We start from the raw sequence: 56,510 nt of genomic DNA, 5'->3' as shown, positions 1-56,510 counted from the left end.
GCGCCAGGCCGGTGCAATCATCCTCGGCAAGACCAACATGACCGAGTTCGCCTTTACTGCGATCGGCGTCAATCCACATTATGGCACGCCCGGCAATGCTAGCGATGCCAGCCGTATTCCGGGCGGCTCCTCCTCAGGCGCCGGCGTTTCGGTGGGCGAAGGCACCAGCGAAATCTCCATCGGTTCCGATACCGGTGGTTCGGTGCGCATTCCGGCATCGCTGAATGGCGTCGTCGGTTTCAAGCCGACTGCGCGGCGCGTGCCGCTTGCGGGTGCGTTTCCGCTATCAGCCACGCTGGACTCGATCGGTCCGCTGGCCCGCACCGTCGCCGAATGTGCGGCGGCCGATGCAGTGATGTCGGGCGAAAACCTGGCGGCACTGTTGCCGCTGCCGCTGGACGGCCTGCGCATCGGTATTGCGCGCGGCGTGCTGTTCGATGATACGCAGGAAGAGGTCGCGACGACGTTCGACCGGTGTCTGCGCAAGATAGAGCTTAGCGGCGCACGGCTTGTGGAGCTGTCGATCGACGACCTGCTTGCCGATCTGCGCGTGGCAACCCAACGCGCGTCGATCGCGGCGATGGAAGGGGCGGAGATCCATGCCGACTGGCTGGCGACGGGAGCGACGCGGCCGGTCGACCCGCGGGTAAGCGGGCCATTGTCGCGCGCCGCCGCCATTCCGGCCACGGTCTATATCAGGGCAATGCGCCGCCGCACGGCGCTGGCCGCCGCGATGGATGACCGGCTGGCGTCGGTCGACGTGCTGGCCCTGCCGACCACACCGGTGACGGCGCCGACGATCGTGTCGATGACCAGCGACGAGGCTCTGTGCAACAGGACGGAAGGCCTTCTGCTGCGCAACACGCAGGTCGCCAACCAGTTCGATCTATCAGCCATCTCGCTGCCGATGCCGGCAATGACGCGTCCGGCCGGGCTGATGCTGGTGGCGCGCAATGGCCATGACCACCACCTGCTGCGCATCGCAACTGGCGTGGAGGGGCTGCTTGCAAATTGATCGGATAGCGCGTGTCAGCGCGACGAGCAGTGGCCGCGTTCGCTGTCCTTGGCGGCGCGTTCGATGCTGGTGGCGACCAGCCAAGGCAGGGTGTACCGCTTGCCGTTGAAGGTCCGGGTGCGGTTCTCGATCGAGCCGACAACAACGACCTTGCCGGCATAGAGCTTGTCTGAAAGATCGAGCGCCTTGTCTTGCTGCGGCAGGCGATCGATGTCGATTGAAACGCCTTTGATGAGCTTCCCAGCAGCGAGGTCGAGTGCGCTGTTCGATGGACAGGGTGCCGCCACGCAGCGTATGCCGTTGTCGCAGAACACGTAGCTACCCTGTCCGTTGGCGAAGGCTTGCGCCGTCGCCACGCAGAAGCCGGCGGTCAGTAGGAACTTTGTGACGCTTGCCATGCCGGCACCATCGCCGGCGAATTCGGGAAAATTGGGGCGCTTTCAGAAATCGGCAAGGAACCGCCGCCGGTAGTGCTCGACCACTTCGGGGTTGCGCAGATTGACCGGCAATCTGTTGGCCAGCACCAGCAAGGCTTCGCCAGCCGCGCCGACGCCCATGCGCATCATCGACTGCTCGGTAATCCCAGCCATGTGCGGGGTGACGATGACGTTGTCGAAGCCGAAATAAGGATGGTTGGGCGGTAGCGGTTGTGTAGCAAAAACATCGAGCGCAGCGCCGCCGATGCGGCCCTTCTGCAAGGCCTCGATCAGCGCGTTGTCATCGATCACCGGCCCGCGCGAAACATTGATCAGCAGCGCATCCGGCTTCATCCGCTCAATGCGCTCGCGGCTGATCAGCCCCCGTGTTTCGGGCGTCAGCGGGCAGCACAGAACGATGATGTCGCTCTGCTCGATGAGTGCATCGATCGACAGGAAGCCGACCCTGTCCGGCGCCGGCCGCATGCTGCGCGTCGTCGCCACCACATTCAGATCGAACCCATGGGCGGCGATGTGGCCAACCGCCTGACCGATCGCGCCGAGGCCGACAATGCCGATCGTCTTGCCCGCTAGCTCGCTGGCCACCACCGTGTGTTCGCGGCCCGCCAGCCAGCCCTTCGCACGCAAGTCGCGGTCCAACACACGGAAGCGCCTAAGCAGCGCCAGCGCCGCGAACATCACATATTCGGCGACAGATCGCGCGTTCACCCCCGGCACGTTCGCCACCAGCACGCCGGCCGCATTGGCCGCTTCCATCGGTACCATGTCCAGCCCGGCGCCGTGGCGGATCGCGGCCCTGAGCTTCTTCGCGCCTTCGAAAAGCGCCGCAGGCAAGGGAGCGCGAACGATGATGACATCGGCGTTCCTCGCCTCGGCGGCCAGCGTGGCCGCATCGAGGGCGGAAGCAACGACGAGTTCGCCGGCCCCGGTCAGCATGGAAGCGGCACGAGGGTGCAGTCTGTGTGTTGACAGGATCTTGGGCATTTCAGGCCTTTTCGAGCGCAGGGCTTTCCGGTTCCGTCCCACGCCCCTCGATCAGCCCCTTCCAGTAGCTTTCCGCGCCTTGCAGGTGGGCGCTCATCAGCGCCTGGGCGAGATTGCCATCGCGGCGCAGCAGCGCCTCGTAGATCTGGATATGCTCGGCATGGGAGCGCACGCTGCGTTCGGGATCGTTGAAATAGATCGGCAGGCGCAGTTCACCCATCATGTAGTAGACGCTGCAGATATTGTGGAAGACGCTGTTCTTGGTCGCCCGCACGATCTCGAGGTGGAACTCGCGGTCTTCCCGGGCAAGCCCTTCACCGGCGGCGATGCGATCCTCGGAGGCCTTCAGGATCTCGCGCAGCCGCTCGAAATTCTCCTCGGTGGCGCGTGAACAGGCAAGTTCGGCGGCCTTGATCTCGTGGATCTTGCGCAACTCGACCGTCTCGTAGATCTGGACGGGATCGAGCGGCAGGCCGGCGCGGGCGAACAGCGCCATCGCCTCGACGCTCGCCTGCTTCGTATCGATGTAGATGCCGGATTTCGCCCGTCGCTCGACGATGCGCATGGCCTCGAGAATGGCCAGCGCCTCGCGGATCTGGCCGCGGCTGACGCTGAAATGCTCTGCCAGTTCGCGCTCCGACGGCGTGCGGCCCGTCTCCTTGTCCGAATGGGAGAACAGATAGGCGGCGAGTTCCGCGAGAAGGTTCTTTTCTTTCATGTCAGCCGTGTTGCGCGTGCGCCTCCAGGAACCGCTCCGAAATGGTGAATCCCAGCCCGGGTCTATCAGGGATCGCTACCATACCGTCCTTTGCTTCGACAGTCTCTTCGATCAGATCGTGGATCATCGGGTTGGCGCCGAGCGAATATTCGACGGTGAAGCTCGCCGGCGACGCAGCGCAGACATGCAGCCCGGCAAAGAAGCAGGGCGCGCCGGCCCAAAGATGCGGCGCAAAGCGCAGATTGAAGGCGCTGGCGATGGTGCCGATCTTCATCGCCTCGCTGATGCCACCGCAAAAGGCCGGATCCGGCTGGAATATATCGGCGGATTTGAGCACGGCGAGGTCGCGGAAGGCATAGCGCGTCGCCTCGCTTTCGCCGGTGGCGATCGGGATCGAACCGCAGGCGCGCACCTCGGCCATGCCGGGCTTGTCGTCGGCGATCACCGGCTCCTCGAACCAGGCGAGATCGAGGTCGCCGGCGAGATGGATAAAGCGCTTGGCTTCGGCCACCGTGTAGGTGCCGTGCGCGTCGACCATCAGGTCGATATCGGGACCGAGCGCCTGTCTGGCGGCACGGACGCGAGCGGCCGAGATATGTGGGGCGCCGTCCATGGCGCCGACGCGCATCTTCAGCGCCTTGAAACCGCCCTTGGTGATGTAGGACTGCAGCTGGTCGCCGATGGCTTCCGCAGTAGCCCAGCCGCCGGAAGCATAGGCCGGCATGCGGTCCAGCTTGCGGCCGCCGAGCAGCCGCCAGACCGGAACGCCGAGCGATTTGCCAAGAATGTCCCACAATGCGATGTCGACGGCGCTGATAGCGGCGATGCTCATGCCGCGTCGCGCCAATTGCGGCATGGCGTGGCCGGCGCGAGCGGCGCTGTCGTGGCGCGTGCCATTATAGAGCATCTCCCATATGACGCCGATGTCAGCCGGGTCGCGGCCGACCAGCTGCGGGCCGACCTCGTAGTTCAGCAAATGGACAAGGGCGCCGTAGCTGCCGGCGCTGCCGGCGGCATTCTTGCCCTCGCCCCAGCCGACCAGCCCGTCGTCCGTCTCGATGCGCAGGATGGCGGCGTCGAACGTCGCCACCTGACCGAAGTCGCTGCGGTGCTGCTTCGCGGCTTCGATTGGTATGCGGACCCACCAGGCTTGGACCGTCTTGATGCGCATGTTAATCCTCGGCCCGGCCGCGGTGAGGCGGAAGGGCTTTTCCAAACGGCTCGGCTACTTGATCAGCGGCAGCAGCGTTTCCGCGTTGATGCGCATCTGGTCGGTGTAGAATTTCTCCGTGAGCACGCTGGAGCCGTGGTCCTGAATGAATTTCAGCTGCTCCGGCGAGATGTCGACGGGGTTGCGTTCGACCATGTCGGGATAGGGGGCAGCCGGCGTGCGGTCGACGGGGGCGACGAATTCATTGGTCAGCGCGCCGTCATAGCCGATCTCCTTCAGCGTGCCGACGATCTTCAGCCAGTCGATCTGCCCGAGGCCGGCGGCGAAGCGGTTGTTGTCGGCGACATGGAAGTCGTACAGGCGCTTGCCGACCTGCCGGATGGCGTCGTAGACGTTAAATTCTTCCATGTGGATGTGGTAGGCGTCGAGGCAGACGCCGCATTCGGGACTGACCGCATCGGCCAGCGCCAGTGCCTGGGCGCCGCGGTTGAACAGATAGGTCTCGAAGCGGTTGAGCGGCTCGACCGCGATCTTGACGCCGACCTTCTTGGCGTGGGTGAAGCATTCCCGGGTGGCGTCGACCACCCATTTCCACTCCTCTTCCTCGGTGCCGTCCGGCACCACCTTGCCGACGGTGGCCGGAACCAGCGTGATGATCTCGCCATCAAGTTCGCTGACCATGGTCAGCACATCCTTGACATACTGCACCGAGCGCTCGCGCTGGCCCTGGTCCTTGGCGGCGAGATTGCGCTCGCCCAGCATCAGCGTCACCGCTCCCCAGCAGCGAATGCCGTACTCGTTCAACAGTGCGCGCGTCTCCTTGGGCTTGTACTGTTCGGGTTCGCCGGAGATCTCGATCGACTCGTAGCCGAATTTCTTGATGCGCTTGAGCGTCGTTTCCAGCGGCTCCGCCCGCATCCAATTGTGCGTCGAAAGATGCATGGTCTATCCTTCCCAGAATCGCCTGTACCAGTTCGCCTGCGGCGCACTCTGCCGAAGCGTGCCGCATGATTCCTCCCCAAGGCGTCCCAGCATTTTTTGCAAACTGGTTCGACCAATTGGGCTTGAAGGGAGGTCTACAGTAATTTCATCTGGACGGCAAGAACTGCTGCCATCAAGCGTTGGCTCCTGTCTATGCTATTGATTATACTTAAACATGTGGCTTAACTCGGCATGGTTGCAGGACCGTCGCAGCGCGTCAAATGGCTTGACCAGATTTCGGCATTTGGTAATACCAGAATAGCAGCGCTGAGTGCGCTGTGCAAAGAGACCAAAGACGCTGGCCCTGTTTTCAATCGGCGCTATGCTTGGTCGTGAAACATAGGGAGATGCCGATGCCGACGACGATGAAGGGGCCTGGTCTGTTCTTGGCGCAGTTTGCGGGCGACGCCGCGCCGTTCAATTCGCTGGCCTCGATCACCAAATGGGCGGCTGGTCTGGGCTACAAGGGCGTGCAGATCCCGACATGGGACGCTCGACTGTTCGATCTCGAGAAGGCAGCCTCCTCCAAGGCCTATTGCGACGAGGTGAAGGGCATCTGCGCCGATGCCGGCGTCGAAATCACCGAACTGTCGACGCATCTGCAGGGGCAACTGGTGGCGGTGCATCCCGCCTATGACGCGCAGTTCGACGGCTTTGCGCCGGCTGCGGTGCACAACAATCCAAAAGCCAGGCAGCAATGGGCGGTCGAACAGATGAAGTTCGCCGCCAAGGCGTCGAAGAATCTCGGGCTCAAGGCGTCGGTGTCGTTTTGCGGCGCGTTGGCCTTCCCATACCTCTACCCATGGCCGCAGCGGCCGGCGGGACTGATCGAGGAAGCATTTGCCGAGCTGGGCAAGCGCTGGAAGCCAATCCTCGACGTCTATGACGAGAACGGCGTCGATATCGGCTACGAAATCCATCCGGGCGAGGACGTGTTCGACGGCGCGACATTCGAGATGTTCCTCGATGCGGTCGGCGGCCACAAGCGCTGCAACATCAACTACGACCCGTCGCACTTCCTGCTGCAGCAGCTCGATTATCTCGAATTCATCGACATCTATCACGAGCGGATCAAGGCGTTCCACGTCAAGGACGCTGAATTCAATCCGACCGGGCGGCAAGGCGTCTATTCCGGCTACCAGAGCTGGACCAACCGCGCCGGGCGTTTCCGCTCGCTCGGCGACGGGCAGGTGGATTTCGGCGGCATCTTCTCCAAGCTCACCCAATACAATTACGATTCATGGGCGGTGCTGGAATGGGAATGCTGCCTCAAGCACCCGGAGGATGGTGCTGCCGAAGGCGCCCCCTTCATCCAGCACCACATCATCAGGGTGACGGAAAAAGCATTCGACGATTTCGCCGGCGGCACGACCGATAAAAAGGTGCTGCGCGGCATGATGGGGATCTAGCACAGATATCCCTCCCGAGGGGAGGGTGGCCCGGAGGGCCGGGTGGGGTCGGTCCATGCCGAGCTTCATGCCCGGCGACCCCACCCGCGCTACGCGTCGACCCTCCCCCTCAAGGGGGGAGGGGTATCTCAGATAACGAGGGAGAAAATCATGGTTGGCGCATCGAAGACGGAAACGGGAGGCGGTCCGATCCGCTACGGCATGGTTGGCGGCGGACAAGGCGCCTTTATCGGCGCGGTGCACCGCATCGCGGCGCGCATTGATAACGAGTTCGTGCTGGTTGCCGGCGCCTTGTCGTCGAATCCGGAGCGCGCCAAGGCCTCGGCGGCCGAGCTTGGGCTCGATCCGGCACGCAGCTACGGCTCCTATGCCGAGATGGCCCAGGCCGAGGCCAAGCGGCCGGACGGCATCGAGGTGGTGGCCATCGTCACGCCGAACAATGTGCACGTGCCGGCCGCCAAGGCTTTTCTAGAGGCCGGCATCCACGTCATCTGCGACAAGCCGCTGGCGACGACGCTGGCCGAGGCAAAGAAGCTGGCCGCGCTGGTCGAAAAGACCGGCAAGGTGTTTGTGCTGACGCATAACTACACCGCCTATCCGATGGTGCGGCAGGCACGCGAGATGGTGGCCAAAGGACAGCTCGGCGATATCCGCATCGTGCAGTCGGAATATCCGCAGGACTGGCTGACCGAAGATCTGGCCGCCACCGGCCAGAAGCAGGCTGCGTGGCGCTCAGACCCCAAGCAGGCCGGTGCCGGCGGTGCGCTGGGCGATATCGGCACGCACGCCTACAACCTCGCCCGTTTCGTCTCCGGGCTGGAGCTCGATTCGTTGTCGGCCGATCTCGATGCCTTCGTACCGGGGCGGCTGCTCGACGACAACATCAATGTGCTGCTGCGCTTCAAGCCGGTCGGCGGGTCGCACTCCGCCAAGGGCATGATCTGGGCAAGCCAGGTGGCGCCCGGCCACGAGAACGGCCTGAAATTGCGCATCTACGGCTCGAAGGGCGGGCTCGAATGGGTGCAGGCCGATCCGAACTATCTCTGGTACACGCCGTTCGGCCAGCCGAAGCAGTTGATCACCCGAAACGGCGCGGGAGCGTTGCCCGTCGCCGGGCGCGTCAGCCGCGTTCCGCCAGGCCATCCGGAAGGCTATCTCGAAGGTTTCGCCAACATCTACCAGGAAGCCGCGCGGGCCATTCGTGCGGCGCGCCGGAAGGGCGGCAAGCCGGCTAAGGATGTCGTTTTCCCAACTGTGCAAGACGGCGTCGAAGGCATGGCCTTCATCGAGGCCTGCGTGAAATCGGCGAAGAAGAATGGAGCGTGGACGAAGCTCTGAAGGGGTGGTGATATTCAGGTGAGACCGGCCTGCAAATGGCAGTTTCCTGCGCTTCCGGTGCTCATGTACCAAAAGTACGCTCCGCTCCGGTTCTCGGAACCCACCATTTTCGGCTCGGCCTGACCTGAATCTCACCACCCCTCCGGCGATCGAGCGAATGAAGGGGAGGGGCGTCGATGAAAATCGGCATGTGCATGTTGTTGTGGACGACCAGTGTCACGAAAAAACACGAGCCGTTGTTGAGGGATATCAAGGCGACCGGCTTCGACGGCGTCGAGATACCGATCTTCTCCGGCACGCCGGACGACTACAAGAAGCTCGGCGAGCTGCTCGATCGTATCGGGCTGGAACGCACCGCCGTCTCGGCGATGGGCGATCCGGCGATGAATTTGATCTCGCCGGATGGCTCGACGCGCAAGGCCGGTATCGACTACATGAAATCGACGATTGATTGCGCTCAAGCGCTGGGCGCGAACACTTTGAGCGGTCCGCTGCATTCGACGCTTGGCGCCTTTTCCGGCAGCGGGCCGACGGCGGCCGAGAAAAAGCGCTCGGTCGCCTCGCAACGCGCCATCGGCGATCATGCCGGCAACAGAAACGTCACTATCGGGCTGGAGGCGCTCAATCGCTTCGAATGTTATCTGCTCAACACGATGGACGATCTGTCGGAGCATATCGACGCGATCGACCGGCCGCACGTCAAGGCGATGTACGATACCTTCCATGCCAATATCGAAGAAGCTGACCCGATCGGGGCCTATACGCGCAACCGCAAGAACATCGTCCATATCCATATTTCGGAGAACGATCGCGGCGTGCCGGGCCGCGGCCACGTCCCCTGGAAGGAGACTTTCTCCGCCATTCGCAAGAGCGGCTACGACGATTGGCTGACGATCGAGGCGTTCGGGCGTTCGCTGAAGGATTTGGCCGCGGCCACCAAGGTGTGGCGCGACTTTTCCGAAGGCCCGGAAGCTGTTTACCGCGACGGCTACAGGCATATCAGGAATGGATGGAGGAAGGCGCCCTAACCGCACGTCTGCGTAACGCCCCCGTCAGCCCTGGCCGGCCTGGATCCGGTTGTAGTCGTGGATCGTCCTGCTCAAGCGGCGGCGCAGGAAAATTGGAAATGCTGTCGAAGATGAAAACGACGAGCAGGACCAAGAGCACCATGTAGAAGACATTGGCCCAGTTGGAATTGGTGCGCATCGCCTCCCAGAGCTTCAGGCCGATGCCACCGGCACCGACGGCGCCGATGATCGTCGCGCCCCTGGTGTTGGATTCCCACTGATAGAGTGTCTGGCTGATGAAGACCGGGATCACTTCCGGCAGCACGCCATAGCGCTGCACCAGCAAGCCATTGGCGCCGGTCGACTGGATGCCCTCGCGTGGCTTGTCGTCGATGTTCTCGAGGCCTTCCGAATAGACTTTGCCGAGCGTGCCGATCTCGGTGAAGAAAATCGCGGCGCTGCCGGCAAGCGGGCCCGGGCCGAAGGCGCGGGTGAAGAACAGCGCCCAGATCAGCATGTCGACCGAACGCATGAAATCGAAGAACCGCTTTAGCACCTGGCTAAGCAGGCCGCTCGGGGTGATGTTGCGGGCGGCGAAGAAGGCGAGCGGGAAGGCAACGATGCCGCCGAGCAAGGTGCCGAGAAACGCCATGACGATGGTCTGGAACAGCTTCGTCCAGACGTCGCCATGCTGCCATTGGGCGTTGTTCCAGATATTGTCGGCGGCCAGCGCAATGTTTGATGTGCCCGGCTTGAGCTGGGGTCCGGACATCAGCAACGAGACCACCTCGCCGGGCGACTTGCCGAAGAAGGGCGAGCGTGTGTCGAAGACGAAATTCGCCCAGCCGAGGAAGCGTTTGCGGACCTTGACGCGATCGACGGTTATACGGACCTCGCCGGCAAAGCCCATCCTGGCGACGATCTCATCGTCATGCGCGGTGATCCACTCCGGCACCGGGCCGGATATTACCGGTTTGCCGCTGGCCAAGGACACCGGCACCGTCTGGCCATTGGCGACCAGCGTCGCCTCGGTCTTGTCGAAGGTGACCGATTTGGCCCGGCCGTCGATCAGGATGGTGTAGGAGCCGTTGGCGTTGGTGATGACCCAATCGGGATGCGGGTCTTCGCCGAGCGCCGAAAAACGCGGATATCTGGGTGTGATCTGAGGCTGGTCGAGACGGAATTCCGGCTGCAGATCGTAGCTGATCCATTGCGTCAGGAAGAGCGGCAGGCGCTCCCAGTGCGATTCCCTCAGCACTTGCGGCAGGCTGAAGAACCACAAGGCGTAGAGGAGATAGAGCAGGATGCCGGTGAACAGGACCAGCGGGCCGAAGCGTTTGTACAAGGGCCGCCGGAACACTTGGGGAAAGCGCTCCTCGATCGACCGCATCTGATCGGCGGTCATTGCGGCCATGGGCAGTCTTCTTGTTGATTTGCCATGATCTTTTCCAAAAACCGGAATCCACTTTTTGGGATCATGGTCAGGCACCCATCATGAATGCCTGCTCGCCGACGAGCTTGCGGCGTAGCCAGGCGGAAAACTGGTCGACGAGGAAGATCGTCGTGAACAGCAGCAGCACCAATGCCAGTGTCTTGGCGCCGAAGCCGCGCGAGATGGAGAGCTTCAGTTCCTCGCCGATGCCGCCACCGCCGACCGCACCGATAATGGTCGAGATACGCACATTGATCTCGATCCTGAGCAGCGTGTAGGACATGAAATTGGGCAGCACTTGCGGCAGGCCGGCAAAGCGCACGCGCTCGAACCAGTTGGCGCCGACCGCGCGCAGGCCTTCTTCGGCGCGCATGTCGATGTTTTCGTTGATCTCGTAGAAGAGCTTGCCGAGAGCGCCGATGGAATGCAGGCCGATGGCGATGATGGCTGCGACCGGGCCGGTCGAGAGGATGGCTGCGAACAGGCCGGCAATGACGATCTCGGGGAAGGCGCGAAGCAGTTCCATGAAGCGCTTGACGACGAGCCTGAGCACCGGACTGGGCGTCAAGTTGCGCGCGGCGATGAAGGAAAAGGGCACCGCAAAGACAAAGCCGATGAAAGTGGAAACCAGCGCCACGTTAAGCGTGGTGAGCATCAGCTCGAAATATTCGGGTAGATAAAAGCCGCCCCAGAGATAGACGCGGCCAAGCGGGAAGTTGAACTCTTGGCTGCCCTTGTCGTGCGGCGATGCGATGTCGAAAAGCGCCCGCCAGACGTCGTTCCAGTCCTTGGGAACAAGCCAACTAAGGAAATCCAGTATGTGCGGCAGCCGATCGAAGAAATGTCCGGCATTGGCCTCGTCGGCGAACCACATGGCTGTGCACATGGCGACAAGCAGTGAGCCGATGCCGAGCGCCGTGTAGAACCGGCGCAAGGACGTCTGGCGTCGCCAGGCGTCTGCTGCCTGCCGGACCGCGTCTGAACGAATTGTAGCGGCGAAGGTCATACGGGGTCACGAGCGGACACGCAAAAAGGGCGGCGACCGCATCGGCCCGAAAGTTGACTTTCGGAAAGCACGATGCGGCATCTAAGTGTTAGAGCGTACTTTGTGCGTCCAAGTGGACGCACGTCGCTCTAATGGACGCCGCCCTTTCCGCAATTGTCGTCAGCCGCCGATCGCGGCTTTGCGGGCTTCGACGATGACGCTGTAGAAGTCCGGCTTCACCGGAACGTAGCCGGTGAAATCGCCGCCTTCGATGGCCTCGAAGCAAGGCTTGTCCTTGGCCGGCAGGCTGGTGAAGAAGTTGGCGAGCTTGGCGCTCATATCGCCGCCGAGTGCGGTGCGCACGACCAGCGGGCCGTTCGGGATCGAGCCGGAGCGCCAGACTTCGACGAAATCGTTGGGGTCCACGGCGCCCTTGGCGACTTCCTTGTGGAAGGTGCCGGAGGTGTAGCCGTTCTTGAAGTCGCCGATGCCCGAGGAATCGTCAACCGCAACATCGACCTTGCCGTCGCGAACCGCGAGAAGGTTGTTCTCGTGGCCGCCATTGAACTGGGTCGAGGCGAAGAAGGTTTCGTTCGAAGCGCCAGTGTCCTTCGGGATCTGGGTCAGCGGGATCAGGTAGCCGGAGGTCGAATCCGGGTCGGCATAGCCGAGTTTCTTGCCCTTGGCCGACTTGATGTCGGTGATGCCGGACGACTTCAGCGCAAGGCCGATCGAATAATAGCCGGTCGCGCCGTCGGTCTGCTGGGTGGTGAGGATCGGGGTCACGGCGTTCGGATCCTTGAGGTAGACGCTGGCATAGCCCGACGCGCCAAGCTCTGCGAAATCGAGCGTGCCGCCGAGCAGGCCCTGGATAACGCCGTCATAGTCGGCGGCCGGGAACAGCGAGACCTTCTCGAAGCCGAATTCGGACTTCATGTGATCGGCGAGGCACTGAAAGTTGCGCAGCCGGTCCGCTTCGTTTTCACCGCCAAGGATGCCGATGCGGAATTCCTTGATATCCTGGGCGTGAGCGGCGCTTGCCGCGATAGCGAGCAATGAAACGGCGCCAAAAACCATCTTCCTGAACATTATCTCTCTCCTGTTGGTCCCGGCCTCGCGCCGGTAGCGTTCGAATTTTTTGACAGGTGCCTTTGACGCGGGCGGGCGATCAGGCCGTTCTCAATATCCCGGGAATGCGGGCTCGAGCGGTCCGGCGGATGCAGCGATTTTCTGTTTGATGGTGACACTGGTGGAGGTGATGGCCTCGGAGATTTCGCCGCCATTGCTGTCGGCGCCGTAGACCATGCGCACGGCCTCGCGGTTGAGGGCTTCGGGCGGGCCGTCAAAGACGACCTTGCCGGCGGCCATGCCGATGATGCGGTTGCAGTAGGTGCGGGCCGTATCCAGCGTGTGCAGATTTGTGATGACGGTGATGCCCTCGCGCAAATTGATGTCCTGCAGCGAATCCATCACCACCTTGGCGTTGAGCGGATCGAGCGAGGCAATCGGCTCATCCGCCAGCAACACCTTCGGCTGCTGCATCATGGCGCGCGCAATCGCAACGCGCTGCTGCTGGCCGCCGGAAAGCGTGCCGGCCGGCTGCAGGGCGGTGCGGGCGATGTCGAGGCGCTCGAGGGCTGCAACCGCCTCGGCGCATTCACCGCGGGAGAACATGCCAAATAGGTTGGACACGGTCGAACGGTGATTGAGCCGGCCGAGCAGCACATTGGTCAGCACATCGAGGCGCGGCACCAGGTTGAACTGCTGGAAGATCATGGCGCAGTCGCGCTGCCAGCGTCGGAGCGGCGAGCCGCGCAGCCGGGAGACCTCGACGCCGTTGAACAGGATGGATCCCTGGCTGGGATCGATGAGGCGGTTAATCATGCGCAGCAGCGTCGATTTGCCGGCGCCGGAGCGGCCAATGATGCCGACCATCTGGCCTTGCGGAATCGCGATGTGAACATTGCTGACGGCGGTGTTCTTGCCGAACCGGCGGGTGACGCCGCGGATTTCGAGCGTAGCTGACATTTCTGGCGTTGCTGACATGGGGTAAGTTCCAGTCCAGTCGCGGTTGAAGGTCTGTTAACCCTCGCTAGCGCAACGGCATGAACCTGCGGTGTCGGATTGATGTCAGTTTTGTTACTGCCCGCAGGCGCGTTTGGCGCGAAGGCGAGTTGACCCAAACCGCTGCCGTCCGGGCGGCTTGGATGGGATCAGCCGAGGATCAGCAACTCCTCGAAATGCTCCATGTCCCTGAAGCGGCAAAAGGCAGGTGGCCGCAGCTCGATCACCGGAGCCTGGCGGGCAAACAGCGAGAGGCAATCGTCGAACAGATCTTGCCACTCGGACGCCCTTTCGTCCGCCAGACGCCGGATCTGGTAGGCGAACGTGATGTGGAAGACGTAAGTGTCGTGGTCGGGATGCCGGTATCCGAAAGGCGCCGACAAGGCATCGCGCCATGCGCGCAGGATATGCACGTCCTCATCGGTTGCGCCGGCAACGGTCAAGCCGTCGGCACGACATCGACGACCTTGATCTTGAAGGCGCCGTAGCCTTCGAAGCCGTTCAGGCGTTCCTGATAGAGGCGGGTCATGTCGTCGATGCTGGTGTCGAGCGGCACATCCTCCGGCCAATAGGGAAGCCGGCGGCGGTATTCGATGATGCCCTGGAACAGCGTCATGTGCAGGCTGGAGACGGGCGTGAAGGCCAGCCCGTCGGCATCAGGCATGGCGCGCATGCGCTCGCGCACGTCGATGATCACCGCTTCCGAAGCCGAGCCGTTGACGAGATGGCAGACGACCGTGTTGCCGGGCTCGTTGAGAAAATTACCAGAGGTGTCGTAGCGCCTGCCGAGATGCACCGGAGGGGTCGGGTTCGAGCCGGCAAAGAATCCGGCGAGCGAAGGTCTGACTGAAACAGGCATTGCGATCTCCAAACGAAGGCCGCGTCCTGCCCCGACGATGTGTCAGGGACATGAAAACCGTGCCAAGAAGTAGAATATCAAAGGCATGATTCGCCAAGTGATGCTGCCGGGGTTTCCACATCATCAAGATTGAAATGAAGATTCAAACTCGTATCAAAGAGAGGCTTCCTAATTGCTACGTTGGCGCCAGTGGTTGCGACTGTATGCTGCAGGGGTAGTCGCTGCGATGAGTTTCACAGTGGCCCTGGTTTTGACGTCCATATATCGGGTTGGTAGCTTGAACCATCCAATATCTGGATACTTGTACAATTATGGAAATGGGCGTGACGCGGCCATTATTCTAATGATTGTCATTTTTTTAATCGTGCTAGTTACGATAAATTTTGCAAATAAAGTTGAGGAAAAAACCCAATCGCTTATAGATATTGGTTATGACAAAAAATTTATAGAACTTATCAGGTTAAATCAGACTGGTGTTGCTATTCTTATTACGTTAGGATTTCTTTCTATTATTTTGGACATTTGCCTGAGCGGCTGACTTATTCAGGGCGTCAACCCCCATGCTTCTCCAAAAACTGATTGGCCTCCAGCTCGCGGAAATCGTCGAGCGCGGCGCGTAGCCGGGCGTGATCCCAATCCCACCAGGCCAGCGCTTGATAGCGCTCAGCCGTGCGGCGGTCGAAGCGTTCGCGGATTGGTTTTGCCGGCACGCCACCGACGATGGTGTATGGGGCGACATCCCTGGACACGACGGCGCCGGCGCCGACTGCTGCACCATCGCCGACGGTGACGCCGGGCAGGATGGTCGAGCCGTGGCCAAGCCAGGTGTCGTGGCCGATAGAGACGCGTTTGGCGCGGCGCTGGGCAAAGAATTCGCTCTCGTGCTCGGCGTCGTCCCAATAATCCGAGGCGCGATAGGTGAAATGGTGCAGCGTCGGCCGCCAGGTCGGATGGTTGGTAGCGTTGATGCGCACGCTTGCGGCGATGTTGGCGAATTTGCCGATCGTTGCGCACCAGACGCCGCAGTCCTGCATCATATAGGAATAGTCGCCGAGCGTGCTTTCGGAAACCCGGCAGCGCTCGGCGATCTCGGTCCAGCGGCCAAGCGTCGAGTTCTCGACTTCCGCCGTCTCGTGGATCAGCGGCGCCTCCAACAGTTTCCTGGTCATGCGGCGATTTTCCCGGCGGCGAAGGCGGTCACGTCGATGACGCGGTCGGCGACCGCCTCACTCACGTCGTGATCGTGGAAGATGCCGAGCAAAGCGACGCCCGCTGCCTTCTTGGCGGCGATCAGGGAAATCACCACATCGCGGTTCCTGGCATCGAGCGAAGCGGTCGGCTCGTCGAGCAGCAGGATCGGGTGCTCGGTGATGAAGCCGCGCGCGATGTTGACGCGCTGCTGTTCACCGCCGGAGAACGTCGCCGGCGGCAGCGCCCAGAGCTTCTCCGGCAGGTTGAGCTGCGCCAGCAAGGCGCGTGCCTTGCCGTGCGCGACCTCGCGCTCCTCGCCGCGCTCGACCAGCGGTTCGGCCACGACGTCGAGCGCAGAGACACGCGGCACGGTGCGCAGGAACTGGCTGACATAGCCGATGGTAAGCCGGCGCACGGCAAGCACGGTGCGCGGGCTGGCCGAGGCGAGATCGATGAGCCCGCCCTCGTGCTGGACGATGATCTGGCCTTCATCGGCGGCATAATTTCCGTAGAGCATTTTCAGGATCGAGCTCTTGCCGGCGCCGGACGGGCCGCCGAGCACGGCGCATTCGCCGGCCCTGATCGCGAACGAGACACCGGCGACCACCGGCAGTTTGATGCCGTCGCGCAGATGCATGGTGAAGCTCTTCGCGACATCGGAGACAACGAGCGGGGTTGCCATCAGAGGGTTCTCCCGTTCGGCGCTTCGCCGGCCCGCAATGTCTTCGCCTGAGCACCCCCCTCTGGCCTGCCGGCCATCTCCCCCTCAAGGGGGGAGATCGGCAACTTCGATGTCCCATCCGCTTTGCAGCGTCGATGATTGGCGTAGGCGGTGACGACATCCAATCTCCCCCCTTGAGGGGGAGATGGCCGGCAGGCCAGAGGGGGGTACGCCGGAGAAATCATCTTCAAACCTGCAGGATGGAAGAAACAAGCAATTGCGTGTAAGGCGCGCGGGGATCGTCGAGCACTCGGTCGGTGAGGCCGCTTTCGACGACGCGCCCGTCCTTCATCACCATCATGCGTTGCGACAAAAGCCGTGCCACCGCAAGGTCGTGGGTGACGACGATCGCCGCCAGGCCGAGGTCGGTGACCAGGCCACGCAAAAGATCGAGCAGGCGCGCCTGCACCGAGACGTCGAGGCCGCCGGTCGGCTCGTCCATGAACACCAGTCGCGGCCCGGTGACGAGATTGCGGGCGATCTGCAGGCGCTGGCGCATACCGCCGGAAAAGGCGCGCGGCTCGTCGTCGATGCGGTCTTCGTCGATCTCGACACGAGACAACCAGTCGACCGCCGTTGCGCGGATCCTGCCATAGTGACGGTCGCCGACCGCCATCAGCCGCTCGCCGACATTGGCGCCGGCCGACACCGTCATGCGCAGCCCGTCGGCCGGGTTCTGATGGACAAAACCCCAATCGGTGCGCATCAGGAAGCGGCGCTCGGCCTCGCTCATGCGGTAGAGTTCGCGAAACTGGCCGTCGCGCATCCGGTAGCTGGCGGTGCCGGAGCTGGGCAGCAGTCGAGTTGACAGGCAGTTGAGCAAAGTCGTCTTGCCGGAACCGGATTCGCCGACCACCGCCAGCACTTCGCCCGGCCAGAGGTCAAAAGTGACGTTCTCGCAGCCGACGCGCGAGCCGTAGAATTTGGACAGCGCCGAAACGCGCAGCAGCGGTTCGTTTGTCATTGCGCCGGCTCCGTTTTTCCTGGGGCAAGATGGGTCTCGGGCGCGAGATGGCCGCGGTGGCCTTCCGCGCGCCGCTTCTCGCAATGATCGGTGTCGGAGCAGACGAACATGTGGCCGCCATGGTCGTCGAGGATGACCTCGTCGAGATAGACGTTCTCGGCCGCGCACAGCGCGCAGGGCTGGTCGAAGGTCTGCACCTCGAACGGATGGTCCTCGAAATCGAGGCTGACCACATCGGTGAAGGGCGGCAGCGCGTAGATGCGCTTTTCGCGGCCGGCGCCGAACAATTGCAAAGCCGGCGAACGGTGCATCTTGGGATTGTCGAATTTCGGCGTCGGCGAGGGATCCATCACATAGCGGCCCTCAACCTTGACCGGGTAGGCGTAGGTGGTGGCGATGCGGCCGTGCCTGGCGATGTCCTCGTAGAGCTTCACATGCATAAGGCCGTATTCCTCCAGCGCATGCATTTTGCGCGTCTCCGTTTCCCGCGGCTCGAGGAAGCGCAGCGGCTCGGGGATCGGCACCTGGTAGACCAGCACCTGACCGGCACTCAGCGGATATTCAGGGATGCGGTGGCGGGTCTGGATGATGGTCGCCTTGGCCGTTTCGGTGGTGACCGCGACATTGGCGACCTTCTTGAAGAAGGCGCGGATCGAGACGGCATTGGTGGTGTCGTCGGCGCCCTGGTCAATGACCTTGAGCACATCGTCCGGGCCAATGATCGAAGCGGTAACCTGGACGCCGCCGGTGCCCCAACCATAGGGCATCGGCATTTCGCGCGAGGCGAACGGCACCTGATAGCCAGGAATGGCGATGCCCTTGAGGATGGCGCGGCGGATCATCCGCTTGGTCTGTTCGTCAAGATAGGCGAAGTTGTAGGTGGCGATGTCGGTCATGGCGATCGCTTCCGCTCTGTGCTACCGAATTGAGTTCCAAGACACGGAAAAGGGGCTGGGCTCCGATGACCCCGACCGGATGGATGCGCCTCGGGATCCTGTTGCTGGTGTTCGTCGGGGTGGTTGCCTTTGTGCTTCGAAGAATAGTTCTTCCTGAGCCGAGGGAAGGCGCGCAAGGCGAGACCATTGGCGGCAGTAGCGGTTACGGCGGATCCGGAGGCCATTCCCCAGACGGGGGAGGTCACGGTGGTGGAGCTAACTGAAGTCATTCCGCTGCCTGCCTCTTCTCTTCGTCCTTGCCGGCATTTTCGCGGGCGTCGTGCTCGGTGCGTATGCGGCGCACGAGGTCGAGCTCGGCCTGGAAGTCGACATAATGCGGCAGCTTCAGATGCTCGACGAAGCCGGTCGCCTGGACATTGTCGGAATGCGAGATGACGAACTCCTCGTCCTGGGCGGCGGCGATGACATCCTCACCCAACTCCGGGGCGCGCAGCGCGCGGTCGCATAGTGCCATGGCCATCGCCTTGCGCTCGCTCTGGCCGAAGACGAGGCCGTAGCCGCGGGTGAATTGCGGCGGCGCCTTGGCCGAGCCCTTGAACTGGTTGACCATCTGGCATTCGGTGACGCGGATGCTGCCGAGCGGCACGGCAAAGGGCAGTTCCGGCACGTCCAGTTCCAGTTCGACCTCGCCGATGCGAACCTCGCCGACGAAGGGATGGTTGCGCGCGTAGCCGCGCTGGGTGGAATAGCCGAGCGCCAGCAGAAACCCCTCGTCGCCGCGCGACAGCGCCTGCAGGCGGATGTCACGCGCCATCGGGAATTCGAGCGGCTCACGGGTGATGTCGCCGGGGACATGATCGCCGGGCATGTCGCCGTCGGGCTCGATCAGGCCTTCGCGGGCGAGGATGGCCGAGACGCGCGGCATCGCCTCCGCTTCGCCTGCACGCTGTTCCGGCTCGGCGACATCGCCGCCGGCAGCAAGTTCGGGATCGAGCAGCCGGTGGGTGTAGTCGAAAGTCGGGCCGAGCAACTGGCCGCCGGGCAGATCCTTGTAGGTCGCCGACACCCGCCGCTCGACCAGCATCGTGCCGGTGTCGATCGCCCTGGTGTAGCCGAAACGCGGCAGCGTGGTGCGATAGGCGCGAACCAGGAAGATCGCCTCGATCATGTCGCCGCGCGCCTGGACGATCGCCAATGCCGCCAGTTCCCTGTCGTAGAGCGAACCTTCGCTCATCACCCGGTCGACGCCGAGCGCCAGCTGCTCGACGATCTGGTCTAGACGAAGTGCGGGCACCGAACGGTCGCCGCGCCGGCGGTCGGCGAGCAGTTTGTGAGCATTGCGAATGGCCGTCTCGCCACCCTTTACCGCAACATACATGCTACGCCTCCATCATCTTGATGCGCGTCGTGCGCGGCAGGCAGGCAATTGCGTCGAACGTGGCGAGGATGATATCGACGCCACGCGGAAAACGCTGGTTGTTCTGCTTCCATTGCTCGACGAAATGGCGCGGCATTTGCGCCGGCGCGATCGTCGCCGTCTTCTCGATGCCCGGGCCTTCGAGCAGCAGCGCAGCGCCGGAGACGAGATCGCCGACCTCGAGGATCAGCGTCGTGGAGCGATCGGGATAATCCTGGGTGCCTTGCGAAAACCCGTCGAACGCCATCATCTCGGCCGGCGTGGCGATCAGCGCGAAATGCGCGTCGGCCGGGGTGTTGGCCAGCGGCGCGCCGGTATGGAAGCCAAGCCAGGATTTCACCGCCGCCGACCCCTGCAAAGCCGGGTCGAGCCAGAGCGGCGTGTCGTTGTCGCACAGCGTCAGCGCAACGGCGCCGGCGGTGGCCGATAGCGGCACCGGGGGATGGGCGAGGGCCGGCAGCGGCTGCACGCTGCCTGGCCGCGCCATCGCGTCCATCACGGCACGGAATACGGTCTGGGCATTGAATACCGGATCGGCGAAGCCGCCTTCAATGGATTGAGTGGCGATATCCATCAGTCTTCTCCGCCCATGGTGAAGAAATCGACCTTGGTCGCCGCCGTCTCGGCGCGGCGCTGTTCACGCGCCTTGGCCAGTGCCGCCTGCAATGGCGCAACGATCCTGATCTCGACCTCATTGCGGTGGGCCGGGTCCTGCCACAGCGCATCGGCGATTGCCGCCAGCCTTGCCTTCTGCTTGTCGCGGCCGAGCGCGTAGCAGTGGCCGACATGGCCGGACGCAAGCCGCACCGTGGCACGGGTGACCGTCGCCTCGCCGACATTGAAAGGGGCACCACCGCCGCCGATGCGGCCGCGTACCGTAACCAGGCCGGTTTCGGGGCCACGCAGAAGTTCCGCTTCGCAAGGCAGGCCGGCTTCGTCCCAGAGGCGGACGATGTCGTCGCCGGCCGATTGCGCCAGCGTCGCCATCACGGCCTTGCGCTCGGCCTGCTCTCGCGCTTCCCGTCCTCGCATGGCCGGTGCTCCTCGTCTGCGTTCATTTGTCTATTGATATAGACAACTATACAAATTATATCCATTATCTAGCGCGTGTCCATGACGGGCACGTGACACGGGCCAAAAGACCGGCGCGAGGAATTGGGGCGGGAGATGATCGGACAAGCCAACAGCATCGAGCGGCGCAGCGGTGTCGCGCTGTGGCGGCAGATCGCCGACCAGATCCTGCATTCGATCGCCGCCGGCGATTTTCCCGAGAATGCCGCGCTGCCGCCGGAGATCGCGTTGGCCGGACGCTATGGCGTCAACCGCCACACGGTGCGTAGCGCTATCGCAGCGCTGGTGCAGGAGGGTGTGCTCAGGGCGGAGCAGGGGCGCGGCACCTTCGTGCTGTCGCGCAAGCGGCTGTCTTATCCGATCGGCGCCCGCACCCGCTTTTCCGAGGGATTGCAAGGACAGGCGTCCGAGCGGCATATCACCTTGCTCGCGTCATCGATCGAGCCGGCCAACCGCCGTGTCGCAGAGGGCTTAGGCCTTGCGACGGGGGCCGATGTGATACGCCTGGAAACGCGCGGCGAAGCCGATGGAATGCCGGTGTCCCGCGCGGCCGGATGGTTCGATGCCAGGCGCTTTGCCGGCATCGATGCCGCCATGGCGGAAACCGGTTCGATCACCGCATCGCTGGCACGTTTCGGCATCGACGACTATCTCAGGCAATCGACCGTGCTGTCGGCGCGCCATGCCGATGCCGCCGACCTTGCTGACCTCGACCTGCAGCCCGGCGCCATCGTGCTGGTGACGGTCGCCGTCAACGTCACGCCCGACGGTCAGCCGATACAGTTTTCGGACTCGCGCTTCCCGGCCGAGCGGATCGAGCTCAAACTGTCGGCGCTCTGAGATGCGGCAGCCCTGGCATCATCCGACTTGAATGACGGCCTTGATCAGGCCGGACTTCTCATGCGCCCAGCGGGCGAGGTCGTGCGGCGTCTCGCCAAGCGTGGTGCGGTGGGTGACCAGCTTTGTCAGCGGCAGCGCGCCGTTGCGGATCGAGGCGGCGACATGGTCGAAATCGGCACGCAGGGCGTTGCGGCTGCCGATCAGCATCATCTCGCGCTTGTGGAATTCGGGATCGGAAAAGGCGATGTCGTCCTTGACGACGCTAACCAGGACCAGCGCCCCGCCGTGCGCGACGTGGGCGAAGGCCGACTGCACCGACCGGGTGTTGCCGGTGGCATCGAAAACCACGTCGAAGCCGTCGCCGCCGGTTGCTTCCCGCACCAGGTCGGCAGCAGCGCCCCGCGAGCCGTCGAGGGTCGCGAAGCCGAGTTCGCTTTCGGCGAAACCCAGCCTCTCCGCACTCATGTCGAGCAGCGTCACGTCGAGCCCGGCGATGCGGGCGAACAGCGCCGTGCCGAGCCCGATCGGGCCGGCACCAATGACCAGTGTGCGCGCACCTGGATCAGCGAGCGAGCGCCGCACGGCATGGGCGCCGATCGCCAGGAATTCGACGGCGGCGGCATCGGCCAGCGACAGGCCGTTTGCCGGATAAAGATTTTGCGCCGGCACCAGGATCTGCTCGCACATGGCGCCGTCGCGGTGGACGCCGAGCACCTCGATCCTGACGCAGCAATTCGGCTTGCCTTGCCGGCAGGCGATGCATTTGCCGCAGGCGAGATAGGGATTGACGATCACCGCTTCGCCGACGGCGAGATCGACGTCCTCACTAACCTCGATCACGGTGCCGGAAACCTCGTGGCCCATGATGCGGGGATAGGCGAGGAACGGGTGCTTGCCTTCGAAGATGTGATAGTCGGTGCCGCAGATGCCGACATGGCTGACGGCGACCAGCGCCCAGCCGGCGGGGGGCGCGCCAGGCGCCGGACGGTCTTCGAGGACAAGTTCGCCGGGCGAGCGGCAGACGACGGCTTTCATGCTTCAATCCAGTCGGTTCATGGCACCGCCGGCCCTGCTGTCGCGAGGCCGGCGGTTATTGGGAGGCAGTCTATTTGCCGCGGCGGCGCAGCCCGTCGAAATAGACGATGACGATGATCAGCACGCCGGTGATGATGCGCTGCCAGAAGGCGTTGACGTTGAGCAGATTGGCGCCGTTGTTGATGGTGGCAAGGATGAAGGCGCCGAGCAGCGGTCCGTGCACGGAGCCGACAGCGCCGAACAGCGAGGTGCCGCCGATCACCGAGGAGGCGATCGCCTGCAATTCCCAGCCCTCGGCCTGCGTCGGATTGCCGATGCCGATGCGCGAGGCAAGCAGCACGCCGACGAAGGCCGCACACAGGCCCGACAGCGTGTAGGCCATGTAGATGGTGCGCTGGACGTTGACGCCTGACAGGCGCGACGCCTCGGCGTTGGAGCCGACCGAGAACAGATAGCGGCCCCAGCGGCTGTGGTGCAGGAAGATGTAGGCTGGGATGCCGACCAGGATCACCATCCAGAACAGATTGGGGACGCCGGCGAAGGAACTGCGCGAGAACGTCTGGAAGGCGTCGTTGTTGATCGAGATCGAGTTGCCATTGGTCATCAACAGACCGATGCCGCGCAGCGAGGTCAGCGTTGCCAGGGTGATGATGAAGGGCGGCAGGCCCATCTTGACGATGCCGAACCCATGGAACATGCCGATGGCGACGCCGACCAGCAAGGTGATCAGGATGGCGAGGAAAACCGGTGTGCCGGCGTTGATCAGCATCGCGACGATGACGGTGGCGAAGCCGACCACGGCGCCGACGGAAAGGTCGATGCCGCCGGTGATGATGACGAAGGTCTGGCCGACCGCCAGGATGGCGATCATCGACCCTTGCCGTAACAGGTTGGAGATGTTGTTGGCGGAGGCGAAGCTCGGCGTCGCCACCGACAGGATGATCCATAAAAGAACCAGCAGCGCCAGCAGTGTCAGCCCGAACAGGGCGTTGTAGTTGCGTTTCGGCCTTTCGGCAGCGATCGCCTCGGTGCTCATATCTTCCCTCCCGGTCTTTCTTGTTTCTCGGCCAGCGCCTGGGTGAGGATCTCCTCGTGATCAGCGGTACGAAACCCATGCGTGGCCACCAGCTTGCCGCGCCGGAACACGTGCAGCGTGTCGGCGAGCTCATAGACCTCGGGCAGGTAGGACGAGATCAGGATGATGCCGGCTCCCTTGGACAACAGCGCGCCGAACAGGCGGTAGATCTCGGCCTTGGTGCCGACATCGACGCCGACAGTCGGCTCATCGAAGATGAATAGCTTGGCGCCGTGGGCGAGCCATTTGCCGATGACGATCTTCTGCTGGTTGCCGCCGGACAGGCTGGAGGCCAGCGCGCCGCGCGTCGGCGTCTTGATGCGCAGGTCGGCGATCTGGCGATCGGCTTGCGCCTTTTCCTGCGCGCGGGAGATCAGCAGATTGCTCGAGATGCGCTTGTAGATCGGCAGATTGAGGTTGAGTCCGACCGGCAGGTTGAGGCAGAGGCCCTGGTCGCGGCGGCTTTCCGGGGCCAGCGCCATGCCGAGCCTGATCGCGTCATGTTCGGAATTGACCTTGACCTCCTTGCCCTCCCACAGGATCTGGCCGGCCGATTTGCGGTGCCGGCCATAGAGCGTGGTGACGAACTCGCTGCGCCCGGCGCCGATCAGGCCATAGAGGCCGACGATCTCGCCGGCACGGACGGACATCGAGACATTTTCGAAACCCTTGCCGGACAGGTTCCTGGTTTCGACGATGGTCGCGCCGGGGGTGAAATGCTCCTTGTGGTAGACCTGCTCGATCGAGCGGTTGATCATCATCTTGACCAGCTCGGCGTCATTGGTCTCGGCAATGTTCCTGGTGCCGACCAGCGTGCCGTCGCGCAGCACCGAGACGCGGTCGGCGAGCTCGAACACTTCTTCCATGCGATGGCTGATGTAGATGATGGTGACGCCTTCGCCCTTCAGCCGGCGGATCAGCGTGAACAGCTGGTCGGCCTCCTTGCGGGTAAGATAGGCGGTCGGCTCGTCGAAGATCAGGAATTTGGTGCCGCGCACGGTGGCGCGGGCGGCGGCGATCAACTGCTGCTGGCCGATGGTCAGGTCACCCAGCATGACATGCGCCGGCAGGTCGAAGCCGAGATCGTCGATGATCTTCTGCGCCTGCCTGATCATCGCCCGCTGCTGCAGGATGCCGAAGCGGGAATCCTCTTCGCCGAGGAACATGTTGGCGGCGACGGTGAGATGGCGGCACAGGACGACTTCCTGATGCACGGCATTGATGCCGAGCGCCATCGCCTCATGCGGCGTTGCCAATGCGGCAGGCTTGCCCTCCCAGATGACGTCGCCGGAGGTGCGCGGCATGACGCCGGTAAGAAGCTTGATCAGGGTGGATTTGCCGGCGCCGTTCTCGCCAACGATGGCGTGGATCTCGCCGGCCTTGAAGGCGAGATCGACCGGCTTCAGCGCATGGGTGCCGGGATAGCGCTTTTCCAGCCCGCGGAGTTCGAGGATGGTCCTGCCCGGTTCCAGCGTTGGGGCCGGATGGAGTTCCTGCGCCGTCGACATCATGACAATCCTCCCAGATTGGCCCCCAAAGATTGGCCTCGCGATTGGCACGAGTGGGATGTTTCCGGGGCGAAAGGCCCCGGAAACAGTTCACTTGCGGCTATGCTCAGTCGAGCTTCGGGTTGAGCAGCGCGTCGATCTTCGGATCCTTCATGTTGGCCTTGGTAACCAAATTGGCGCCGGTATCGACATTGGCCTCGACCTTCTCGCCCTTCGAGGCGGCGAGCGCCGTCTTGATGCCGTCATAGCCCATCCGGTACGGATCCTGAACGACGAGAGCCGAAATGACGCCGTCATTGAGGAACTTGATCAGCTTCTCGTCGCTGTCGAAACCGACCAGCCCGACCTTGCCGGCAAGACTGTTCTCGGCGATCGCCTGACCGACGCCCTGCGCCATGATCAGGTTGGAGGCGAAGATGCCCTTGAGGTTGGGGTTGGCGGTGATCAGGTCGGTGGCGATGTTGAGGCCGGTGGTGGCCTGGCCGTCGGCGTATTTGTCGGCGACCAGCTTGAGGCCGGGATATTTGGCGGCGAGCTGTTCCTTGAAACCCTGGGCGCGCTGTTCGAGCGAGCCGGCACCCGGAAGCGCGGTGATCAGGGCGACGTCGCCCTCGACCTTGCCGCCATTGGCTTCGCCGATGGCTGCGGCAAGGCCGTCAGCGGCGACGCGGCCGCCCTGGATGTTGTCGGTGGTCAGGAACGAGGTGAAGGCCTTGGAGTCGGCGCCGGAGTCGATGCCGATGATCTTGACCTTGGTGGCGGCCTCGTCGATCGGCTTGCCGAGCGCCTTGGCTTCGGTCGGCGCAATGACGACGGCCGCCGGGTTGCCGGCGACGGCATTTTCGAGGATCGAGATCTGGCCGTTGACGTCGGTCTCGGCCTGGGCGCCGAGCTCCGGCACGTTGACGCCGAGATCCTTGCCGGCCTTGCGGGCGCCGGCCAGAACGATCTGCCAGTAGAAGGACGTGGTGTCCTTGACGATGATCGGAATGGTCGCGTCGGCCGCGGATGCCGGCGCCGAATGCATCACGCCGGCAAGCATCGAGGCGGCTGCGAGTGCCACGAAGGCGCGGCGATTGAGAATGCTGGTCACGAATTTCATTAGGAGTCCTCCCTAAGTCGCCCGGTGAATGTTACGGAAGCTCCATTCGGATGGCGCGGCCCAAACGGAACTTTATCAATAAAAAACATTTACCGCATTTTGATAGTGCATCACCTCGGTCGGCGCAAGCGATGTTTGATGGCCGCTCGAATGGCTGGGCGGGAAAGCTTGCTCCCTCGGAACTCCGCTGCCAATCTCCTCCAATACGTCGCATGGAATATTAATTCCATCATCCAGTCAATATGGAATGTTCATTCTTTTTCGGGAGCGTTGGAACTGTGACGCCTGGCGATCACGTCCGGTGTTCGCGACTATTGCGCATGTCCGGCTTAGAGCGTCGCTCCGAGATGCCAAGGCACGAACTCGTTGTCGCCGTAGCCGAACTCTTCGCTCTTGGTCTTGCGGCCCGAAGCCGTCTCGACGATCAGTTCGAAGATCTCGCGGCCCATGCCGGCGATGGTCTTTTCGCCCGAGGCGATGACGCCGCAATTCACGTCCATGTCCTCTTCCATCGTGTGATACATGGTCGAGTTGCTGGCGACCTTAATCGACGGCGTCGGCCGGCAGCCGAAGCAGGAGCCGCGGCCTGTGGTGAAGACGATGACGTTGGCGCCGCCCGCCACCTGGCCGGTGGCCGAGACCGGGTCGTAGCCGGGCGTGTCCATGAACACCAGCCCGTGCCCGATGACCTTTTCGGCATAGCCGAAGACGCCGTTGAGCGGCGTCTGGCCGCCCTTGGCGACCGCGCCGAGCGACTTTTCCAGGATGGTGGTCAGGCCGCCGCGCTTGTTGCCCGGCGAGGGGTTGTTGTCGATGGAAGCGCCATGTTTGGCGACATGGTCTTCCCACCATTTCACGTAACCGTCGAGCTTGGCGGCGATCTCGGGGGTGGCGGCGCGATAGGCGAGCAGGTGCTCGGCGCCGTAGATCTCCGTCGTCTCGGAGAGGATGCCGACACCGCCGACGCCGGCCAAAATGTCGACCGCGGCACCCAGCGCCGGATTGGCGGTAATGCCGGACATACCGTCGGAGCCGCCGCATTGCAGGCCGACGACGATCTCGCTGACCGGGATCGGCTCACGCTGAAGCTTGCCGACCTCCTCGGCGATCTCGGCCAGCACGACCAACGCCTTCTCGACCGATTTGCGCGAGCCGCCGGCTTCCTGGATGTTGAAATGACGTTTTCCCGCGGCAACGCCCTTCTGGCCGTAGAGGGTGAGCTGGTTGACCTCGCAGCCGAGCCCGACCATCAGCACACCACCAAAATTCGGATGACGGGCGTAGCCGGCCAGCGTGCGATGCAGCACCATCATGCCGTCGCCGGTGGCGCTCATGCCGCAGCCCTGGCCGTGGACGATCGGGACGAAGCCGTCGATGCCGGGATATTGCGGCAGAAGCGTGCGGTTCGCCGCGTCAGCGATGGCGTGGCAGACGGTGGCCGAGCAATTGACGCTGGCGAGAATGCCGATGAAGTTGCGCGTGCCGGCGCGGCCGTCGGCGCGGCGGTAGCCCATGAAGGTGCGGGCGCGGTCGGCCTCAGTCGCATGCACTGCCTCGCTCGGCGGCACCACCGGCAAACGCCCGCTTTCGAAGACCAGATTGTGCGAATGGACATGCTCGCCGGGCGCGATGTCTTGCGTGGCGCGGCCGATCGCCTGGGCGTATTTGACCACGGCCTCGCCGGCCGCAATCGGCTTGATCGCCACTTTGTGGCCCGGCTCGATCACTGCGGCGGCGACGGCGCCGCCCGGCAGCACGGTGCCGATCTCGATGCGGCCATTGGCGACCGCGACATTGTCGGCGGGAGACAGAAGAATGCTGTTTGCGGCGTTCACGGGAGCTTCCTGGGTGTGTTCCTGGGTGCGCGAGCGGATTGACACGCGGCTCTTAACATATAATGTCTTTTATCGTGAAAAAACATTTTTGCGTCAATTGTTTTTTCGCCAGAGCGCGACGCGTCTTTTGGATGCGAGAAGTAGGCTCTACAACCAAAACTAGCGTTGCGCATGATGTTTTCCGAAAAGGTACCGGTTTCATGCGCGAGAAACGCTTCACACTGGCCGCAAACGCAGATGCGCCACGGGGCAGGGGATGTCGAAGAGCAACAACGTTTACAAGGACGCCTATAATCGCGGTCTGAGGCTGCTCGACGAAACCAGGAGCCTGCCTTCGGAGCCGGAGCTGGGTACGCTGCTCGGCGTCAGCCGCACGACGGTCCGCACTATCCTTGCGCGCATGGAAGAAACCGGGCTGATCGACTGGAACAAGCGCAGCAAGACGGTCCTGCGCGAACCGCGACCGGACGATTTCTTCCCCGAGGAAGAAACCGACACGCTGGCCGAGATCATCGAGCGCTCCTTCATGCGGCGGCTGCTTGCCAGCGGTGCCGAAGCCGGCATGCAGATCAACGAGCTCGAACTGGCGCGTGAGATCGGCGTCGGCACCACCAGCGTGCGCGAATTCCTGATCCGCTTCTCGCGCTTCGGGCTGATCGAGAAGCGCCGCAACAGCCACTGGGTGCTGAAAGGCTTTACCCGCGCCTTCGCGCTGGAGTTGACCGAAATCCGCGAGATGTTCGAACTGCGCTCGGCCGCAGCCTTTGCCGCTCTGCCCGAGGACAGCCCGGTGTGGACCGACCTCGACCGCCTGGAAGACGAGCATCACCGGCTGGAGCGCGAGATCGCCGTGCGCTTCAACGAATTCTCCGAGCTTGACGAGCGCTTTCACCGGCTGATCCATCGGGCGTCGCACAACCGCTTCATCGTCGATTTCTACGACGTCATCGCCATGATCTTCCACTACCACTACCAGTGGAACAAGGCGCAGGAGCGCGAGCGCAACGAAGTCGCGGTCCAGGAGCATCTCGCCTATATCGCCGCGCTCAAATCGCGCGATCTCGCCAAGGTCGACGCCGCCTGCCGCAAGCACCTGAAATCGGCCCGCCACACGCTGCTGACGTCCATTCCCGAGGGCAGGCAGCCGCAACGCGCGTGATTGTGTTGCGTTGCCGCAGCAACGTTTTGGCGATTTTCCGGCCGCCGGCTCCGTGCTAGAGAGCTGACGTTGCTGCGTGAAGAGGCTGGTTCTTGACCATACGCCGGAGACGATGGAGCATGCCGGTCGCGTTCGCCGCGGCGTGGCTTTTCATGCTCCAGTCGATATTCGGCGCGTTTGCTTCCGGCGTCGCGCCGAACGCCTCGCAATTCGATGCTTTCGGCAACACGATCTGCACCCATGACGGTGCGGCGCAACTCCCCGCCGGCGATCCGCATCAGCAGCACATGCCGGCTTGCTGCATGCTTGGCTGCAATCTCGTTTCGGCGGTCTACGCGCCGCTGGATGCAGCCGGGAGCCTGGCTCGCAGCCTTTCCATCGAAACCATCGCCTTTTTCCTGCCGGCCTTCCGGCATCGCGATTTCGCCCGCGCCCGCACTCCGTCCAATCCGCGTGCACCACCGGCGACGGCCTGATCCGTTCTGGTTCGCGCCGCGCAGCGCTTTGCCGGCGCGTTTATCGACATCGTTCGCGACCGGCAATCGGCGCGATCCCCCTTAAAGTCCACGGAGCAATCATGTCTCACTCTTTTCGCGCTGCCGCATCCAGCCGCAGGCGCTTCGCACTGGGTAGTTTCGAGCAGCGTCTCGGCATCGCCCTTTGCGTTCTTGCCCTCCTGTTCGCCAGCGCCCAGACGGTGTTGGCACACGAGTTCAAGCTTGGCGATCTCGAGATCGGGCACCCCTGGTCGCGCGCCACGCCAGCCGGCGCCAAGGTGGCCGGCGGCTACTTCACCATCACCAACACCGGCAGTGCGCCGGATCGCCTGCTGTCGATCACCTCCGACATTTCGGCCAAGGCCGAACTGCACGAGATGGGCGTCAGCAATGGCGTCATGACCATGCGGCCGGTCACCGGCGGCCTCGAAATCCCGGCTGGCGGCAAGGTCGCGCTGGCGCCTAACGGCTATCATTTGATGTTCATGGATTTGAAGCGGCAGCCCAAGGAGGGCGAAACGTTCTCCGCCACGCTGACCTTCGAGAAAGCCGGGCCCGTGCAGATTGAATTCGCCGTGCAAGGCATCGGCAGCGCGGCGCCCCAGGACGACGACTGACTTGGCCGCTTCGAGAGGTAGCATCATGAAGAAATCTCTTTTGCCCGGCTGCGTGCTTCTTGCCCTCGGGACCAGCGCGGCCTTTGCCCACATCACGCTCGAAACGCCGGAGGCGGCGGTGGGCTCGACCTACAAGGCGGTTCTTCGGGTGCCGCATGGCTGCGAGGGCAAGGCGACGACCGCGCTGCGCGTGCAGATCCCGGAAGGGGTGCTCTCGGTCAAACCGATGCCGAAGCCGGGTTGGACACTGCAGGTCAAGAACGGCAAATACGAAAAGTCCTACCAGCTCTACGGCCAGGCAGTGACCAGCGGCGTCAAGGAGATCGACTGGAGCGCCGGCAGCCTGCCGGACGAGTTCTACGACGAATTCGTCTTTCGCGCGACGCTGGCGTCCGACCTGCCGGCAGGCCAGACGCTGCATTTCCCGGTGGTGCAGGAATGTGACGGGGTTGCCGATCGCTGGATCGAGATTCCGGCGGCCGGGCAGGCTGAGGACGCGCTGGAATTTCCGGCGCCCGGCCTCAAGCTGCTGCCGAAGAAGTGATCCTTACGCGGCGCGCTCTATCCGAAAGAGCGCGCCGCTGTCTTTGTGGCGGTGACATGAGCGCGGCATCGATCCTGCGAACGGCCTGCACAACCGGCCGGCTTGCCATAGGCCTGCTGGCTGCGATTGTGCTGCTTGCCACCATTGCCGCGCCAAACGCAGCCTTCGCCCATGCGGCGCTGATCAAGGCCGAGCCGGCTGACGGTGCGGTGCTGGCGCAGAGCCCGTCGCAGATGTCGCTGACCTTCAGCGAGCCGGTTTCGCCGCTGGTGCTGACGCTGGTGCGGCCCGACGGGACGTCGATCCCGCTGAGCTCTTTCCGGCTCAGCGGCCAGACCGTCGAGATTGACAATCCGCAGGCGCTGACGTCGGGCACGCATGTGCTGAGCTGGCGGGTAATCTCCGCCGACGGGCATCCGGTCGGCGGCTCGGTGCTGTTCTCGGTCGGTGCGCCGAGTGCTGCGCCGGCCGCCTCCGAAGCTGTCGACCGGGCGCTTCGAACGGCGATCTGGATCGGCAAGGTTTTTCTATACATCGGCCTGTTTTTCGGCGTCGGCGGTGCCTTTGCGCAGGCCTGGCTGGCGCAAGGCGGCCGATCCGGCCAGAACATGATCGTCGCCGCGATCCTGTGCGGGCTGGCCGCCGCACTCTTGTCGCTCGGTTTCCAGGGGCTGGATGCACTCGGCGCGCCGCTTGCCCGGCTGGCGCAGCCGGTCATCTGGCAGACCGGGCTTGGCACCAGCTTCGGCTGGACGGTGCTGATCGCGCTGATGGCGCTCGGCCTTGGCCTGCTATCGCTGGTCGTGCCGCCCGCCGACGCAAAGCCGCTGGCCTTGGCCGGACTGGTTGGCGTTGGCGCAGCACTTGCCGCCAGCGGGCATGCCAGTGCCGCCGAGCCGCAATGGCTGACCCGGCCGATGGTGTTTCTGCACGCCACTGGTATCGCCGTCTGGGCCGGGGCGCTGGCGCCGCTCGGTCTTGCCTTGAAACGGCAGCCGGACAAAGCCGGGCCGTTGCTGCGCCGGTTTTCACGAGCGATCCTGTTCGTCGTGGCGGTGCTTGCGGCAGCCGGCATCGTGCTCACCGTCATCCAGGTGCAAACGACGTCGGTGCTGGTCCATACCGCTTACGGCCGGCTGCTGCTGCTCAAGCTGGTGCTGCTCGTCTTTCTGTTCACACTCGCCGCCGTCAATCGCTTCAAGCTTACGGCCCCGGCTGAGGCGGGCGAAACAGAAGTCCAGCGGCGGCTGGCCCGCTCCATCGCCATCGAGCTGCTGATCGTGCTGGCGATCTTCGGCGTTGCCGCCGGCTGGCGCTTCACGCCGCCGCCGCGCGCGCTGGCGATCGCCGCGGCACAGCCGGCGTCGGTGCATATCCACACGCTGCAAGCGATGGCCGACCTCAGCATTGCGCCCGGCCATGCCGGAGCTGTTGCCGCTTCGATCTTCATCATGACCGGCGATTTCGGCCCGCTCGACGCCAAGCAGGTAACGCTGGTGCTGTCAAAGCCCGATTCCGGCATCGAACCCATCAAGCGCCCGGCGACGAAGCCCGGCGACGGTACCTGGCGCGTCGACGATCTCGTCATCCCGGTCGCCGGCCGGTGGACGGCGCGGCTCGACATCCTGGTCTCGGATTTCGAGATGGTGAAGATAGAGGCGCCGATCGACATCAGGCCGTGAAGACGGCGCTGGTCCGCGCAACACAATTCGGCGAGGCGGTTGACGCGGCCGCGAACCCCCGTCAATCATCGCCATCAAGAATGGGCGTCCAACCCAATCGCGGGCTCAAACCAACAAGATCCGAAAGCAGGGAAGAAACGATGGAAAAAGCCGAAATAGGCCTGATCGGCCTTGGCACGATGGGCTCCAACCTGGCGCTCAATATCGCCGAGAAGGGGCACCGCATCGCCGTCTTCAATCGCACCGCGGCGCGCACCGATGCCTTTGTCGAAAATGCCGGCGCGCTTCGGGATAGGGTGGTGCCCTGCTACAGCCTCGAAGAACTGGCCGCCGCGATCCGGCCGCCGCGGCCGATCATCATCATGGTGCTGGCCGGCAAGCCGGTCGACGAGCAGATCGCGGCATTGCGCGGTGTGCTGTCGGCCAACGATATCGTCATCGACGCCGGCAATGCCAATTTCCGCGATACGATGCGGCGCTTCTCCGAACTTACCGATTCGGGCCTGACCTTCATCGGCATGGGCGTGTCCGGCGGCGAGGAGGGCGCACGCCACGGTCCCTCTATCATGGTCGGCGGCACCGAAGAGTCCTGGAAGCGCGTCGAAAAGGTGCTGACCGCGATCTCGGCCAAGTTCAAGGGCGAGCCTTGCGCGGCGTGGCTTGGCACCGACGGCGCCGGCCATTTCGTCAAGACCATCCACAACGGCATCGAATATGCCGACATGCAGATGATCGCCGAGATCTACGGCATCTTGCGCGACGGGCTCGGCATGGGGCCGAAAGAGATCGCTGAGGTGTTTTCCCAGTGGAACACGGGCAGGCTCAATTCGTACCTGATCGAGATCACCGCCAAGGTGCTGGCCGCCGACGATCCCAAGACCGGCAAACCGGTGGTCGACATCATCCTCGACCGCGCCGGCCAGAAAGGCACCGGCAAATGGTCGGTGATCGAGGCGCAGCAGCTCGGCATCCCGGCCACCGCGATCGAGGCGGCTGTGGCGGCACGCGTACTGTCGTCGATCAAGGACGAGCGGCTTGCCGCCGAAAAGGTCTATGCCGGCGGCGTGAGCAAGATTTCCGGAGACAGGGACGCCCTGCTCGCCGATCTCGAGCTGGCTCTGTTTGCTGGCAAGATCGCCGCCTACGCGCAAGGCTTCGCGGTGATGAGCGGCGCGTCGAAGGAATTCAACTGGAACCTGCCGATGCCGGTCATCGCCAAGATCTGGCGGGCCGGCTGCATTATCCGCTCGCAATTGCTGGATACGATGGCGGAGGCCTTCGGCGCCGGCGGTGCAGCCACCAACCTGTTGATGGCGCCGGCTTTCGTCTCATTGATGCAGGAGGCACATCCGTCGCTTCGCCGTGTCGTCGCAAGGGCGGCCGAAGCCGGCTCGCCGGTGCCGGCCCTGTCATCTGCACTTGCCTATTTCGACAGTTACCGGCAGGGCCGGGGCACCTCGAACCTGATCCAGGCGCAGCGCGATTTCTTCGGCGCGCACGGCTTCGAGCGCATCGATGGGCAGGGCGCTTTCCATGGTCCTTGGGGAAGCGGCGCGGCGGGTTAGCGTCGCGACTTGGACCTAGAGTCCAATTTTGCGGTTGTCAGAAGGCAGATATCTCCAGCGACCAACTGGGTGTCGGGTCGCGCCAGGAACCTGCTATGCCGGTAGAGACGATTGACGGTCTCATCGGTATCGGCGGAGCCGCGAATCTGTGGTAAGCCGCCGCTCAACCAACCAAAGGACGACACCTGTGAGCGAACCGACCGTGGCCCAGGCGACCGAAAGTATCTATGCCTCGCTGCGGGCGGATAATGCCGACATCGACGCACATATCGCGACGCTTAAAGCGGCGCTGACACGAGAAGGGATAAAACAGGCGGTGTTCGATCCGACCAAGTTGGCGCAGAACAACCGCTCGGGGCGCAAGTTGATGCAGGCCTATTTTCGGCAGCGCGGCGTGAGCGTGAGGTTTTCGGACTAGTAGAGCCGCGCGCGGGTGATCTCAAGCGCGCCGTTGGGAGTTCTCGGGCCGGTCCGGCGGTTCGCCATCTGGACGTCGGGACTGCGCCTCATATCAGTCTTTCGACCCGTGGCGCGAACAGCCCGAAAGCCGTCGTTGCGAAAATGCCTTCGCCATCCGGAACCGGAACCGCATTGATCAGGATGCAATAGCTTCTTCGCTATTAAACATTATTCTGACTTCGGAGTCTGAAATGCTGCGTCCTCAACGGGCTCATACGAATATCTTGTCGAGTGATCCAAGATTGAAGCCGTTTCCGCTCAGATCGGCGCGCGACCAATCCACGAAGCGATAGCGCTCTCGGAAGTTCGCTTCGGATGCGGCATCGGGGAAATAATCGACGATGGCAAGCGGCGTCTTTTTTCGGCCCAGCTCGTCGGTTTCCCACTTGTGCCGCTGGTAGTTTGTCACGAGGCTGTAGAGGATCTGCCTGGCGTAATCATCATGGCCGGGCAGAGAGAAGCCGACGATCGCCATGCCGAAATTGTAGTAGCCGCCATTGCCCATCCCCTCCCAAAAATCATTGAGACGCGTGGCATAAAGCAGCTTTGTGGCCGATGGTGGCAATATGCGCGGCGTCGCCATGAACAGAAGATCTTTATCGTAAAGCGCCTTCAGGTTCTTCGCGCGATAGATATTTTTCAGCGGGTCCGACTCTTGGCGGGGACCATCGGTCAGTCGCTCAAGGCCGAGGCCAGCCTCATCGGAAAATATGATGTCTTTTGGAGGCGGCGCGCCCATCTTTGCATGGTTGGCAATTCTGCGCTCAAAGCCGGTGCGGTCGAACCAGTCAATGGAGCCGTGCATTTTGAGGATGACGACCTCATCCCGGTCGTTATCGATCGTACCGCCAAACTGAGTCACTTCCTTGAACCGGGTCGAAAACAGGCGGTAAGGTTTGCCGATAGCATCAAGCGCGCGTTCCAGAAGCGTGTCGTAGTTGAAGGTAATGACGTAATCGTCCGGCTCGAGGCGTTTTGCGAATTCGATGTAGAGATCGGGCACAGTGTTGAGCGCGTTGACGTGCCGCGCCAGAATGCTGCCGATCAGATATTTCGTGACGATGGTTCCCTCATTGCCGTCCTGACTCCACGTATCACCACCCCGGAGGCCAAGATAATGTTCGACGTCGAGGAAGCGCATGAAGTCCTCGAAATCCACCGTCTCCGGCGTCAGACTTTCGCCAGCCGCATCTCTGCGAAATTCAATGTAGTGCTCAAGATCGTTGTTGAATTTCGAAGCCCGCCGGTCGGAAGGAAAGGCCGCAGCCGTTTCGCGGATTTCTTTCCATAGATCATATGCCAGCGGCAGTTGAGCAGGCCGCGAGAACCCCGCTCCAAGGATAATGAGTCTATACTTGTCCGGCATCGGCGCCCCCTTCAAAAAGTATACCCCGAAACGTACTGCCGGTCATGCTGTATGACTTTGCGGACGCTCGATTACTTGCGGCTCCGGCGGAAGCGTTCGATGGGCTTTCCGGTCAGGAAGCCAACATCGTACTCGTCGCCTTTCCAGCGCTCCAAATACGGCTCGCCGAATTGTTCCGCACAGTCGATCCAGGCGGTACCGAAAGGATTGACGAAATCAGCCAGGGACTCTTTGCCTTCCGCATAAAGCGGGACCCATACGGACCTGGCGATATCGTCTCCTGTGTGGTGATAGACGTTCGGTGTCATATAGACGAAGCCATCGACATGGCATTCCGAAAGCCCCAAAGCGGCATTGCTGAGAATAGCAAGTGCGTCCGCAGGGCTGAGCCCGAAATTATTGTCATTTGCGAACATCGCCAGGCCAAAGGCATCTGGAATTTTTAGGTGAAGTTTGGTGGCCGCAATTTGCTTGTTTGCCTTGCGAAGGGCCTGCCGCAGAGGATTGGCGATCTGCTGGCGGAGGCGGGCCGCGACTCGCTCCGGCATGGGCTCGCCGCGAAACAGAAAGCCCATCAATTCGCTGCCCGTGTGCCCGAAATGCGTAAACGCCCGCGCGACGCGCTCGGGATAGGCATCGCGAGAGTCCGTTTCCATGCACTTCAGTTCCACGATCACACGGTCGTCAGGAAAATAGAAGTCTGCATTCAGGACCATTTCCGGCTGGTCGGGCATCAGGTCACGCACGATCTGACCGTTGCGAAAGGTCGGCACGAATTTGGTAAATTCGGGTTCAATGTGGATGAGTGTCGGTTGCCAGTCGGGGCTGCTCTCCATCTGTCTTGTCCCCTTCGGCCCGTTGCCTTTAGCATGTAGTGCGCCTTCGGACCGAACTCACGTTATGTATAATGGCTTGTGCCCGCGGAGTGAAGATTTTGCCACCGCAATATTAGCGCGGAACTTCTGCAGCGCTCTGCACGGGAGCGCGCGTAGCGGAACTTCGGTTTCTGATGGACCCGACCCAAGACCGGACAGTCGGCCTTCTGCCCCGCGGCTGCGCCCCGAAGCAGACATATCGTGGAGACTGGCATTTGCAGGATGATTGCGACAGGCTTTGTGAAAAAAAGGGCAGTCGGCGAAGAACTTGCCTATATAGAGCGGCACCTAACGGCGGCCGATATAGGAACGACTGGATGAGCAGCGTCACGTTCGTTTTTGACCCCAAGGAAGGCCTGGGCGACGGCTTCCTCACGCCGGTCTATTTCGACAACGAGGTGCTGGTGAAGCACCTCTACAGCAAGACGAACGCGGTGGAGTTCGCGAGCGAGACTTACGGCACCATCTATTGGCCGGACCACTACATGTCGTTCGGGATCAATGCCCAGGGGGCGGTGATCGCGTGGCTCGGGGATCTGCAAGATCAACCTGCGGCCGAGCAGCACCATTGGCGAGAGCATAACATCCCAGCACAGCATGACATGAAGTCGGAGTTCTACGACGCGCAGATCGATGCTCAGTTCACACAATCCCCGATCGCCATCCAGACGATTAACGAGCTGGAGAAATGGAACGCCGCTTTCGCCGGTAAGCACGGCCTGCGGCTCTACAAGCCCACTTCCTTCAAGGATCGCATCGAGGCGGTGCGGCGCTACCGTCGCATCATCATCCAGTCAGAGGACGATTTCATCCGTTTCATCAGCGAGCTGAACGAGATCATCAACGAGAACGTCAACACCGATGAGATCCGGAAACTCCTCAAAGGGAAGAACGTCGCCTTCAAGGACGGATCGAAGGGCAACAAGCTCCTCGAAGTCGTCTATCGCGACGTGCTCGGCGATACGACCAACCTCATCGAGCCGTTTTTCATGCTCTACGACGTGCGCCTGTGGGCTGACCATGACATGGGAGACAAGCTGCTGCAGGGCGTTTGCGCGAAGCTGGGCATAACCGACCTCACCGACTTCGAGGCGATCCTCACGGCTCTCCTCGAGCGCCTGCGGGGTGCTCTGAAAAAGCTGTCGGCCACCTACGGCTGATCGGTCAGGTTAGTCCCAAATAGCGCTTCACAGTCTCGGGGATCACCGTGGTGGCCACATCGGCCCCGATCTTAACCGCGCCCTTGCCGGCCGCCTTCGAGCGACTGCTTCATCGATCTGAGTTCTTGGCGCAGACTTCCGTTGTGGGTCGAAAGCTGAAGGACAGCTAACCACACCGCTGGTTCCCAAAGCGGACTTTCTCCATACGGCCCAAGGCTGCCAGTCAGCAGCGCGCATTTTGCAGCCAAGTGGAATCACTGGCGTCGCAGAAATGCGGATGCCAGTTTCAACGAGCCGGATGCCAGTTCAATTTGAACGTATCCCGCTCTAGTCGGGACGGCGATAGGCCTGCACTTCGCCCGGCTCGCTCAGGCTTTGCAGGGTGCCGGGTGCGGCGCCGCCGATCCAGCCCAGCACCGAGCGGGCGAGTTCGGCGCCGGCCAGTCGGAAGTTCTCGTTGACGACCAGCAATTCGCTGCGAAACAGGTGCAGAAGCTCCGACGATTGTTTGGACACCACATCGACATCGCGGCCAAGCTTGAGGCCGGCGTCTTCGATGCCGGCGACGATGGCGAGCGTCGCGGCGGCGGCGCTGCTGATGAAACCGTCGGGGCGGCTTTCGCGGCGCATCAGCTGTGCGGTCCGCATTCTGATCTGCTCGATCGAATGATCGATCGAAACGGTGTTGAACGGAATCTCGCTGGCGCCGACCTCGCTCAGCGCATCGGCAAAGCCTGCGAGCGTGTGGCCGTGATAGGTCAGCTCGACCGGCGGCGCCAACAGAGCCAGGCGGCGGCGGCCGAGGCCGGCCAGATGGCGCACTGCCTCGGCTGCGAAAGCGTAATTGTCGAAATCATGGTAGGGATGGATCAGCCCCATATCGGTGCGGCCATGCGTGGCAAAGGGGATGCCGCGCTCCAGCATATAACGGGCCCTCGGATCGTTCGGCTGCGTGCGCGAAATGATGACGCCGTCGGCTGAACCGGTTTCCACGAGGTAGCGGATCGGGTCGAGCGGATCCTGCGAGCGCGAGTAGGGTGTCACGATCAAATGGTAGGGCGTGTCGGCAATGACTTCGGAAACGCCGTAGATGATATCCGAGACAAAGCTCATGATCTCGTGCTCGGTGTTGAGCACCAGGCTGATGACATTGGTCTTGCCGGTGCGCAGGCGGACGCCGGCACGGTTGGGCCGATAACCGATCTGCTTGGCGACAAGCTGGACGCGCCGCCTGGTCTCGGCGCCGATCTCGGGCGCATCCTTCAGCGCGCGCGACACGGTGGTGACGCCCAGCCCGGTCATGAAGGCGAGCGTCTTCAGTGTCGGCCGGCCCTGGCCCGACGCTTCGTCGGCCTTCTCTTTTTGATGCCTGTTCATTCATCCCGCCCCGTCAGGCGCATAACAGTTGCCGGACAGGCCGGCAATCGGCCGGCCGCGGGTTCGCCGCGGGCTCTCACCGAATGAAACCGCTATATACTGAAACGTTACAGATTGTCACGACCATCGCCATATCACTGGTGACAGATGCAGAACGAGCGGTGCTGCAGTCGGTGCAAAACCGTGATTCGAACGGGCTTTTCCGATTTTTTGGCGTCGCAGCATTCCATTTTGCAGTGCAACCCCTCTTGTTGCGATGCGGTAGGCCGGCGAGCCGCGCGATTTTATTCGCGCTTCGAAAAAACTTGATACCACCTTCGCCTGAGGGGTTGCGCGCCTCAAGCAATTGCCGTATCGAAAATCTGTAACGTTTCAGATTCTGGGAGGAACGAAATGCGATACCAACTCATGACTGCTGCGCTGGCTGCGACGGTCGCGCTGCAATTTGCCGGCCCGGCGGCCGCGACGGATCTGGAAGTCACCCATTGGTGGACCTCCGGCGGCGAGGCGGCAGCGGTCGCCGAACTCGCCAAGGCTTTCGACGCAACCGGCAATCACTGGGTTGACGGCGCCATCGCCGGCTCCGGCGGCACGGCGCGGCCGATCATGATCAGCCGCATCACCGGCGGCGACCCGATGGGCGCGACCCAGTTCAATCACGGCCGGCAGGCGGAAGAATTGGTGCAGGCCGGGCTGATGCGCGACCTCACCGATCTCGCCACCAAGGAAAAGTGGACGGAAATCGTGCAGCCGAAGAGCCTGCTCGACGGCTGTACCCTCGACGGCAAGATCTATTGCGTGCCGGTCAATATCCACTCCTGGCAGTGGCTGTGGCTGTCGAACGCCGCCTTCGAAAAAGCCGGCGTGCCGGTGCCGAAGAACTGGAATGAATATGTCGCTGCGGCGCCCGCGCTTGAAAAAGCAGGCATCCAGCCGCTCGCGGTCGGCGGCCAGCCCTGGCAGGCCTCCGGCGCTTTCGACGTGCTGCTTGCGGCGGTCGGCGGCACCGACGCCTTCCTCAAGGTCTACAAGGACAAGGACGCGGAATTCGCCGCCGGGCCCGAGGTCGCCAAGGTCTTCAAGGCCGCGGACGACGCTCGCAAGATGGCGAAGAACACCAATGTGCAGGACTGGAACCAGGCCACCAACCTGGTCATCACCGGCAAGGCGGGCGGCCAGATCATGGGTGACTGGGCGCAGGGCGAGTTCCAGGTTGCCGGTCAGGTCGCCGGCAAGGACTATACTTGCCTTCCGGGCCTCGGTCTCAACGAGATGATCGCTACCGGCGGCGACGCTTTCTACTTCCCGCTGCTGAAGGACCCCGAAAAATCGAAGGCACAGGAAGTGCTGGCCCACACGCTGCTCGATCCCAAGACGCAGGTCGCCTTTAATCTCAAGAAAGGTTCGCTGCCGGTGCGCGGCGACGTCGACCTCAAGGCGGCGAACGACTGCATGAAGAAGGGGCTCGAAATTCTCGCCAAGGGCAATGTCATGCCCTGGACCGACCAGCTGCTTTCGCAGGATACGCAGAAGCAGAAGGAGGATCTTTTCTCCGAGTTCTTCGCCAAGCAGGACATGACCGTGGAAGATGCGCAGAAGCGCTTCGCCGCCATCGTCGGTTCGGCCGATTGAGCGATCGACCAACCACCTCACTCCCGCCCCTGCAAACGCAGGGTCGGGAGCTCGGGTCAAGGCCTCTTGACCCTCCGGCCCTTACCCGATCCAGCGCGGCTGTGCAGATGAGCAAGAGCGAACGCCCTAGCCAACTCTTTCGCAACCTCAATGCGAAGATCGCCTCGATCCCAATGATCCTCACCGCGCTGGTGATCTTTGTCGGCGGCAGCGCGTGGACGGTGCTTTATTCCTTCACCAGTTCGAAGCTCCTGCCACGGCTGAATTTCGTCGGGCTCGACCAGTACTACCGGCTGTGGTCGGTGCCGCGCTGGCTGGTCTCGATCGAGAACCTGCTGATCTACGGCGTGCTGTCGCTGCTGTTCTCGCTGGTCATCGGCTTCCTGCTTGCCGCCCTGCTCGACCAGAAGATCCGGTTCGAGGACACGTTCCGGACCATCTTCCTCTATCCCTTCGCCCTGTCCTTTATCGTCACCGGTCTCGTCTGGCAGTGGCTGCTCAACCCCGAGTTCGGGATCCAGGGAGTGGTGCGCAGCCTCGGCTGGACGAGCTTCAGCTTCAATCCGCTTTATGATTCCAGCATCGTCATCTACGGCATATTGATCGCCGCTCTCTGGCAAGGCACCGGGCTCATCATGTGCCTGATGCTGGCCGGCCTGCGCGGCATCGACGAGGATATCTGGAAGGCCGCGCGGGTCGACGGGATACCGACCTGGAAGACCTATCTGTTCATCATCATACCGATGATGCGGCCGGTGTTTATCACCACGCTCGTCATCATCGCTGCCGGTATCGTCAAGATCTATGACCTGGTTGTCGCCCAGACCAGCGGCGGGCCCGGCATCGCTTCCGAAGTCCCGGCCAAATATGTCTATGATTATATGTTCTTCGCCCAGAACCTCGGTCAGGGGTTCGCCGCCTCGACGATGATGCTGCTGTCGGTCATCATCGTCATCGTGCCGTGGGCCTATCTCGAGTTCGGAGGCAAGAAGCGTGTCTGACCATACCGTTTCCTTGCCGGCCGGCCCCGGCACGCTCGAAGCGTACGGGCCGAGCGGGCCGAAGCCGCGGCATATGTTCTCGCGCCGCAACATCTTCCTCTACGGCACGCTCATCGTGGTGGCGCTCTACTATCTTTTGCCGCTCTATGTGATGGTGGTGACGTCGCTCAAAGGCATGCCCGAGATACGCCTCGGCAACATCTTCTCGCCGCCGATGGAGATCACCTTCGAGCCATGGGTCAAGGCCTGGTCGAGCGCCTGCACCGGGCTCAACTGCGACGGGCTGTCGCGTGGCTTCTGGAATTCCGTGCGCATCACGATCCCGTCGGTGATCCTGTCGATCGCGCTCGCCTCGGTGAACGGCTATGCGCTTGCCAACTGGCGCTTCAAAGGTGCCGACACCTTCTTCATCATCCTGATCGTCGGCGCCTTCATCCCCTATCAGGTGATGATCTATCCGATCGTCATCATCCTGCGCGAAGTCGGCCTTTACGGCAGCCTCAGCGGCCTGGTGATCGTCCATTCCATCTTCGGCATGCCGATCCTCACACTGTTGTTCCGCAACTACTTTACCTCCATGCCGGAGGAGCTGTTCCGGGCAGCGCGTGTCGACGGCGCCGGCTTCTGGGGCATTTATTTCCGCATCATGCTGCCGATGTCGCTGCCGATCTTCGTCGTCGCCATCATCCTGCAGGTGACCGGCATCTGGAACGACTTCCTGTTCGGCGTCGTCTACACCCGCCCCGACACCTATCCGATGACGGTGCAGCTCAACAACATCGTCAACTCGGTGCAAGGCGTGAAGGAATACAACGTCAACATGGCAGCCACCATCCTGACCGGCCTGGTGCCGCTGATCGTCTATTTCCTGTCCGGAAAATTGTTTGTGCGCGGCATCGCCGCCGGCGCGGTGAAAGGATGATGGCGATGAACGCAAACGGCAGCATTGCGGCAAACGGCACCAGCGTCTCGATCCAGAACCTGTCGCTGAATTTCGGTGCGATATCGGTGCTGCAGACGCTCAACCTCGATGTTGCCGAAGGCGAATTCATCGTGCTGCTCGGCCCGTCCGGCTGCGGCAAGTCGACCTTGCTCAACTGCATTGCCGGGCTGCTCGACGTTTCCGAAGGCCGCATCTTCATCAAGGGCAAGAACGTCACCTGGGAAGAGCCCAAGGATCGCGGCATCGGCATGGTGTTCCAGTCCTACGCGCTCTATCCGCAGATGACGGTGGAGAAGAACCTGTCGTTCGGGCTGCGCGTTGCCGGCCTCGCCAAGGACGAGATCGCCAAGCGCATCGCCCGGGCCGCCGAGATCCTGCAGATCGAACCGCTTTTGCATCGCAAGCCGGCGGCGCTGTCCGGCGGCCAGCGCCAGCGCGTGGCGATCGGGCGCGCACTTGTGCGTGACGTCGATGTCTTTCTGTTCGACGAACCGCTCTCCAACCTCGACGCCAAGCTGCGCGCGGAGTTGCGCGTCGAAATCAAGCTGCTGCATCGCAAGCTCGAGAACACCATGATCTACGTCACCCACGACCAGATCGAGGCGATGACGCTGGCCGACCGTATCGCGGTGATGAAGGGCGGCGTCATCCAGCAGCTCGATGCGCCGCAGACCATCTATAACCGGCCGGTCAACCGGTTTGTCGCCGGCTTCCTCGGCTCGCCGGCAATGAACTTCCTCGACGGCAGACTGGAGCAAGCGGCAGGCGACTGGCACTTCGTCGCCGAGGATGTGCGGATACCGCTTGCCACCTATGCTTTCGAGAAGGACCCGGTGCCAGGGCCGGCCGTGTTCGGCATCCGCCCCGAGCACGTGGCGTTCAACAGCGGCACGGGATGGCCGTTCGCAGCCACGGCAAATGTCGAGGTCGTCGAGCCCATGGGTTCCGACACGCTGGTCTGGCTGAAGCTCGCCGGCCAGAATTTCACGGTGCGGGTGACAGCCGAGCGCACGCCAAACAACGCCGAGGCGGTCGGCATCGGTTTTGACCCGATGCGCGCCTCGCTTTTCGACGCCGCCACAGGTAACCGCCTCTAGAGCATGATTTAGCCTCCCAAGACTCTCCCACTCCCCAAGACTCTTCCACTCCCCCAAGACTCATCCCCCCAAAACTAACCATCCACAAGAAAACGGACAGAGACGATGAACTGGTCATTCCAACTTTACAGCGCCCGCAATTTCCAGCCCTGGGAGGGCGTGCTCAAGATGCTGGGGGAGCTTGGTTACAGCCAAGTCGAAGGGTTCGGCGGCGTCTATGACGATCCCAAGGCGTTCCGTGCCGAGCTCGACAAGAACGGGCTCGCCATGCCGACCGGGCATTTCTCGATCGACGCGCTCGAGAAGGATTTCGACGGCGTGCGCAGGACGGCCGACGCGCTCGGCATCACGCTGCTCATCTGCCCGTTCCTGAACGCCGAGTTCAGGCCGGCCGACACAGCCGGCTGGCGCGGCTTCGGCGAACGCCTAGCCAAGGTCGGCGAGACGGCCAGGAAAGCCGGCTATGGCTTTGCCTGGCACAACCATGATTTCGAGTTCAAGGCGCTTGCCGACGGCTCGGTGCCGCAGGACCATATCCTGTCCTCCGCGCCCGACATCGGCTGGGAGATGGACGTCGCCTGGGTGGTGCGCGGCGGCGTCGATCCGCTGCCCTGGATCGAGAAGCACGGCAAGCGCATCGTCGCCGTCCATGTCAAGGACTTGGCCAAGCCGGGCGAGGGCGTCGACGAGGACGGCTGGTCCGACGTCGGCCACGGCACCATCGACTGGCCCGGCCTGATCAAGGCGCTACACGCCAAAAGCGCCGCAAAATACTACGTCATGGAACAGGACAATCCCAACGATATCGAGCGCTTCGCCCGCCGCTCGATCGCAGCCGCCAAGACCTATTAGGAGCACACCAGCATGGCAACAAAACTTGGCATCGGCGTCATCGGCTGCGGCAACATCTCGAAGGCGTATTTCTCGCTGGCGCCGCTGTTTCGCGGCATCGAGATGCGCGCCTGCGCCGACATCAACATGGAAGCGGCGAAAGCGCGGGCAAAAGAGTTCAAGCTGCGCGCCGAGACCGTCGAGGGGCTGCTCAAGGCCGACGATATCGACATCATCGTCAACCTGACCATTCCGGCGGTGCATTACGAGGTGTCGAAGCAGATCCTCGATGCCGGCAAGCACGTCTATTCGGAGAAGCCCTTCGTGCTGTCGGTCAAGGAAGGGCTCGACCTGAAAAAACGGGCGGAAAGCAAGGGGCTGCGCATCGGTTCGGCCCCCGACACCTTCCTCGGCGGCGCGCACCAGCTTGTCCGCGACCTGATCGACACCGGCAGGCTCGGCAGAATCACCAGCGGCACCTGTCATGTGATGAGCCATGGCATGGAGCACTGGCATCCCAATCCGGACTTCTTCTTCCAGCCGGGCGCCGGGCCGGTGCTCGACATCGGACCCTATTACATCACCAACCTGATCCAGCTGATCGGGGCGGTGAAGCGGGTCGCCGCCTTCGCTTCGATCCCGATGACGGAACGCATCATCAGCTCGAAGCCGCGCGCCGGTGAAAAGATCCCGGTCTCCACGCCGACGACGATCCACGGCGTGCTGGAATTCGAGAACGGCGCCATGGTGACGCTCAACACCAGCTGGGATGTCTGGAGCCATGGCCACGCGCCGATGGAACTCTATGGCGAGGCGGGCACGGTGTTCGTGCCGGATCCGAACTTCTTCGGCGGCGAAGTGCGCTACACCGAAGCCGCCAAACCGGTGAAGAAGCTGCGGAAATGGCCGCATCCGTTCGGCGTGCCCAACGAGATGCATTCGCAAGGCATGATGGCCAACTACCGCACCGCCGGTTTGGCCGACATGGCGATCGCGATCAGGGAAGGCCGGCCGCACCGCTGCTCGATGGAACTGGCGCTGCATGCCGTCGACGTCATGACCGGCCTGTTGCGTTCGGGCGAGACCGGAAAGTTCGTCGCCATGCAGACCAGCTGCGAGCGGCCCGCGGCACTCGGCGTCAAGGCGGCGAAGGAGCTGCTGGCGAAGAAGAAAACCAAGTAGGCGGCGCACCTCCCAAGCACCGCAAAAAGCCTCTCCCCGTTTGCGCGGGGAGAGGCTAAGGGTGGCAAGCTCGACTGCCCCACTGTCGCGGCGGCAGCCGTCGGGCTCGTTTCGATTTGAGGATTTCCCATGCCGTATGTCCCCGCCGAAAACCGCTACGACAGGATGGTCTACAATCGCTGCGGGCGGTCCGGCCTGAAGCTGCCGGCGATCTCGCTTGGGCTGTGGCACAATTTCGGCGACGACACGCCGCATAGAACCAAGCAGGCGATCGCGCGCAAGGCGTTCGATCTCGGCATCACGCATTTCGACCTCGCCAACAATTACGGCCCGCCGCCCGGCTCGGCGGAGCAGGCGTTCGGCGAGATCCTGCGGACGGACTTTACCGGTTATCGCGACGAGCTGATCATCTCGACCAAGGCCGGCTACGAAATGTGGGCAGGACCTTATGGCGAATGGGGCAGCCGCAAATATGTCCTGGCCAGCCTCGACCAGAGCCTGAAGCGGATGGGGCTCGACTATGTCGACATCTTCTATTCGCACCGCTTCGACCCCGACACCCCGCTGGAAGAAACGATGGGCGCGCTCGATCACGCGGTGCGCTCGGGCAAGGCGCTCTATGCCGGCATTTCCTCCTATAATTCGCAGCGCACCCGCGAGGCCGCCGATATATTGAAGCAGCTCGGCACGCCTTGCGTGATCCATCAGCCGAGCTATTCGATGCTCAACCGCTGGGTCGAGGATGACGGCCTGCTCGATACGCTGGAGGGGCTTGGCGTCGGTTGCATCGTGTTCTCGCCGCTGGCGCAAGGCATGCTGACCGACAAATATCTCGGCGGCATCCCCGATGGCAGCCGCGCCAGCCAGGGCAAGTCGCTGCGCCCGGCATTCATCAACGACAAGTCCGTCGCCAATATCGAGGCGCTGAACGCCATCGCCCGTCGCCGCGGCCAGACGCTGGCGCAGATGGCGCTGGCCTGGGTGCTGCGCAGGGGCAGGGTGACGTCGGCGCTGATCGGCGCCAGCCGGCCGGAACAGGTCGAGGATTGCGTCGGCGCGCTTGAGGCGCTCGACTTCAGCGATGCAGAGCTCGCCGAGATCGACAGCTTTGCCCGCGAGTCGGACATCAATCTCTGGGCGGCATCGGCCGAGCGCAAGGGGCCGCCGAGGAAGTAGGCGACGACGGTCTGCGGTCCGGTTTCATCGAAAAGACGCGGCAGCGCGAACTGGTAGCTGTCTTCGACACGGTGGCCAGCGGCTAACTTTCGGCTGCCTTGAGGTTCCGCGCGGCTTCCTCGAGCGTCGCTCTGTCGTTGCCAAGCCTGTCGATCAGCTCTTGCGCCTGATCACCGGTTATCCCGGTGCGCATCGCCAGTGCCTCGACCGTCAGAACGTCGGAACTGGCGATCGTTCCAGTGGGACCGTGCTCGGCCGCGCCATCATCTGCCGGCACCGTTGTCGCGTCGTCGAGGTCAAGCTCATGTTTCGCCTGCTGCCAATGACGCTCATGTGCGCCGTGCGGGCGGCCCTCGCGCACCCAGATTTCATAGGCTCGCTGCCGAATTTTTTCATGCCGATCGTCGTCCATGGCGGTTCCTCCCTTGTGGCGTTTTCACCAACGCGGGGAGCGCCGGAACGATCCGATGTTGATGCCGAATTCGCAGACATGCCGGACAAAAGCCGGTTTCTCACCGAACAAACACCGGACATACGCGTTTTGCGGAGGAACCTGCACAGTGGGCCGGCCGTTGAGCCGAGCCTGAGCAAAGGAGATTACAATGGCCGACGAACCGAACGAATCCGCAGCACCGAAGATGACTCAACGTGAAGCTCAGGAAGCCCTGGAGAAGCAGGTCGCGCAGCTGAGGCGCGAGATCAACAAGATCAACCGAACCTTGGCGGAACGCGCGGAAGAGGCGATCGAGGACGCCGGCGATTGGTATGGCAACGCTGCTGAGCGCGCCTCGCGGACGGCACAAGCCCTGCGCAACAGGGCGCAGACAGTGTCCGGGGTTGTCCAGGAGAATCCCGGCACAATATCGTCCGCCTTCATACTCGGAGCGGCCGTAGGGGCGCTACTAGGCCTCGCCTTGGCCGCCACAGACCAGCGCCGCGATCGCTGGTTCTAGTCCCAACCTAAGGTTCCGGGCAGAAACGGCGGGATTGCTCCCGCCGTCATTCAGCAAATGACACCGGTCAGGGCGTGGCCGGTTTCTGCGCCGTGCCGAGGGCCGCCTTGGGCGCTGCCGGTGCGGGAGCTGCCGTCTTCATCTTCTCCTCGATCCAGCCGGTGTAATTCGCCAGCCGCGTGTAGATGCCGTAGGCGTTCTTGTGGCCGCAGGCGGTGCTGCCGTCGGCCGGACCTTCGCCCCAGCTGACGACGCCGACCTGCACCGGACCATCGGCGCCGGTCATGAACAGCGGTCCGCCGCTGTCGCCGTTGCAGGCGTCGCGCTCGCCGCTGGCGGTGCCGGCGCAGATCATGTTGCCGGTCAGCGGATCGGCCATATCGGCTGCAATCGCGTTGGCGGCCGCCTCGATGCCCCTTTCCGAGTAACGCATGCGGCGGGCGAGCTCGCCGAGCGCTGCCTTCAAATCATGCGCATAAATCGCCTTGATGCCGCTGTTGCAGGTTGCGTTCGGCTGGAGGTCCAGGTCGGCGACCATCAGCGCGGTGGGAAACGTTCCGTCCTGCATCTTGCCCCAACCGGTGACCGTCGTCTTACCGGTGTCCGGTGTCGGCTCACGGGCAATTGTGATGGTCGGGGCATCGGCCGACTCGGCCAGCCGGATCAAGCCGAGATCGTTGTCCAGCGTCTGCTCGCTGTAGCCCTCGTTGATGATGATCTCCGCCGCCTTGTAGCGCTTGCCCTCGCTGAGATCGGTGGCGCCGGTGAGCACGGTGACCACATCAGGCGAAATCGGCCCGCCGTCGTCATTGAGGCAGTGCGCCGCCGTCAGCGCCCATTGCGGCGCGATCAGGCTGCCGCCGCAGAACTGCGCATTCGTCTGCGAGGCCGGGCTTTTGTCCAGTCTGTTGGTGGTCAACAATGCGACCTGGAACGGGTAAGCGCCCTTCTCGGCCTCTTTGCCGCCGTAGACGCGATCGGCGCCGTCGGGATTCTCCACCCTGGCCTTGGCCCTGGCCCCGGCCACGCGTTTCATCGGCGAGATCGCCGCCTCCGGCCGGGCGGCCGCGTCTCCGGCATGAACGGAATTGACGGCCGGCACGGCCGCCGCGATGCCGAGCAGCGCGGCGGCGGCAATCGGTCTGAACCTATGGATGATCTTCACCTCGAACCCCCTGAGACGATGTTCCCGACAGGTCAGTCGCCGACGCATGATCCACTGAAATGGAACCGGCCGGTGAGATCATGCTCCACGGCGAAGCACGATCCGTCACAAAGCCGAGTACCATTTCTGCTAGTCGTGCTGTCGAGCCAAACCCGCCCAAAATCCTATAGCCCCCCACGGGCTATGTGAAAGCAATTTGTCGTTGCCAATGTTGGATTATTTTAGGCAGTATACCGTTGCAGGCATTTTTGGCGGGGACCTAAACTGGCTGCACTGAATAATGGCCCGGTAAAGGCACCGGTAACTAATTTCATTTTTCTGCGCCACCACGATCTCGACAATATTTCTGTATCTTGATCCAGTCCTTGCTGACTTTTGGGAGAGTCTCACCATGACAAAACTGACACAGTGCATTATTGCGTCCGCGTTGCTTTCCACCGCAATGTGGGCGGTTCCTGCCTTGGCTGCCGAGCCAGGTTCCGCCAATGCCGGCAACGGCGAAAGCATGCGGGATGTGACATCGGGCGATTACAAGCCCGGCCGGGCGAAACCGATCGCCCCGCCGAAATTGACCGAGGACGAGGCCAACCGCGCCGCGCCGCTCACCGACGAAGCAACGGCCGTCAAATCCTATGGCATCGTCGGCCGCTCCGCCGATGGCAAGGACATCAAGATCGATCCGAACGAGACGCTGAAGGACCTTGTCATCAAGAAAATGAACGCGCCCGCCGAGGGACAGAAGTCCGAGAATTCCGGGCTGAGCGGAGGCGAAGACGCCGGCCGCCAGGTGTTCGGGACGGACGACCGGGAGCAGATCAAGAATACCAAAACCTACCCGTTCACCGCGATCGGCTACCTCGAAGGCAAATCGAAGAGCGGCAGCTATGGCAGCTGCTCGGCGACGCTGATCGGCCCGCGCACGGTGCTCACCGCGGCGCACTGCCTCTACAGCCACGAAGACAAGGCCTGGCTGGACGATATCCTGTTCGTGCCGGCTCTCAACGGCAAGACCGCCGACGACGCACCGTTCGGCGCCTTCACCTATGAAAGCGCCTATATCGTCCAGGGCTTCATCGACAATTACCAGGGCTTTTACGGCTCGGTCGTGCCATGGGATCTCGGCATCGTCACCTTGAAGCAGGATGTCGGCACCAACCTCGGCTGGCTGGGCTATGCCAATTATGTGGATCTCGGCGATTTCACCGCCAACATCGTCGGCTATCCCGGCGACAAGCCGATGGGCACGATGTGGAAGGCGACCTGCGAAGTGCTCGCCGAACACATCGCCACCGAGTATTTCCAGTACGACTGCGACACGTATCCAGGATCGAGCGGCAGCTCGGTCTATGCCTACGACAATGGCTCCAAGCAGCGCGTCATCACCGGCGTGAACGTGGCCGAGAGCCCGGATGCCAACACAGCCGTGCGTCTGAACGCCATCAACGTCCAGTGGATCAACAGCCTGTACAAATAGGCCTGCAGAGTTTCCGCCGCGATCGTCGGGGAAACCTGCCGGCGGCGGAGCATTTCCGTCGCCGGCTTTCGCATTTTCGGGAATTATCTGGACTGGGCCGAGGATGGCGCCTGGCGGACATAGTTCTCGATCGGCACGGCGAAGGTCGGCGAACCGGCCTTGCGCTCCTTGTCGATATAGCCGGCAAAATAGCTCCAGAAGGACGCGGCATAGTCGCGGAAATAGGAGTCGGCGACGTCGCGCGAGCACAGCCTGCCTTCGACGCAGAAGGAAAGGCGGTTGAGGAAATAGACGATGCGGTCGAAATTGTCGCTGAACTCGGCAAGCGGCATGTCGCCGCCGGTTGCGCTCATCGCTTCGATGCCGATGCGCTGTCTGAACACCTGTTCCTCGGTCGGCGTCGGATTGGCACTGAGCAGATTGCCGTATTTGGCGTTGAGCGCCGCCAGGCGTTGCTTGAGGGCCCGTTGCGCCTGCTGGTAATCCTTGCTTTCCCAGAGCTCGACCAGCGACATCGTTTGCTCGACGCGCTTCTGCTCCTGGTTCGCCAGGAACTGGTAGACCGAAAAGATCAAGGTAAAGATGATCGCCAGGCGCACCAGCAATCCGGACCAGGCATAGACGAGCATGCGCCAGTCGCGATCGGTGAATGGGTTCGCCTCCTTCTTGACCTCGTGATTGCTCACCCACGGCAGGCCTTCGACGGTTTCCGGCAGCGACACCGGCTTCTTTTGCGGTACCGGCGCCGTCACTGCCTGCTGCGTTGCCTTGCCCCCCGCTTTCGTCATCCGCAGCTGTCCAGTTCTATGGTGGCGGACGGGTCGAGCACGATGCCCGGCGCCTCCAGCTTCTTCTTCAGGCAATCCAGCTGCGCCCGCGAAACGATGAACTGCACGTCAGGCGCCACCTGCGCCTTGCTCGGCGACGGCAACGGCTCGACCACGCCGCGCGAGGCGCAGCTGCTGAGATCGACGACAACGGCGGTGTTGCCGGTTTTGGCGATCTGGTCGTACTGGTCGAGAAAGCAACTCGCCAGTTCGGAATTGATGACGACCTCCTTGGCGCAGAGGCCGCAAGCCTCGTCCGCCGAAGCATTGGCGGCCAGCAACAGCCCGGCGAGAAGGCCGGCGGTTGCTGCGCGCCACGAAAATACGATCCTGTTCACGAACGCCCTCATCCGTTCCGTTCGGCCGCCGACAGCGGCGGTCGAAGAATGTTCACTATCAGCCGATTAGGCAAGAGGCCGGGCCGGGCGCTGATCCGTCTCAGGCGCGCGGCACCGTCTCCATCGGGAAGATCATCACGGCGCCCTTCGACCCCTTGTCGTCGGTCAGCCGCATGGCCGACCGCGTCGCCGGCGCCATGCCGATATCGGCCAGCATGTCGGCGAAGCTTGGCTGTCCGAGCCCGCGCGTTACCGAGACAACCCCCTCTTGCGCCAGGAAGCTCAGATCCTGCTTCTCGCTCTGCGGCGGTGCTTCGGTCAAGACGGCGATCATCCGCTCCATGCCGAAGCTGGTGTCGGTGAATTTGAACAGCCCTTCCTCGAGCACGGCGCCTTCGGTCAGGCGCTCGGCAAGAAAATGCTGGATGGAATAGTCGGAGCCGACATAGAGCACGTTGATGTCGACCAGGTTGGTCGAACCGTTCCTGGCCAGCACGTGGACCTGATCGTCGGGCGAAACACGCGGCACCGTCGACGGTTCGATCGGCTGCAGCGTGTCGCTGTCAAAACGCTTGATCCGGAACTCGACGCTGACCTCTTCCGGCCGATAATCGGAAGCGGCGGCCAGCCTCGACAGTCCGATGGCGCGGAAGATTTTCGTCAGATTCCCTGCGGCGGCCTCGATCAACTTTTCGCGGCCGTCCGGATGAATGACGATCAACGGCGGCTTGCTGCCGTCCTTGAGCGTCATGTCGCCCGAACCCGGCAGGAACCACAGCGCCGGCCTGTCGGTGGCATCTGCTGCGGTGCCGGCAATGGCGTTCTCGCGCAGCACTGCGAGACGCAGATCTGCGCTCTTGCCCGGCTCGACCAGCGCGATGTGGAACCCTGAGCTCTCCCTGGCCGCCAGATCGTCGAGAACCGAGTTCGCCAGCGCGGCCTCTTTCTCGAGGCCTTTGGCCGCTGCCGGCCGCGCGACCACGAGCTTGTAGTCGACGGCGAGCTCGGCCAGCCGCGCATAGGCATTGGCGGGGATGTCGGCCAGCTTGAGTGCCGGCTTGCCGCCGAACTCGACCGGCTTGACCCGGCTTTCCAGGTTTTTCGCCGACTGCACCTGGAGATAGCCAAGCGCCTCGGACAGCGGCGACAGCGCCGACGGCAATATTGCGAGGCTGCTGCCGGGGGTGAGGCGATGCAGCAACCCGGCGCCGATCGTGGCTTTGTCGTTCTCGATGACGATTGGCCATTGCATGACCGCCTCGGTCTTGTCGGTGCCGAAGACGCGTGCGTCGAGTTCTCCCTCGAACAGCGGCGTTGGCCGGGTGCGGCCGTCCGCCGAATATTGCTGCAGCACGGCCTGGCCGAGCTGGCGATAGGTGATGTTGGGGCTCTCGGCCAGTTTCGACAGGATGGTGAAGGTGAACAGCCCGAAACGCGGTGCATCGGCCGTGCCCTTGGGCAGCGGCATCTCGGGCGTCGTCTCCACCGTCTGCGCCGCGTAGAAGGCGACCAATTTGCCCTTGGTGGTAGCCTCGGCGCCGGTCGGCGTCAGCTTGAAGGCCGGCTTGCGCTGCCCGTCCTCGTCAAAGCCGCGCGGCGCGGCCGACGCAATCTCGTCATAGGCTCTCACCGCAGCCGCCCTGGCAGCGTCGTCGCCGCCGACCAGATCGGCGAACTCGACCTTGCGTTCCAGCTCGTCGTCGACCTCGGCGGCGCGCGTCGCCGTGCCGGAATGGCAGCAGTCGAACACGGCCCAGATAAAGGCGCCCTTGTCGCGGATAGCGTCGAGCGCGGTGCCGATCTCGTTGTCGACCAGCGCATTGGGCACGCCCTTTTCGCGGTTGACCCATTTGTCGATGTCGGACGGCAAGAAAATCTCGTCGAGGCCGTCCGTCTCGTCGCCCTTGTTCGCTGCCGGCTGCTGCGCGCCGTGACCGGACAAATGCAGGTAGACGAAATCGTCGCGCTGGACCTTGGCGGCAAGATCGGCCAACGCCGCCTTGATCGCCGCATGTGTCGGCGGTCCGTTGGCGCCTTCGACATCCTTGGCGAGCAGCGTGACGTTTTCGGCCAGGAATTTTACCGGCGCGGGCGTGTTCCCCAGGAGCTAATCGCGCACCAGGCCGGCATCGTTTTTCGGTCCGATCAGCCAGTTTTTCTTCGGCAGGTTCGGGTAATCGGTGCAGGCAACAAGCAGCGCATGGTAGGTGCGCGCCGCTGCGAATGCCCGAAACGGCACCAGGCCGGCAGCGGCCAGCGCGGACATGCCGGCAAGCAGCGTCCGCCGCGTCACTTTGATCATGATTGCTTCCCCAAGCCCGATCGAATTTCCAAGCACGGCCAGCCTGGCCGAGGATTTTGTCAGTATTTTGAATATGGCGCCGCCGGCCAGCCGACCACCGGCTGCGAATAGAAACAGTAGCAAAAATGGCAGTTCGTCGCTATCTCAGTGGAAGAGGTCCGACTGCTTGCGAAATGGCAGCGATCGGCACGGAGCGGCTTGGAACAGGATCATGGCGGCAAGGGATGTACTGACGAAGAACCAGCTTTGCGTTCTCGAGAAGCTCGAGGCCGCCAGCGGCCCGCTCAGCGCCTATACGTTGCTCGACCAACTGCGCGAGCGCGGTTTTCGCGCGCCGCTGCAGGTCTACCGGGCGCTCGACACGCTGGTGAAATCCGGCTTCGTGCACAGGCTCGAAAGTCTCAATTCCTTCGTCGCCTGTGCCGAGCCGCACGACCACAGCCATTCGATGACGGCGTTTGCCATCTGCGACACCTGCGGCCAGGTGACTGAGTTCTCCGACCACGATGTCGGACACCGGCTCGACGAATGGGTACGCTCGACCGGCTTCGCCGCCAAGAAGGCGGTGATCGAATTCCGCGGGACTTGTGCGAAGTGTTTGGCCGAGGCGGCTTGAAGCCCTGTTAGGCCGCGACATAGCGGTGGCGACCCTTTTGATGTCGGCGGGACAGCGCCCCCCTCTGTCCTGCCGGACATCTCCCCCACACGGGGGGAGATCGGCCATTATCCCCGTTTTCGCCGATCTCCAACGGTGCAAGATGGTATGCAGCGCCGAAGCTGCCAATCTCCCCCTCGAGGGGGAGATGTCCGGCAGGACAGAGGGGGGCGCGACAGATCGCTACAGATCGCAGTTGATCGGCCGCGGGACGTTCAATGCGCCTCTTCCCAGTTGTTGGCGGCGCGGGCGTCGACGTGCAGCGGCACCGACATCGACACCGCCGGCATGGCCGCGTTCTCCATGACGTGGCACACGACCGGGATCGTCGCCTCGACCTCGGCTTCGATGGTCTCGAAGACCAGCTCGTCATGCACCTGCAGCAGCATGCGGGCGGAAAGCCTGGCTTTTTCCAGGGCATCGTCCATACGGATCATGGCGCGGCGGATGATGTCGGCCGCGGTGCCCTGCAGGCGGGCGTTGATCGAGGCGCGCTCGTTGAAGGCACGGACCGAAGGATTTGACGATCTGATTTCCGGATAGTGGATGCGGCGGCCGAAAATGGTCTCGACGAAGCCGTGCTCGCGGGCATAGGCCTTGGTCGCATCGATATAGTCGCGGATGCCGGGGAAGCGCTCGAAATATTTCTTGATGTAGTCGCCGGCTTCCTCGCGCGCGATCGACAGCTGGTTGGCGAGGCCAAAGGCCGAAATGCCGTAGATGATGCCGAAATTGATCGCCTTGGCACGGCGGCGCACTTCCGAAGGCATGCCCTCGACCGGCACGTTGAACATTTCGGACGCGGTGATGGCGTGGATGTCGGCGCCGTCGGCGAAGGCCTGCTTGAGCTGCGGGATTTCGGCGACGTGGGCCAGCACGCGCAATTCGATCTGGCTGTAGTCGGCGGAAACCAGCTTGTTGCCCTTGTCGGCAATGAAGGCCGTCCTGATCTTTCGCCCCTCGACGGTGCGTACCGGAATGTTCTGCAGATTGGGATCCGAGGACGACAGCCGTCCGGTCGTCGTCGCGGCAAGCGCGTAGGAGGTGTGGACGCGCTTGGTGTCGGGATGGATGAAGCCGGGCAGCGCATCGGTATAGGTCGATTTCAGCTTGGTCAGCTGGCGCCAGTCGACGATCTTACGCGGCAATTCGTGGCCTTCGGCGGCGAGGTCTTCGAGAAGCTGCGCCGAGGTCGACCACTGGCCGGTCTTGGTTTTTGAACCGCCGGGCAGACCCATCCTGCCGAACAGGATGTCGCCGAGCTGTTTTGGCGAGCCGATGTTGATGCGTTCGCCGACCAGCTGGTAGATCTCGTCCTCGAGCCGTGCGGCACCCTGTGCCAGTTCGCCGGAGAGCCGCGACAGGATCTGCCGGTCGACGGAGATGCCGCGCTGCTCCATCCGTGCCAGGACCGGCACCAGCGGCCGTTCCAGCCGTTCATAGACCGAGACCAGGCCCTTGGCGGCAAGCCGTGGCTTCAGCACCTGCCAGAGCCTGAGCGCGACGTCGGCGTGCTCGGCCCCGTAAGCCGTCGCCTTGCCGAGGTCGGCCTGATCGAGGCCGACGAAGCTTCTTCCC

Annotated in this window: 54 protein-coding genes and 1 pseudogene (2 of these 55 cut by a window edge); 23 read left to right on the top strand and 32 right to left on the bottom strand. The window is 62.8% G+C overall.

Features of this window, described 5'->3' with window-relative positions:
• Window positions 1-1,015 carry the 3' portion of an amidase gene (locus NKI25_RS08730; RefSeq protein WP_023675185.1) on the top strand. Its footprint begins 281 nt before the window's first position, so the window shows 1,015 of its 1,296 coding nt (coding positions 282-1,296); the start codon falls outside the window, past its left edge; its stop codon occupies window positions 1,013-1,015.
• 14 nt (window positions 1,016-1,029) lie between these two features.
• Here the strand turns inward: NKI25_RS08730 and NKI25_RS08725 are convergent, their stop codons facing one another.
• Genes NKI25_RS08725 through NKI25_RS08705 form a run of 5 tightly spaced genes read right to left on the bottom strand, consistent with a single transcriptional unit; the run spans window position 1,030 to window position 5,267 of the window.
• Entirely contained in the window at window positions 1,030-1,413 is a 384-nt protein-coding gene (locus NKI25_RS08725) for a DUF6748 domain-containing protein (RefSeq protein WP_023675186.1), read from the bottom strand.
• A gap of 42 nt (window positions 1,414-1,455) precedes the next feature.
• On the bottom strand, window positions 1,456-2,436 hold the full coding sequence (locus NKI25_RS08720; protein ID WP_023675187.1) for a hydroxyacid dehydrogenase: 981 nt from the start codon (window positions 2,434-2,436) through the stop codon (window positions 1,456-1,458).
• 1 nt (window position 2,437) lies between these two features.
• A complete protein-coding gene (locus NKI25_RS08715; protein ID WP_023675188.1) occupies window positions 2,438-3,154 on the bottom strand; it encodes a FadR/GntR family transcriptional regulator in 717 nt (238 codons plus the stop codon).
• A gap of 1 nt (window position 3,155) precedes the next feature.
• Entirely contained in the window at window positions 3,156-4,325 is a 1,170-nt protein-coding gene (locus tag NKI25_RS08710) for a mandelate racemase/muconate lactonizing enzyme family protein (protein WP_023675189.1), read from the bottom strand.
• Between the two features lie 54 nt (window positions 4,326-4,379).
• A complete protein-coding gene (locus tag NKI25_RS08705; RefSeq protein WP_352796572.1) occupies window positions 4,380-5,267 on the bottom strand; it encodes a sugar phosphate isomerase/epimerase family protein in 888 nt (295 codons plus the stop codon).
• A gap of 392 nt (window positions 5,268-5,659) precedes the next feature.
• On the opposite strand from NKI25_RS08705, the gene NKI25_RS08700 reads away from it, so the two are divergent.
• The 3 genes from NKI25_RS08700 (at window position 5,660) to NKI25_RS08690 (ending at window position 9,081) form a co-directional block, all read left to right on the top strand.
• Window positions 5,660-6,715, top strand: coding sequence for a sugar phosphate isomerase/epimerase family protein (locus NKI25_RS08700; RefSeq protein ID WP_023675191.1), 1,056 nt, complete (start codon window positions 5,660-5,662; stop codon window positions 6,713-6,715).
• 150 nt (window positions 6,716-6,865) lie between these two features.
• Window positions 6,866-8,053 carry a Gfo/Idh/MocA family protein gene (locus NKI25_RS08695; RefSeq protein WP_023675192.1) on the top strand — a complete coding sequence of 396 codons (1,188 nt, stop codon included), beginning with the start codon at window positions 6,866-6,868 and terminating at the stop codon, window positions 8,051-8,053.
• A gap of 176 nt (window positions 8,054-8,229) precedes the next feature.
• Window positions 8,230-9,081 (top strand): sugar phosphate isomerase/epimerase family protein, encoded by an 852-nt coding sequence (locus NKI25_RS08690; protein ID WP_352568281.1) that lies wholly within the window; start codon window positions 8,230-8,232, stop codon window positions 9,079-9,081.
• Here NKI25_RS08690 and phnE (NKI25_RS08685) read toward each other — a convergent pair.
• The 12 genes and pseudogenes from phnE (NKI25_RS08685) to phnG all read right to left on the bottom strand — a co-directional run bounded on the left by phnE (NKI25_RS08685) (window position 9,053) and on the right by phnG (window position 20,621).
• Window positions 9,053-10,474 carry a phosphonate ABC transporter, permease protein PhnE gene (gene phnE, locus NKI25_RS08685; RefSeq protein WP_502897347.1) on the bottom strand — a complete coding sequence of 474 codons (1,422 nt, stop codon included), beginning with the start codon at window positions 10,472-10,474 and terminating at the stop codon, window positions 9,053-9,055. The two genes, NKI25_RS08690 and phnE (NKI25_RS08685), sit on opposite strands and share 29 nt — an antisense overlap.
• A gap of 67 nt (window positions 10,475-10,541) precedes the next feature.
• On the bottom strand, window positions 10,542-11,498 hold the full coding sequence (gene phnE, locus NKI25_RS08680) for a phosphonate ABC transporter, permease protein PhnE (RefSeq protein WP_023675195.1): 957 nt from the start codon (window positions 11,496-11,498) through the stop codon (window positions 10,542-10,544).
• Between the two features lie 159 nt (window positions 11,499-11,657).
• Window positions 11,658-12,566 carry a phosphonate ABC transporter substrate-binding protein gene (gene phnD / locus NKI25_RS08675; protein WP_023675196.1) on the bottom strand — a complete coding sequence of 303 codons (909 nt, stop codon included), beginning with the start codon at window positions 12,564-12,566 and terminating at the stop codon, window positions 11,658-11,660.
• A 90-nt stretch (window positions 12,567-12,656) separates the two neighbouring features.
• The gene (gene phnC, locus NKI25_RS08670; protein ID WP_352998359.1) at window positions 12,657-13,523 is read right to left on the bottom strand and encodes a phosphonate ABC transporter ATP-binding protein; all 867 of its coding nucleotides are present in this window, start codon (window positions 13,521-13,523) and stop codon (window positions 12,657-12,659) included.
• Window positions 13,524-13,690: 167 nt separating this feature from the next.
• A pseudogene (locus tag NKI25_RS08665) lies at window positions 13,691-14,400 on the bottom strand (DUF1868 domain-containing protein).
• Between the two features lie 551 nt (window positions 14,401-14,951).
• Window positions 14,952-15,569 carry a DapH/DapD/GlmU-related protein gene (locus NKI25_RS08660; protein WP_352998358.1) on the bottom strand — a complete coding sequence of 206 codons (618 nt, stop codon included), beginning with the start codon at window positions 15,567-15,569 and terminating at the stop codon, window positions 14,952-14,954.
• Window positions 15,566-16,273 (bottom strand): phosphonate C-P lyase system protein PhnL, encoded by a 708-nt coding sequence (phnL, locus tag NKI25_RS08655; RefSeq protein ID WP_352998357.1) that lies wholly within the window; start codon window positions 16,271-16,273, stop codon window positions 15,566-15,568. The genes NKI25_RS08660 and phnL overlap by 4 nt, the downstream gene beginning before the upstream one ends.
• Before the next feature lie 226 nt (window positions 16,274-16,499).
• Complete coding sequence (phnK, locus tag NKI25_RS08650) at window positions 16,500-17,276, bottom strand: phosphonate C-P lyase system protein PhnK (RefSeq protein ID WP_352998356.1); 777 nt, start codon at window positions 17,274-17,276, stop codon at window positions 16,500-16,502.
• Entirely contained in the window at window positions 17,273-18,172 is a 900-nt protein-coding gene (locus NKI25_RS08645; protein ID WP_352644072.1) for an alpha-D-ribose 1-methylphosphonate 5-phosphate C-P-lyase PhnJ, read from the bottom strand. Before NKI25_RS08645 ends, phnK begins: the two co-directional genes overlap by 4 nt.
• 265 nt (window positions 18,173-18,437) lie before the next feature.
• A complete protein-coding gene (locus NKI25_RS08640) occupies window positions 18,438-19,550 on the bottom strand; it encodes a carbon-phosphorus lyase complex subunit (protein WP_352906846.1) in 1,113 nt (370 codons plus the stop codon).
• A 1-nt stretch (window position 19,551) separates the two neighbouring features.
• Window positions 19,552-20,163: a phosphonate C-P lyase system protein PhnH gene (gene phnH, locus NKI25_RS08635; RefSeq protein WP_352588438.1), complete on the bottom strand. Its 612-nt coding sequence runs from the start codon at window positions 20,161-20,163 to the stop codon at window positions 19,552-19,554.
• A complete protein-coding gene (phnG, locus tag NKI25_RS08630) occupies window positions 20,163-20,621 on the bottom strand; it encodes a phosphonate C-P lyase system protein PhnG (RefSeq protein WP_352998355.1) in 459 nt (152 codons plus the stop codon). Before phnG ends, phnH begins: the two co-directional genes overlap by 1 nt.
• 135 nt (window positions 20,622-20,756) lie before the next feature.
• Here phnG and phnF point away from each other — a divergent pair, with 135 nt between their 5' ends.
• Window positions 20,757-21,500: a phosphonate metabolism transcriptional regulator PhnF gene (phnF, locus tag NKI25_RS08625; protein ID WP_352588436.1), complete on the top strand. Its 744-nt coding sequence runs from the start codon at window positions 20,757-20,759 to the stop codon at window positions 21,498-21,500.
• Between the two features lie 18 nt (window positions 21,501-21,518).
• On the opposite strand, the gene NKI25_RS08620 is transcribed toward phnF, so the two are convergent.
• From NKI25_RS08620 to NKI25_RS08600, 5 genes are all read right to left on the bottom strand, one after another.
• The gene (locus NKI25_RS08620) at window positions 21,519-22,535 is read right to left on the bottom strand and encodes a zinc-binding alcohol dehydrogenase family protein (RefSeq protein WP_023675206.1); all 1,017 of its coding nucleotides are present in this window, start codon (window positions 22,533-22,535) and stop codon (window positions 21,519-21,521) included.
• 70 nt (window positions 22,536-22,605) lie between these two features.
• The gene (locus NKI25_RS08615; RefSeq protein WP_352448376.1) at window positions 22,606-23,571 is read right to left on the bottom strand and encodes an ABC transporter permease; all 966 of its coding nucleotides are present in this window, start codon (window positions 23,569-23,571) and stop codon (window positions 22,606-22,608) included.
• Window positions 23,568-25,121 carry a sugar ABC transporter ATP-binding protein gene (locus NKI25_RS08610; protein WP_023675207.1) on the bottom strand — a complete coding sequence of 518 codons (1,554 nt, stop codon included), beginning with the start codon at window positions 25,119-25,121 and terminating at the stop codon, window positions 23,568-23,570. The genes NKI25_RS08615 and NKI25_RS08610 overlap by 4 nt, the downstream gene beginning before the upstream one ends.
• A 103-nt stretch (window positions 25,122-25,224) precedes the next feature.
• Window positions 25,225-26,220 (bottom strand): ABC transporter substrate-binding protein, encoded by a 996-nt coding sequence (locus tag NKI25_RS08605; protein ID WP_023675208.1) that lies wholly within the window; start codon window positions 26,218-26,220, stop codon window positions 25,225-25,227.
• Window positions 26,221-26,549: 329 nt separating this feature from the next.
• Window positions 26,550-28,055: a UxaA family hydrolase gene (locus tag NKI25_RS08600; protein WP_023675209.1), complete on the bottom strand. Its 1,506-nt coding sequence runs from the start codon at window positions 28,053-28,055 to the stop codon at window positions 26,550-26,552.
• Window positions 28,056-28,311: 256 nt separating this feature from the next.
• Between NKI25_RS08600 and NKI25_RS08595 the strand changes: the two genes are divergently transcribed.
• From NKI25_RS08595 to NKI25_RS08565, 7 genes are all read left to right on the top strand, one after another.
• Complete coding sequence (locus tag NKI25_RS08595; protein WP_023675210.1) at window positions 28,312-29,214, top strand: GntR family transcriptional regulator; 903 nt, start codon at window positions 28,312-28,314, stop codon at window positions 29,212-29,214.
• 119 nt (window positions 29,215-29,333) lie between these two features.
• Window positions 29,334-29,690 carry a DUF2946 family protein gene (locus NKI25_RS08590; RefSeq protein WP_023675211.1) on the top strand — a complete coding sequence of 119 codons (357 nt, stop codon included), beginning with the start codon at window positions 29,334-29,336 and terminating at the stop codon, window positions 29,688-29,690.
• Window positions 29,691-29,791: 101 nt separating this feature from the next.
• On the top strand, window positions 29,792-30,328 hold the full coding sequence (locus tag NKI25_RS08585; RefSeq protein WP_023675212.1) for a copper chaperone PCu(A)C: 537 nt from the start codon (window positions 29,792-29,794) through the stop codon (window positions 30,326-30,328).
• A 25-nt stretch (window positions 30,329-30,353) separates the two neighbouring features.
• A complete protein-coding gene (locus tag NKI25_RS08580) occupies window positions 30,354-30,872 on the top strand; it encodes a YcnI family copper-binding membrane protein (RefSeq protein WP_023675213.1) in 519 nt (172 codons plus the stop codon).
• Between the two features lie 56 nt (window positions 30,873-30,928).
• A complete protein-coding gene (locus NKI25_RS08575) occupies window positions 30,929-32,554 on the top strand; it encodes a copper resistance CopC/CopD family protein (protein WP_023675214.1) in 1,626 nt (541 codons plus the stop codon).
• A 140-nt stretch (window positions 32,555-32,694) separates the two neighbouring features.
• Window positions 32,695-34,119, top strand: coding sequence for an NADP-dependent phosphogluconate dehydrogenase (gnd, locus tag NKI25_RS08570; protein WP_352620218.1), 1,425 nt, complete (start codon window positions 32,695-32,697; stop codon window positions 34,117-34,119).
• Between the two features lie 187 nt (window positions 34,120-34,306).
• The gene (locus NKI25_RS08565) at window positions 34,307-34,537 is read left to right on the top strand and encodes a hypothetical protein (RefSeq protein ID WP_095488311.1); all 231 of its coding nucleotides are present in this window, start codon (window positions 34,307-34,309) and stop codon (window positions 34,535-34,537) included.
• A 252-nt stretch (window positions 34,538-34,789) separates the two neighbouring features.
• Here NKI25_RS08565 and NKI25_RS08560 read toward each other — a convergent pair whose 3' ends face one another.
• Together NKI25_RS08560 and NKI25_RS08555 are read right to left on the bottom strand one after the other, a co-directional pair.
• Window positions 34,790-35,944, bottom strand: coding sequence for an SIR2 family protein (locus NKI25_RS08560; protein WP_352783613.1), 1,155 nt, complete (start codon window positions 35,942-35,944; stop codon window positions 34,790-34,792).
• A 71-nt stretch (window positions 35,945-36,015) separates the two neighbouring features.
• Window positions 36,016-36,780, bottom strand: coding sequence for a hypothetical protein (locus tag NKI25_RS08555; protein ID WP_352620222.1), 765 nt, complete (start codon window positions 36,778-36,780; stop codon window positions 36,016-36,018).
• A gap of 356 nt (window positions 36,781-37,136) precedes the next feature.
• Here NKI25_RS08555 and NKI25_RS08550 point away from each other — a divergent pair, with 356 nt between their 5' ends.
• Entirely contained in the window at window positions 37,137-37,979 is an 843-nt protein-coding gene (locus tag NKI25_RS08550; RefSeq protein WP_352641154.1) for a hypothetical protein, read from the top strand.
• Window positions 37,980-38,306: 327 nt separating this feature from the next.
• Here the strand turns inward: NKI25_RS08550 and NKI25_RS08545 are convergent, their stop codons facing one another.
• Window positions 38,307-39,356: a LacI family transcriptional regulator gene (locus NKI25_RS08545; protein ID WP_254816774.1), complete on the bottom strand. Its 1,050-nt coding sequence runs from the start codon at window positions 39,354-39,356 to the stop codon at window positions 38,307-38,309.
• A 393-nt stretch (window positions 39,357-39,749) separates the two neighbouring features.
• Here NKI25_RS08545 and NKI25_RS08540 point away from each other — a divergent pair, with 393 nt between their 5' ends.
• The 7 genes from NKI25_RS08540 to mgrA all read left to right on the top strand — a co-directional run bounded on the left by NKI25_RS08540 (window position 39,750) and on the right by mgrA (window position 47,218).
• Complete coding sequence (locus NKI25_RS08540) at window positions 39,750-40,988, top strand: ABC transporter substrate-binding protein (protein WP_292663281.1); 1,239 nt, start codon at window positions 39,750-39,752, stop codon at window positions 40,986-40,988.
• A 107-nt stretch (window positions 40,989-41,095) separates the two neighbouring features.
• A complete protein-coding gene (locus tag NKI25_RS08535) occupies window positions 41,096-41,989 on the top strand; it encodes a carbohydrate ABC transporter permease (RefSeq protein ID WP_352448363.1) in 894 nt (297 codons plus the stop codon).
• Window positions 41,982-42,911, top strand: coding sequence for a carbohydrate ABC transporter permease (locus NKI25_RS08530; RefSeq protein WP_023675222.1), 930 nt, complete (start codon window positions 41,982-41,984; stop codon window positions 42,909-42,911). Before NKI25_RS08535 ends, NKI25_RS08530 begins: the two co-directional genes overlap by 8 nt.
• A gap of 5 nt (window positions 42,912-42,916) precedes the next feature.
• Entirely contained in the window at window positions 42,917-44,029 is a 1,113-nt protein-coding gene (locus NKI25_RS08525; RefSeq protein ID WP_352448362.1) for an ABC transporter ATP-binding protein, read from the top strand.
• A 105-nt stretch (window positions 44,030-44,134) separates the two neighbouring features.
• Entirely contained in the window at window positions 44,135-44,881 is a 747-nt protein-coding gene (locus tag NKI25_RS08520; protein ID WP_352998354.1) for a sugar phosphate isomerase/epimerase family protein, read from the top strand.
• Between the two features lie 12 nt (window positions 44,882-44,893).
• Window positions 44,894-46,042: a Gfo/Idh/MocA family protein gene (locus tag NKI25_RS08515; RefSeq protein WP_023675225.1), complete on the top strand. Its 1,149-nt coding sequence runs from the start codon at window positions 44,894-44,896 to the stop codon at window positions 46,040-46,042.
• Between the two features lie 129 nt (window positions 46,043-46,171).
• A complete protein-coding gene (mgrA, locus tag NKI25_RS08510; protein WP_352998353.1) occupies window positions 46,172-47,218 on the top strand; it encodes an L-glyceraldehyde 3-phosphate reductase in 1,047 nt (348 codons plus the stop codon).
• 82 nt (window positions 47,219-47,300) lie between these two features.
• Here the strand turns inward: mgrA and NKI25_RS08505 are convergent, their stop codons facing one another.
• Window positions 47,301-47,630, bottom strand: a complete 330-nt coding sequence (locus tag NKI25_RS08505; protein ID WP_352568256.1) for a DUF2934 domain-containing protein — start codon at window positions 47,628-47,630, stop codon at window positions 47,301-47,303.
• Window positions 47,631-47,820: 190 nt separating this feature from the next.
• On the opposite strand from NKI25_RS08505, the gene NKI25_RS08500 reads away from it, so the two are divergent.
• Window positions 47,821-48,171 carry a hypothetical protein gene (locus NKI25_RS08500; protein WP_023675228.1) on the top strand — a complete coding sequence of 117 codons (351 nt, stop codon included), beginning with the start codon at window positions 47,821-47,823 and terminating at the stop codon, window positions 48,169-48,171.
• A 67-nt stretch (window positions 48,172-48,238) separates the two neighbouring features.
• Here the strand turns inward: NKI25_RS08500 and NKI25_RS08495 are convergent, their stop codons facing one another.
• Entirely contained in the window at window positions 48,239-49,336 is a 1,098-nt protein-coding gene (locus NKI25_RS08495; RefSeq protein WP_352998352.1) for a S1 family serine peptidase, read from the bottom strand.
• Window positions 49,337-49,727: 391 nt separating this feature from the next.
• Between NKI25_RS08495 and NKI25_RS08490 the strand changes: the two genes are divergently transcribed.
• On the top strand, window positions 49,728-50,810 hold the full coding sequence (locus NKI25_RS08490) for a trypsin-like serine peptidase (protein WP_352998351.1): 1,083 nt from the start codon (window positions 49,728-49,730) through the stop codon (window positions 50,808-50,810).
• Between the two features lie 83 nt (window positions 50,811-50,893).
• On the opposite strand, the gene NKI25_RS08485 is transcribed toward NKI25_RS08490, so the two are convergent.
• The 4 genes from NKI25_RS08485 to NKI25_RS08470 form a co-directional block, all read right to left on the bottom strand.
• Window positions 50,894-51,598 (bottom strand): DUF4760 domain-containing protein, encoded by a 705-nt coding sequence (locus NKI25_RS08485; protein ID WP_352998350.1) that lies wholly within the window; start codon window positions 51,596-51,598, stop codon window positions 50,894-50,896.
• Window positions 51,595-51,975, bottom strand: a complete 381-nt coding sequence (locus NKI25_RS08480) for a hypothetical protein (RefSeq protein WP_352998349.1) — start codon at window positions 51,973-51,975, stop codon at window positions 51,595-51,597. The genes NKI25_RS08485 and NKI25_RS08480 overlap by 4 nt, the downstream gene beginning before the upstream one ends.
• 100 nt (window positions 51,976-52,075) lie before the next feature.
• The gene (locus tag NKI25_RS08475; RefSeq protein WP_352998348.1) at window positions 52,076-53,968 is read right to left on the bottom strand and encodes a caspase family protein; all 1,893 of its coding nucleotides are present in this window, start codon (window positions 53,966-53,968) and stop codon (window positions 52,076-52,078) included.
• Between the two features lie 114 nt (window positions 53,969-54,082).
• The gene (locus NKI25_RS08470) at window positions 54,083-54,277 is read right to left on the bottom strand and encodes a hypothetical protein (RefSeq protein WP_352998347.1); all 195 of its coding nucleotides are present in this window, start codon (window positions 54,275-54,277) and stop codon (window positions 54,083-54,085) included.
• A gap of 211 nt (window positions 54,278-54,488) precedes the next feature.
• Between NKI25_RS08470 and NKI25_RS08465 the strand changes: the two genes are divergently transcribed.
• Entirely contained in the window at window positions 54,489-54,893 is a 405-nt protein-coding gene (locus tag NKI25_RS08465) for a Fur family transcriptional regulator (protein ID WP_023675234.1), read from the top strand.
• 254 nt (window positions 54,894-55,147) lie between these two features.
• Here NKI25_RS08465 and polA read toward each other — a convergent pair whose 3' ends face one another.
• Window positions 55,148-56,510 carry the final stretch of a DNA polymerase I gene (gene polA, locus NKI25_RS08460; protein ID WP_352998366.1) on the bottom strand. It continues 1,586 nt past the right edge of the window, so 1,363 of the gene's 2,949 nt are visible here — the last part of the coding sequence; the start codon falls outside the window, past its right edge; it ends in the stop codon at window positions 55,148-55,150.

Origin of the sequence: Mesorhizobium sp. M0808, from assembly GCF_040320025.1 — a bacterium.
GTDB lineage: Bacteria > Pseudomonadota > Alphaproteobacteria > Rhizobiales > Rhizobiaceae > Mesorhizobium.
This window is presented reverse-complemented; position numbering and strand designations above follow the sequence as displayed.

Coding starts and splice junctions, on each gene's coding strand:
- NKI25_RS08725 (WP_023675186.1), bottom strand. CDS start 1,413: ATGGCAAGCGTCACAAAGTTCCTACTGACCGCCGGCTTCTGCGTGGCG.
- NKI25_RS08720 (WP_023675187.1), bottom strand. CDS start 2,436: ATGCCCAAGATCCTGTCAACACACAGACTGCACCCTCGTGCCGCTTCC.
- NKI25_RS08715 (WP_023675188.1), bottom strand. CDS start 3,154: ATGAAAGAAAAGAACCTTCTCGCGGAACTCGCCGCCTATCTGTTCTCC.
- NKI25_RS08710 (WP_023675189.1), bottom strand. CDS start 4,325: ATGCGCATCAAGACGGTCCAAGCCTGGTGGGTCCGCATACCAATCGAA.
- NKI25_RS08705 (WP_352796572.1), bottom strand. CDS start 5,267: ATGCATCTTTCGACGCACAATTGGATGCGGGCGGAGCCGCTGGAAACG.
- NKI25_RS08700 (WP_023675191.1), top strand. CDS start 5,660: ATGCCGACGACGATGAAGGGGCCTGGTCTGTTCTTGGCGCAGTTTGCG.
- NKI25_RS08695 (WP_023675192.1), top strand. CDS start 6,866: ATGGTTGGCGCATCGAAGACGGAAACGGGAGGCGGTCCGATCCGCTAC.
- NKI25_RS08690 (WP_352568281.1), top strand. CDS start 8,230: ATGAAAATCGGCATGTGCATGTTGTTGTGGACGACCAGTGTCACGAAA.
- phnE (WP_502897347.1), bottom strand. CDS start 10,474: ATGGCCGCAATGACCGCCGATCAGATGCGGTCGATCGAGGAGCGCTTT.
- phnE (WP_023675195.1), bottom strand. CDS start 11,498: ATGACCTTCGCCGCTACAATTCGTTCAGACGCGGTCCGGCAGGCAGCA.
- phnD (WP_023675196.1), bottom strand. CDS start 12,566: ATGTTCAGGAAGATGGTTTTTGGCGCCGTTTCATTGCTCGCTATCGCG.
- phnC (WP_352998359.1), bottom strand. CDS start 13,523: ATGTCAGCAACGCCAGAAATGTCAGCTACGCTCGAAATCCGCGGCGTC.
- NKI25_RS08660 (WP_352998358.1), bottom strand. CDS start 15,569: ATGACCAGGAAACTGTTGGAGGCGCCGCTGATCCACGAGACGGCGGAA.
- phnL (WP_352998357.1), bottom strand. CDS start 16,273: ATGGCAACCCCGCTCGTTGTCTCCGATGTCGCGAAGAGCTTCACCATG.
- phnK (WP_352998356.1), bottom strand. CDS start 17,276: ATGACAAACGAACCGCTGCTGCGCGTTTCGGCGCTGTCCAAATTCTAC.
- NKI25_RS08645 (WP_352644072.1), bottom strand. CDS start 18,172: ATGACCGACATCGCCACCTACAACTTCGCCTATCTTGACGAACAGACC.
- NKI25_RS08640 (WP_352906846.1), bottom strand. CDS start 19,550: ATGTATGTTGCGGTAAAGGGTGGCGAGACGGCCATTCGCAATGCTCAC.
- phnH (WP_352588438.1), bottom strand. CDS start 20,163: ATGGATATCGCCACTCAATCCATTGAAGGCGGCTTCGCCGATCCGGTA.
- phnG (WP_352998355.1), bottom strand. CDS start 20,621: ATGCGAGGACGGGAAGCGCGAGAGCAGGCCGAGCGCAAGGCCGTGATG.
- phnF (WP_352588436.1), top strand. CDS start 20,757: ATGATCGGACAAGCCAACAGCATCGAGCGGCGCAGCGGTGTCGCGCTG.
- NKI25_RS08620 (WP_023675206.1), bottom strand. CDS start 22,535: ATGAAAGCCGTCGTCTGCCGCTCGCCCGGCGAACTTGTCCTCGAAGAC.
- NKI25_RS08615 (WP_352448376.1), bottom strand. CDS start 23,571: ATGAGCACCGAGGCGATCGCTGCCGAAAGGCCGAAACGCAACTACAAC.
- NKI25_RS08610 (WP_023675207.1), bottom strand. CDS start 25,121: ATGATGTCGACGGCGCAGGAACTCCATCCGGCCCCAACGCTGGAACCG.
- NKI25_RS08605 (WP_023675208.1), bottom strand. CDS start 26,220: ATGAAATTCGTGACCAGCATTCTCAATCGCCGCGCCTTCGTGGCACTC.
- NKI25_RS08595 (WP_023675210.1), top strand. CDS start 28,312: ATGTCGAAGAGCAACAACGTTTACAAGGACGCCTATAATCGCGGTCTG.
- NKI25_RS08590 (WP_023675211.1), top strand. CDS start 29,334: ATGCCGGTCGCGTTCGCCGCGGCGTGGCTTTTCATGCTCCAGTCGATA.
- NKI25_RS08585 (WP_023675212.1), top strand. CDS start 29,792: ATGTCTCACTCTTTTCGCGCTGCCGCATCCAGCCGCAGGCGCTTCGCA.
- NKI25_RS08580 (WP_023675213.1), top strand. CDS start 30,354: ATGAAGAAATCTCTTTTGCCCGGCTGCGTGCTTCTTGCCCTCGGGACC.
- NKI25_RS08575 (WP_023675214.1), top strand. CDS start 30,929: ATGAGCGCGGCATCGATCCTGCGAACGGCCTGCACAACCGGCCGGCTT.
- gnd (WP_352620218.1), top strand. CDS start 32,695: ATGGAAAAAGCCGAAATAGGCCTGATCGGCCTTGGCACGATGGGCTCC.
- NKI25_RS08560 (WP_352783613.1), bottom strand. CDS start 35,944: ATGCCGGACAAGTATAGACTCATTATCCTTGGAGCGGGGTTCTCGCGG.
- NKI25_RS08555 (WP_352620222.1), bottom strand. CDS start 36,780: ATGGAGAGCAGCCCCGACTGGCAACCGACACTCATCCACATTGAACCC.
- NKI25_RS08550 (WP_352641154.1), top strand. CDS start 37,137: ATGAGCAGCGTCACGTTCGTTTTTGACCCCAAGGAAGGCCTGGGCGAC.
- NKI25_RS08545 (WP_254816774.1), bottom strand. CDS start 39,356: ATGAACAGGCATCAAAAAGAGAAGGCCGACGAAGCGTCGGGCCAGGGC.
- NKI25_RS08540 (WP_292663281.1), top strand. CDS start 39,750: ATGCGATACCAACTCATGACTGCTGCGCTGGCTGCGACGGTCGCGCTG.
- NKI25_RS08535 (WP_352448363.1), top strand. CDS start 41,096: ATGAGCAAGAGCGAACGCCCTAGCCAACTCTTTCGCAACCTCAATGCG.
- NKI25_RS08525 (WP_352448362.1), top strand. CDS start 42,917: ATGAACGCAAACGGCAGCATTGCGGCAAACGGCACCAGCGTCTCGATC.
- NKI25_RS08520 (WP_352998354.1), top strand. CDS start 44,135: ATGAACTGGTCATTCCAACTTTACAGCGCCCGCAATTTCCAGCCCTGG.
- NKI25_RS08515 (WP_023675225.1), top strand. CDS start 44,894: ATGGCAACAAAACTTGGCATCGGCGTCATCGGCTGCGGCAACATCTCG.
- mgrA (WP_352998353.1), top strand. CDS start 46,172: ATGCCGTATGTCCCCGCCGAAAACCGCTACGACAGGATGGTCTACAAT.
- NKI25_RS08505 (WP_352568256.1), bottom strand. CDS start 47,630: ATGGACGACGATCGGCATGAAAAAATTCGGCAGCGAGCCTATGAAATC.
- NKI25_RS08500 (WP_023675228.1), top strand. CDS start 47,821: ATGGCCGACGAACCGAACGAATCCGCAGCACCGAAGATGACTCAACGT.
- NKI25_RS08490 (WP_352998351.1), top strand. CDS start 49,728: ATGACAAAACTGACACAGTGCATTATTGCGTCCGCGTTGCTTTCCACC.
- NKI25_RS08485 (WP_352998350.1), bottom strand. CDS start 51,598: ATGACGAAAGCGGGGGGCAAGGCAACGCAGCAGGCAGTGACGGCGCCG.
- NKI25_RS08470 (WP_352998347.1), bottom strand. CDS start 54,277: ATGATCAAAGTGACGCGGCGGACGCTGCTTGCCGGCATGTCCGCGCTG.
- NKI25_RS08465 (WP_023675234.1), top strand. CDS start 54,489: ATGGCGGCAAGGGATGTACTGACGAAGAACCAGCTTTGCGTTCTCGAG.